Below are 57,671 nucleotides of genomic sequence, written 5' to 3'. Positions count from 1 at the left end.
ATACATGCCAAATATTACGCGTCCAAAGATAGATTAAGTTTAGAAACAAGCCTGCCATCATAAAGCTTATTGTCGCAATCAGATTGCCATCAAAATTATGATAATGAATTAACCCGACCACAATTGAGTTAAACAAGACTAAAACCACACGCCACAGCCACGGCTGTACAAACAGCTTTTGCAGCAAGGTATAGCGGAAAATAATATCTTCCAGCAATGCAGTAAATAACGGCCCAAGGCTGATGATCAGCAAGCTGAAAAAGGCAATCGTATTGGGATCAATGGTCGATTCTTTTTCAATGCTCTCACCGACGGGCAACAGACTGCGTGTAAAAGAAATCACCACTTGTAAAGCGACTGCACCAACAACCACCAACAGGCTTGAACGCCAAAAAGCCTGTTTATACTTTTGCCAGTGCTCGAACAGCATGGTTTTATAGAGCCAACATACGGCAATAAATAAAATGCCTCGAAAGATCGAATCCCCTAAGGCAACTTGAACCGACGCACCAAACAATTGATCCAAGACAAAACTATTCAGCAAAATCAAAGGAATGATGAGTACCGCAAAAGTATCCCGTCATTGCCAAGAAATATGGGTTGGAAAGGATTCAGCACGAACCAATGGGGTAAACGTCATTGTTATAAAGTCTTTCTAAAGCAATAAAATTTCCATAGTATTGTGATTTATTTCACACTTTTATTCTGCATCTGTTTTGTAGAACTTTGCTTAAATAAAACATTCATCCATAAAAAATCGCGCGGAATAGTTTCAGCGCGATTTTGTTATTAAAGTACTCTATTCATAGCAATTCTGTATATGACTGAATTCTATCCACTTCTTGTTAATAAATAGCTGCCCCTTCAACTCCTCTAAATATAGTTGCAGCATTAATTGAATAGGCGAAACAGAAATTTAGAATTTCAGGTGCAACAATCTGAGGTACAGAAATTTTTAGTAAAGCATTAATACCCTTTTCACCTAAAAGTTCATTTAACAATTTTAATTCTCTAATTCTTTTAGGGGTTTCTTCATATGTTAAAGTTGTTCCGCGAACTAAGTTTTGCCGAAGCAATGTAAAGCAACCTTGTTGAGAAGAAATATTTTGATTAAACCCTTTAGGTACTTCAATAATCTCAAAGTTTTTCTGATTAAATTTATTTAATAAATTTTGCTTTTCCGTATCAAATACCCATATCGACATATTTCCATTCAAAAATTTATTAGCAACAACTTGAGATGCTGCAAAGTAGCTCGCGACTAAAGGGTTCCAACTCCAATCCAAAAACTCTGTTGGTAACCCATAATGTTGAGCAAAAGCTATTAATTCATATAACTTAGGATCAGGCCAACATTTTGAGTCAAAAGCGACATCACCTTTAAAGTCTTTCATAAATTCATTTCTAAATTGATAAGAATCAAATGGAATTATTGCAGCATTTAAATCGCAACCCTTTACGAAATCCTTTAACTGTAGCCAATTCTTAAAACAAAGCCCTTCATAAGAGGTTGTTAAAATATTTTTAGATATATTTCTAAATAAACTAGGTATCAATGCCCAGTTGCTTTCAGCCTGCCCTCTGAATATCAATTTGTAATTTGGACAATCTAAATATTGTTTTAAATTTTGTGCTTCAGGTCGAATCAAATCAATAAACTCGATCGCAGTATCTACCAATATTTCCGTAAACCCCAATTCTTCTCTAATTTTCATGTATATTCTCTTTATATTTAATTTTATAAAAATAAAGCCCCTTAAGGGGCTTCATTTAATATTGGATCTAAAATTACATCTCAACCATTTCCACACCATCAATACGGGCAACGGTCATTAAGTCTTTATCGCCACGGCCTGATACAGTCGCAATGATGATTTGGTCTTTATCCATCGTCGGTGCAAGTTTCGTGACATAAGCCATCGCATGTGAACTTTCTAACGCAGGGATAATACCTTCAATATGTGTTAAGTCGCGGAAGCCTTGTAGCGCTTCAGTGTCATTGATTGGCACATAGTTCACACGGTGCATATCTTTCAAGAAACTGTGTTCTGGGCCTACACCTGGGTAGTCCAAACCGGCAGAAATTGAATGTGTTTCAATGATCTGACCTTGATCATCCGACATCAAGTAAGTACGGTTGCCGTGAAGTACACCGACATGACCTGCGTTGAGTGGTGCAGAGTGCTTGCCTGTTTCAATGCCATAGCCTGCAGCTTCGACACCGTACATTTTCACGTCTTCATCATTTAAGAATGGATAGAACAAGCCCATCGCATTTGAGCCGCCGCCCACACATGCAACTAAAGCATCTGGTAAACGGCCTGCTTGTTCCTGAATTTGTTTACGCGCTTCACGACCAATGATTGATTGGAAATCACGAACCAATTGTGGATATGGGTGTGGACCTGCAACTGTACCAATCACGTAATAAGTTGAATCAACATTGGTGACCCAATCACGCATCGCTTCGTTCATGGCATCTTTCAATGTTTTTGAACCGCTTTCCACAGGTACAACCGTTGCGCCAAGTAAACGCATACGGTATACGTTCATGGCTTGACGTTTAACATCTTCTGCGCCCATGAACACCACGCATTCAAGGCCTAAACGCGCTGCAATCGTTGCAGTTGCTACACCGTGCTGACCTGCGCCTGTTTCGGCAATAATACGTTTTTTACCTGAAAGCTTAGCCAGCAAAGCCTGACCAATCGTGTTATTCACTTTATGTGAACCTGTATGGTTCAGGTCTTCACGTTTTAAGTAAATTTGCGCACCACCCAACTCTTTCGACCATCGCTCAGCATAATACAAAGGACTTGGACGACCGACGTAATACGCCAAGTCACGGTCGAATTCTGCCAAAAACTGTGCATCATCTTTCATGCGGAAATAGAGTTTTTCTAAGTCCTCAAGTGCTGCCATAAGAGTTTCTGACACAAAACGCCCGCCATGAATACCGAAATGCCCTAGTGCGTCAGGGAATTGGGTATAGTCAATCTTATTTTGCTGATCCACGATGGACTCCTTGCATAAAGCGTTCTATGAGTTGTTGGTCTTTAATACCTTTTGCCGATTCTACACCACCACTCACATCTACGGCGTAAGCACCAGTGATTTGAATCGCTTCTTCAATATTGTCAGGCTTTAAACCGCCCGCCAAAATTAAAGGAATATCGAGATTTGGGAACTGTGCCCAGTCAAAGCTATGCCCTGTACCGCCTTTCAGCTCAGGATGCCATGCATCTAACAGTACGGCACTTGCCCCTGCTTCTTGAAAGGCTTGAATCTTGCTAATCACATCTAAATCAGGCTTGACCTGAATGGCTTTGTACCAGCGGCGTCCAACGGTCTGCGCAATTATTTGGCACTGTTCAGGGCTTTCATCACCATGAAATTGCAGGATGTCTACAGGTGAAATTTTTAAAATATTCTGTATGTCTGCAGCCGATGCATTCACGAATAAACCCACTGTCTGCACATACGGCGGCACATGCTGAATCAGCTCAGCAGCTTGCGCTGCCGTTACACTGCGCGGGCTTGGCGCAAAGAATACAAATCCGATCGCATCTGCGCCAGCTTGGACGACAGATTGAATATCTTGAATACGTGTAATTCCGCAGATTTTGGCACGGGTTCGCATGTTGTTTTGGCTCTGACTCCGCCCTATTCATAGCCTATCTATGAATATGAAGGCGAATCATTGTAATGCAATTTTCATGCATTGCGTGGATTTTCAGCATGATTCCACTGCAAAAATAAAAAGCCCTGAATGATCAGGGCCTTTTGACATTTTAATGAATTATTTCATTGCATAACGTAATGTTAGCCAAGCAGTACGGCCTTCTTGACGGTAGTAATAATCACTCCAAGAGTCATACACCGTGTAATATTCTTTATCAAACATATTAGCAAGCTTCGCTTGTACAGAAAATTCAGGAGTCGCTTGATAGGTTAAACGTACATCTGCTGTCGCAAAACTGCCAAAGCTTGTTGTATTAGCGGCATCCTTATAACGCTGGTCTTCTGCGTGTACAGAGCCACCTAGCGTCCATTTATCCATCGTATAATCTGCAGATACATTCAATAATTGGCCTGCACGACCCGCGATTTGATTGCCTTTTGTCGCCCCCGAATTATATTCAGGCTCTTGATACGTATAGTTTAAGTTCCACGTGAAGTTATCCAGTGACTGTCCGAACTCAGCCTCCACACCCTTAATTTTTGCTTTTGCAATATTGGTTCCGCCTGAAATCATATTATCAATTTCATTATGGAAGGCAGAAACAGACCAATTGAGCCATTGCGATCCTTTGAGTCCAATTTCAATATTTTCAGACTCTTCAGGGACTAAGTTTGGATTTGACCAACCCGGATAATACAAGTCATTAAATGTCGGTGAGCGGAAAGCAGTGCCGTATGAAACATAAGTGCTGTAGTTGTCATTAAATGAATAACCAACAGCAGCATTGCCTGTAGTGTGATCACCAAACTGTTCATTATCATCTAAACGAATGGCAGCTTGCAGGTTCACTCGACCAAAATCGCCAAGATACTGCGCATAGTAACCGACATTATCACGCTCTTTTTCATCGTAATTGGTGGTGCTGTCGACTTGATCATTTAAGTAATCCACACCCACCAATAGTGTGTTGTTTGCATTGAAAGATAGTGTGTTTAACCAGCTGATGCTGTCTTTTGTAGTATCAAATACACCTGTCGATTTATCTGCACTGAAGGTTTCATATTTATCTTCTGAACGACCAAATTTCAGCTGCGTTTTCCAAAGATCTATAGGCGAATAGCTAAAACCTACGCCATATACATTTTGCTCAATCTTATTATAAGGATTTACATTGGATGCATTATCGTAGTGAGTTTCGCCGTTAACATACAATACGTTCAGGTCTGCTGAAAATTGATCATTAAACTGATGACCCGCTTTAATTGAAGCAGAATAGTTTTCATAACCATCTTTATCTGTTTCAGTCGGCAAAGTTGTTACATCCATGCCTTGTGTTTTTAAGCCAGCCAAACTCAGCGTCGCCCAAGAATTATCTTGACGAATATTCACACCGACATTGGCATCATAGGTTTCATGTGAACCATACTTAAGCGAAGCAAATGGTTTTACGCCATTTTGCGTACCTTTACGGGTAAAGATTTGAATCACACCGCCCACTGCTTCTGAACCATATAAACTTGAACGTGGGCCTTTCACTACTTCGACACGTTCAATTTGGTCAATCGGCAAATGCTCAAATGAAGTTTGACCTGATGTTGCCGAGCCAAGCTTTTGACCATCCACCAACACCAATACCGCCGTAGAGCCAGCACCACGAATGGAAATACTGGTTGGCTGGCCTAGGCCGCCAGAGTTGGTATAGGTCACACCTGGTACGGTACGTAGCAATTCTTGCAAAGACGAAAATTGCTTACGTTCAATTTCTTCACGGTTAATGACGGTGACTGCCGCCAAAGTTTTTTGTGAGTCTTGCTCTACAATATTGGCAACCGTGTTGGTAATGACTGGAAGCTGATGAACTTGGTCTGCTGCCATCGCAGCAGAAAGTGGAGATAAAACAAAAAGCGACCCGATAAGAGTCTTAGAGAAAGAATGCATGCTGTATTCCCCGATCGCACCGCCCGTGCGAAATAAAAGTGGTTAACGCGTGGCGGTTTTTGGGTAAGCGATGGCTTGCCATTTTCAGACAAAAGCATGCAATCCCGCTATAACGCCCGCCGCATTATGAATAGGTCTGCATCAGGCCGGTCTCCGGACTTACGTTATGAATAACGATTCACCGTTGCGGGGGCAGTGTCAGATAACAACAGCTCTATACTGCTGGACTGACTTCCCAGTTTCACTTCTTAATTAAGGAAGCACCTGAAGCATGGGCAGATTAGTTTCTGCCCCACAGCAAGTCAAGCTGAATATGCAGCAACCCTAAAATGCCCGATAGATTTGATTGTTCGATAAATCGGAGTTCTCTATACTTAAGCCATTCACAACAGTTGGCATGGGAAGTTTTGTAACACTGCCCCCGCAACGGTGCGCAAGCCATGCCTTGCCAGTCCGATACCTGCCAACTGTGTTCTATCACTCAATCATTTACGTGGGGTAAATGCATGGAGCTTTGTATGCCTTTTCCTTTTCAGCCGACTGCGCTTGCAGCTGGCATATCTGCCCTTTGTCTTTTTAACTCCCCAATGTCTGTTGCAGCAGATTCCATTGCACAACCTCAATTGGATACCATTGTCGTCACAGCAACACGTTCTGCAGAAAAATTAGAAAATGTGCCTGCGCGTATATCTATTATTGAACCTGCAACCATAGCGCAATCCCCTATTTCCCAAATGAGTGATTTACTGCGTAACGATGCATCTATCAATATGGTGCAAAACGGCGGTTTAGGACAAGTTGCTTCGATTTTTGTGCGTGGCACAGAATCCGACCATACCTTAGTACTGCGCGATGGCGTGCGTTTGAACTCGGCAACATCAGGCATGGCGCCATTACAGTTTTTAGATACTACCGATATTCAGCAAATTGAAGTGTTAAAAGGCCCTGCCTCTGTGTTGTATGGCTCAGATGCGATTGGCGGTGTGGTACAAATTATTTCCAAGACACCAACGGAAAATACAGTCTTTGCCAGTACGGAAGTAGGTGAACACAAAACCTATAAAAGTATTATTGGCGCAGATGCCGCAAAAAATGGCTATTACACACAGATTCGAGGGCAACGCTTAGAATCAGATGCCACCAAAGTTTTTGACCTAGATGAACTGAGCAAAGCAAGCTATGACCAAAAAGGCTGGAGTGCAAAAGTCGGATCAAAACAAGAAAATCATGCATTTTCATTGGACTATAGTCATAACGATGGTCGTAGCTTTTATGTCAGTTGTAGCAATGAAGATAAAGACTATAACTGCTTGAACTACAGCAATGTCGCGCAAGATTTTAACAATGAAATGATCAACCTACGTGGTGAAGTGCGTCTATTACCTGCTTTAGAACTGCACGCCCGCCTTTCTCAATTTAAAGATGAGCTAGATCAGGTCACAACCACCGACTTCACCCACAATAAAACCCAAGAAGCGGAAATCTATTCAAAACTTGAGCTGACGCCAAAGCAAACGCTTTTAAGCGGGATCACACATCGTAAAATCAGCGGTGATATTGTGTCTTATGGCACGGCCTATCAAGATGATAACCGTAGCACTGGTTATTACGTACAACATCAATATCATCAAGGTGGTCTTAATACCCAGCTCGGAATTCGCCTAGAAGATGATGCAAAATATGGCAGCCATACCATTGGTCAAGCTGCGATTCGTCTGCAAGCACTGCCACTCACCAGTGTGTATGCCAATATTGGTACAGCGTTTAAATCACCAACCTTAGACGAACGCTATAACAGTTGGTCAGGTAATCCAAACTTAAAGCCCGAAGAAAGCATTTCTTATGAAGTTGGTGTCGACCAAAAACTGAATCATGGGCTAAGTACCGGTCTGTCCGTGTACCATACCAAAGTGGATCATTTGATTGTGAATGGCCCTAATTACACCTTAGAAAACCTTAATACAGCGGTGTATAAAGGTGTGGAAACCTATCTGCAATGGCAAAATGGCGGGTGGTCAAGCAAACTCAGCTATCATTATGTGAAAGCACAAGATAATGAGAAAAAACAAGATTTACAGCGCCGACCACGTCAGAACTTAAGCTTGACTACAGGTTGGAGCAATGACATGTATGGCATGAATGCAACCTTAAATGCTAAGTCAGATGCCGTGGATTATCAGGCACGCAATCCTGGATATGCCACCATTGATATGAGCGCTTTTGGGAATATCAATCCCAACCTCAAAGTCTTTACCAATTTACAAAATATTGGTGATGTCGAATACAAAACCTCATCGTATGGTTCAGGTTTGTATTATATGAATGGTGGGCGTTTAGCCTCTATCGGTGTCACTGTTAAATATTAATGCACATCACTTTATTCAACTTTTTATCAAAAATGGACAATTAAAATGGGCCACCGTTTAAGTAAAATTTATACCCGCACTGGCGACTCAGGCACGACAGGTTTAGGTGACGGATCACGTGTAGCAAAGGATGATTTACGCATTGAAGCCTTAGGCGATGTCGATGAACTCAATTCAAGTATTGGCTTACTGCGTTCACAGATTGCACTTAGCAGCATTGAAGACAAAGCAGCTTGGGACACATCTCTTAGTCTGATTCAGCATTGGTTATTCGATTTGGGCGGTGAAGTCTGCATTCCAAACTTCAACTTGGTACAGCCTGTTTCGATTGAGTTTTTGGAAAATGATATTGACCGAATGAATGAAGCACTTCCGATGCTGAAAGACTTTATCCTGCCTTCAGGCACTTTAGTATGCAGCTTTGCCCATCAAGCACGTAGCGTTTGCCGACGTGCAGAACGCCGTTTAATGGCTGTACATAACCGTGACCAAAACATTCAAGCGCCGTCATTGCAGCTTTTGAACCGCCTGTCTGACTGGTTATTTGTCGCATCACGTACATTACAACGTGCAGAAGGCGGTTCTGAAGTGCTTTGGCAAAAGAACATTAACGACACGATTTAAATTCAGATCATTCTAAACCGTTTAATCTGCCTTAAAAAATGCGTCTTATACAATGTCTAATTCGCGACAGGCGGCAAGGATGCCGCCGTTGGGTAAAGGTTTCAGGGACGAACCTTTTACCCAACAATAGATTTTTGTTACTTTTGATCTTTCAAAAGTAAAAGATCAGCTTCACAAATCAATTTAACTTTTCACAGGATTCCAATGCTGTAAAGGCAGCATCCAATCCCCCAGCTAATTTTTTTAGCACAAATTATACCCAACACGACCAATAAGGCTTTTGCTCATCCTATATTCATGTAACTGCTTTTAACTCTCATGTCTTTAGCGTTAAAATCAGCTACAAACACATAACAGAAAAATGATCATGCAAATCATCGGACACCGTGGCGCCCGTGGCGAAGCCCCAGAAAATACCCTTGCAGGCTTTCAATACATCCATGACCTTGGCATACGCGCTGTAGAATTTGATGTCCGCCAACTCAAAGACCGAGAGTTAGTCGTCATGCATGATGATAATTTCCTTCGAACTGCTGGCACAGATCAAGCCTTGTACACGCTAGACAGCACCCAACTCACGCCCTACAACCAAGCCCATATTTGGATGGATTGGGAAAAACAAATCACTCCAACTTTAAAGCAAAGCCTGAATATCATGCAGGACTTTGCACACCTAGAAGTCGAAGTCAAAGCCGTCGAAACAGCAGAACAGGCCAACGCCTTAATTACCGAACTGCAAAAACAGCTGCAAGGCTTTGAGCACAATGCGGTGATCACCAGTTTCGACTTAAAAATTCATCAAGCTTTACAGCAGCAGAATTCGACCTTTAAACGCGGTTTGCTCATTGAAGAAGACATCGGCCTTTTAGCCATCGAACAGTCATTGCAATTGGGCTGCCATCAAATTGGCTGGATGAATCAATTAGCAACAGACGAAATCCTGCTGGCTACACAGCAAGCCGGTCTAAAAATCAGTGTTTGGACGGTGAATGATGTCGAACGTGCCAAACATTTACAGAAAATGGGCGTTGATGGGCTGATTACAGATTTTCCAAAACTGATGCTGCAGCATTTAGATGTCGTCTAAATCAACACAAATATACTGTTCTATAATGCAGTTAACGGACTCAAAAACATTGAAAAAGCCGACTAAAACACTGTGGAAATAATGACCGATTGTCCATTTATTTCACTATGCGTTTCACACATTTCAAGGCAATATAAAACCGCATCTAAGCCAACAGTAGCAATGGATTTGAAATAAATTAAATCACAGTTTTATTCTGTTACTGTTTTGCACAATACAGTTGTGCAATAATGCTGTGAGCATGAGAAAGCTCATGCTAATATGCAGTTCTATTAATCCATAATCTATTTATGGTTTTTGTATTCTGATATACCTCCCAAGGTTCTAGGAGTTAAGCTGGCGATGACCGCTCCCCAACCCAAAGCACCAATCAACTGGATTGCCGTTTTCGCACTGTTGTTTTTGCCGCTCGTGGCAATTATTGCAATCCCGTTATATGCATACCACCATGATTTTAGCGCGGCAGCCTGGATCAGCATGTTTGTGCTGCTTGGCTTCAGTAGCTTGGGGATCACGGCGGGTTATCACCGCTTATGGGCGCACCGCGCTTATGAAGCGACTTTGCCAATGCAAATTGTCCTGATGATCATGGGCACCTTCGCTGTACAAAACAGTATTTTGTTTTGGGCGTCAGGCCACCGTACCCATCACCGTCATGTCGATGATGTCGATCACGACCCGTACTCAATTAACCGCGGTTTTTGGTTTGCACACATTGGCTGGATGCTTCGTGACTATAAGTCAGGCGGCGCCAACTATAAAAATGCACCGGATTTATTAAACAATAAATTGGTGATGTTCCAAGACAAATACTACGTGCCTTTAGTCATTGCAGTACATGCCGGCATTTTATTGCCTATCGGCTGGGCTGTAGGCGACATGTGGGGCGTATTGCTGCTTGGCGGCCTAGTACGTTTAATTCTGAGCCATCATGTAACATTCTTTATTAACTCGCTATGCCACATGTGGGGTTCTCGTCCATATACAGACGAAAATACTGCACGTGACAACTTCATCCTTGCGATTGCAACTTGGGGTGAGGGTTACCACAACTACCACCACATTTTCCAATACGACTACCGTAACGGTGTGAAATGGTGGCAGTACGATCCTACAAAATGGTTAATTTGGACCTGTTCTAAATTAGGTCTTGCCAAAAATTTACGTCGTATCCCAAGCTTTAACATTAAAAAAGCTGAACTTGCGATGAAATTTAAATATGCAGAACAAGATCTTGCAGTGTATGGCCTAAATGTAAATGATGACGTAGCTCAAGTAAAAAGCAAAATTGCACTTGAATATGAAGCATTTACCAACACGCTAAACGATTGGGCTAAGCTGAAAGAACAAGAAATTCAAGCGAAAAAGACTGCGGTCGCTGAAAAAATCCACCAAATGGATGACAAGCTAAAACTTGAATTCCAGCAAGTTGAACAGCGCCTTTCACAGCACCGTGAAACAGTTACAACGCTCATGCGCAACATTAAAAAGAAAGCAGTTTCAGAATAAACTGAAGCGCTGCAGATAAAGCCCCGTCATGGGGCTTTATTTTTTGCACTGCTGCATAAATACCGTAACATCTGGCTCTGCCATCACTGCCTTCACTTTGCTATAGTTTCAGCACAGCTACTTTTTCCAAGACGACTATGCAGTTTAACCCGCGCTATAACACGCTCCCTTCCCGCCTATATCACCATCAGCAGCCAAGCCCGCTCAAAGGCGCAAAGGCTGGCCATTTTAATGCCGCTTTGGCAGCACAGCTGCAATGGTCCGAAGATGATATTCAGCACTGGGTTGAAATCTGCAGCGGTCAAAAAACCTTTGCAGAATTTGAACCTTTAGCGATGGTTTATGCAGGCCATCAATTTGGACAATGGGCAGGACAGTTGGGTGATGGACGCGGTCTGCTGATTGCGCAAATTGTAGATCAAACTGGTCAAACCATTGACCTGCATTTAAAAGGTGCTGGCTCTACACCATACTCACGCATGGGTGACGGTCGTGCAGTACTACGCTCTACTATTCGTGAATATTTGGCAGGACATGCGCTTAACAGCTTAGGTATTGCATCCAGTAATGCAGTCGGCTTTACTTCATCAGCGCAAGGCGTGCAGCGTGAAAAATTAGAGTTAGGCGCAATGGTGCTGCGTACTTCAGACTGTCATATTCGTTTGGGGCATTTTGAATGGATCAATCAATATCAGGGGGATTTACTGCCTGAATTCACGCAAAAATGTATTGAATGGCATTACCCGGAATGCTTAGAAGCAGAGCAGCCGATTTTGGCTTTTGCCACCCAAGTCATTCAACGTACCGCCGTAATGATTGCGAAATGGCAGCTGGTCGGCTTTGCACATGGCGTGATGAATACCGACAACCTCAATATCACAGGTTCGACTCTGGACTTTGGCCCTTATGGTTTCTTAGAGCGCTTCCGTCCAAATTGGGTCAACAATCATTCGGACTACCAAGGCCGTTATACCTACCAGCAGCAGCCAAGTATTGGTCATTGGAATTTATGGCAATGGCTGAATAACTTAGTACCGCTCTGCCCTGCAGACTATGACAAAGAACAATGGAAAGAAGATCTAGCCAAATGTTTAGAGCATTTTGAACTGACCTTCTTGGAGCATTATAAATTGGGCTTAGCTCAGAAAATGGGCCTGCCAAGTTTCCACACAGACAGTTTTGACTGCGCAATGGCGTTCTTGCGTATTTTGCAGACCGAACAGCTCGACTACACGCAAAGCTTTATCCGTCTGCAAGAAAAACAATATGAAACCATTAAAGATGACTGCCTTGACCGCCGTGCTTTTGAAGCTTTCCTAACGCAATATGAAAGCATCCGTGAACATCAGGACACCCATGCTTTAGATGCTGAAATGGCACAAGCCAACCCGCAATACATTTTGCGTAACCACATGGCGCAAAAGGCGATTGAGCTTGCTGAGCGTAATGATTTTTCGGAAGTTGAGCGTTTGTTTAACTTGCTCAGCCAACCCTTTAGCAAACAGCCTGAACTTGAACAAGCAGCAGATTTAGGGCCATTGCCAAGTGATGTACCTGAAGTCATGGTCAGCTGTTCTTCTTAAAATTTGTCCACACACTCAAGCTTGAATCAGCTCAAAATTGTGGATAATTTAAACATTATCCACAATTACAATTAGAACCGACTGCTTATGCATTTACATCAAATGGCTGCCCATACCGCCCTAAAACTGCCGGAAGTAACAGTGACTCAACCGTTTGGCGACGGCTGTGATGTATTTAAAGTGATGGATAAAGTTTTTATGCTAAGTTTTCATTTAGAAGGCAAAGCAGCGATCAACTTAAAGGTGCTGCCAGACAATGGAAGCATGCTTAGAGATATTTATCCCTTTATTCGCGCAGGCTGGCACATGAATAAGCAGCATTGGATTTCTGTATTTGCAGATGAAGCGTTGGAAGATGAATTGCTGCAAGATTTGGTGCTGAATTCTTATGAATTGGTGGTCTCAAAGCTAAAAAAAGCTGAGCAACAGCGAATTGAGCTCTTACGTCTGCTATAGCATGATTTTTAATTTTAAAAAAATAGAAATTTCAATCGATCAATCTCTAATTAAAGTTAGAATCACCCCCAAATTAAATGATTAGCTATTTTATTTATGCAATTCAGACACGATATCAATGGATTACGAGCCATAGCTGTATTGGCCGTTGTACTTTTTCACTTTAATCCACAATGGCTAACTGGTGGTTTTGCTGGTGTAGATGTCTTCTTTGTCATTTCTGGCTTTTTGATGACAGCCATTATTTTTAATGGCATTGAAAAAAACACATTTAACCTATTTAAATTTTATACCGCACGTGCAAACCGAATTATTCCTGTTTTAGCCACGATGACTATCTTTTTAGCCATATTTGGCTGGTTCTATTTAGCCCCGGTTGATTATAAAGATTTAGGGCGACAAATCGAAAAAAGCTCTTTCTTTATCTCCAATCTTCTTTTTTCAAAAGGTGGGGGCTATTTTGATACTGCTGAGCATACTAAATGGTTGTTACATACATGGTCTTTGTCTGTTGAGTGGCAATTTTATATATTTTTTCCACTTATCATTTTGATGCTTAAAAAATATTTAAGCCTTCATAATTTAAAACGTGTAGTGCTTGGGCTGTTTTTAGTCAGCTTTATTTATTGTATATATGCAACCTATAAAGACAGCAAAACTGCCTATTTTTTACTGACTAGCCGTGCATGGGAAATGCTCATAGGTGGTTTAGCATTCCTCTATCCTTGGTCATTAAACACCAAAAAGTCACAGCTTATAACCCAATGCTTAGGGCTCGTGCTAATTCTAGCATCGTATATCTTTATCTCTAAAGATACGCTTTGGCCGGGTTATATGGCGTTTATTCCCGTCCTTGGTGCGTATTTAATTATTGTGAGTCAATACCAACAGAATGTTTTCATTAACAATCCTATTTTTAGTCATATTGGTAAATGGTCTTACTCAATTTATGTTTGGCACTGGCCCTTGGTTGTATTGGGTTTCTACCTTGGTCTCGAAAATTGGTGGATATACGGGATACCGCTGTCAATTTTATGTGGTTTCTTAAGTTATCACGCTATTGAAAAGATTCGTTTCCCACGCTATTCATCTTGGAAAGAAATTTATAAAGTAAAAGCAATTTATCTCGCTTTATTCCTTTTAGGCTTTGGACATTTTCTTAAATCAAATGATGGTGTAGATTCTCGACTTCCAGAAGCAGCTAAAATAGCGAATGAAGAAATCAATAACACCAATCCTTATGATTGCGACCAACAAGAGTTACATGAATGTATCATAGGAAATCCAGCTAAAATTCAAGCTATTGTTATTGGAGATAGCCATGCTGATGCATTGACCACTTCCGTAGCAACAAGTTTTAATTTGAAAGCAGAAGGTATCATTTCATTTGCAACTGCTGCTTGCCCATTTATTCCCAATATGCAATTTTACAAAGATAAAAGTCCTTGCCCAGAAATCAACCAACAACGTTTAAACTTAATTGCATCCAAAAAATATGAAAATATTCCAATGGTGTTCATTGCCAGATATCCAAGCTACTTAATTGGAGAAAATGACCCGGATCACATGGACGCGAGAGGCTCTAAACCTTCTGTTTATTTTGATGATAATCCAAATATCAGTCAAAAGAATCGAATGATTTCATTTCAAAAAAATCTCACTGAAGTTTTATGTCAAACCTCTAAGACTAACCCTGTATATATCGTGCAACCGATTCCAGAAGTGGGTTTCAATTTACCGCAAAGAATCATTAAGAATGTATTCTACAAGCGCAATGAAAAAATATTTATTTCACACGATGCCTACTTAAAAAGATCAGGAGAAATTCGCAAAATTATTCAGGAAAGTGCAGCGCAGTGTCAGGCCAAGGTCTTAGACCCTGCATTACTTTTATGTAAAGGAAATGAATGTATTTCTGAATATAAAGGACGCCCGATTTATCGTGATGGTAATCATTTAAGTGAATATGGGAATAAGCTTTTAGTTCCAATGTTTAAACAAGCCTTCAATCCATAAAATATAAAAGCAGACCTAAATGGCTTTAATTTTTTAAAGTCATTTAGGTCAATTTACAAACTAAAATTTAAAATCTATTTGCTTCTAAAGGCAATTTCTTAAAACGCTTTCAACATCGTTGTTAAACAACTTTACTTTAAAAATTGGATACTTTAAAAGGCTCTTCCCTAAGCCTTTATTGCATTAAACCTTCTTTGTTTGCATCACTTTAAACAGCACAAATAGCAGTAAAATCCATAGTGGCTGCATCAGTACCGACAGCATAAAGCCCTGATTCCACATGATGTATAAAATCATCAGCATGAACGCTAAAACAAAATAGTTGGTGAATGGTGCAAATAAGGCTGGAAATTTAGTCTGTATACCCTGTTGCTGCATTGCTTTTCTAAATTTCAAATGAATCAAGCTGATCAGCATCCAATTCAGCACCGCAGCGCTCACCACTATATAAATCAAATAGCTTAACGCTTTTTCAGGCAAGAAATAATTCAGCAACACACAACCAAAAATCAGCAACGCAGAAAATAAAACTGCAGCCATCGGCGTACCGTGCTTATTCACTTGCTTAAAGACTTTAGGTGCATTGCCCTGTTCTGCCAAGCCTAACAGCATACGACTATTGGCATACATCCCGCTGTTACAGACCGAAACTGATGCCGTCAAAATAATAAAATTCAACAAATGTGCCGCCCAATCAATCCCCATCTGATTAAAGATCATCACAAATGGGCTATGATCCAAACCACCAAGTTTTAACTGATTCCAAGGCACCAGCGACAGCAAGACCGCCAAAGAGCAGATATAAAACAAGAACACGCGGATCACGGTTTGATTTACCGCTTTCGGGATGTTTTGATCGGGGTTTTCAGTTTCAGCGGCCGCCATGCTAATCAGCTCAATGCCACCAAAGGCAAACATAATAAAGGCCAACATATAAAATAAGCCTTCAAAACCATGCGGGAAAAAGCCCCCATGTGCCCACAAATTACTGATTGAAGCCGTAGAATCTGCATGTGCGGTAAGCAGCAAATACACACCAAAAATAATCATGGCAACAATGGCTACAACTTTAATCAATGACAGCCAAAATTCAGATTCTGCATACAATTTGACATTGGCTAAATTGGCAAGGGTAATGACCGCAAAAAATACCAGTACCGAAACCCATGCTGGTACATGTGGCCACCAATAATTCACATATTTACCAATGGCCGTCAGCTCAGTCATCACCACTAAAATATACAAAATCCAGTAGTTCCAGCCTGTTAAAAATCCTGCAAAATTACCCCAATATTTAAAGGCAAAATAACTGAATGAACCTGTTACTGGCTCTTGTACAATCATTTCACCCAGCTGGCGCATAATTAAAAAGGCAATCAAACCGCCAATCAAATAACCTAAAATGATCGATGGCCCAGCCGATTCAATAATATGTGCAGAACCTAAAAATAGGCCTGTACCAATCGCACCGCCCATGGCAATCAGCTGAATATGGCGGTTCTTCAATCGGCGCTGCAGTTGAGGCATTTGGCTGCTCACAACACGTTCTCATCTGATAAAAAAGTAGATTGTAAATCTTTTTAGCCGTGTTAGGCGCTATTGTGGCTAACTCACCCCAATAAAAAAGGCGAACACATTTGCATGGATTCGCCTTTAGATTGTCTAAATATAATTAATCTTCAGGATATTCAAAACGATAACCAACACCGTATACCGCCTGAATCCACTCATGGCGGTTGCCCGTTTCGGCTGCCTCAGAAATTTTACGGCGTAGGTTTTTAATGTGGCTGTCAATGACACGGTCAGCAACATCAAAGCTGTCTGGGTTAATGTGATCTAGCAACTGCGCACGCGAATACACTTGCCCCACATGCTCCAAAAATAGTTCCAGTAATCGAAACTCTGTTGGTGTGAGGTTTAATGACTTTTGCTGATACCAAACACGTTGCTGGCCTTTATCCATACGGAATAAATCGTTGCTTTCTGGCTCAGCTTTACGCTCTAAACGACGTAATACCGCTTGTACACGTGCAACCAATTCTTTCGGGCTAAAAGGCTTACAAACATAATCATCTGCACCCATATTTAAGCCCAACACACGGTCAATTTCTTCAGTACGGGCAGTGACCATAATAATTGGCAGATCTGACTGCTCACGCACTTTACGGCAAATGGTGAGACCATCCATACGTGGCACCATCAAATCTAAAATCATTAGACTAGGCTTACGCTGTGTAAAACTCTCATAGGCCTCTTGGCCATCATGAAACATGCTCACTTCAAAGCCTGCTGCTTCTAAATAATCACGCACCAGTTGTGCAAGTTCTACTTCATCTTCAACCAGCATAATATGTTTCATAAATGCTTATTTTCCTTTTAAGAGTTCACTTGTTTTGGGAAGCTTAACTTGCAACGTAATCCACCCAATGGCGAATGATCAAAACTGAGCTCACCACCCATTGCTTGCGCAATTTTGCCAGATAATGCCAAACCTAAACCTGTTCCACCAGTACTGCGTGTGCGCGAATCGTCTACACGATAGAAGCGTTGCCCTAAATTAGCCAACTGCTCATCGCTGAGCCCTAATGGACTATCGTCAACGTACACCGTCCAATAGGCATCATTTTGTTCAGTATGAATTCGAACCTCACCACCCGCTTCAGTATAACGAATACTGTTACCCAGTAAGTTCACCATAATTTGTTTAAAACGGTCTATATCCAATTGTAAATCAGCACCCTCACCCTGTGCACTCACTGTTAAGCGTGCCTGCTCAAACTTCGGCTTAAAGTTTTCAACTTCTTGCACAATCACCTGCCACGGATTCACATTGGCCATATAGCATTTCAATTGCATCGCTTCAGCTTGTGCTAAATCTGCCAAATCTTGGGTTAGTTTTTTCAAACTGCTCACCTGATTGAGCATTGAGGCAAAATGCTCAGGCGTTGGCTTACGTATGCCATCCTGCATGGCTTCAATTTGCGCTTGGAGTACAGCCAGCGGGGTTTTCAGTTCATGTGAAGTATCGGCCACCCATTGACGACGTGATGTTTCATGTTGATCTAAAATCATGGCCAATTGATTTAACTCATTTGATAAATCGCCTAACTCATCATTACGATTGACAGTAATTTGATGCTGATAATGGCCTTTGGTTAATTCACGTGTTCCATTTAATAAGCGCTGAATCGGCTTTTTAAAATAGGTCGCTAGTAATAATGAAGCAATTAAACTGGCCAATAAGGTTAAACCATACACCAAAATCAAATAACGTTTCTGCTTACTAAAAAAGTTAATACTAATCGCATCATCTTGATCAAGTACGGGTTTTAAACCCAAATAACCAACGACCTGATTTTTCACCATAATCGGACGATAGGAAATATTTGCATCTGTTGGTTCGCCCACAACAAATTGGTGTTTTTCATCATATAAAGATAAACGTGAACTCAAGCCCAAACGATCTGGCATTTGAATAAATTGCTTTTTGCCATCGGGTTGTGATTTTGAAGAGTCTGCCTGTTCCGATGCTTTTGCATCCTTCGGATCTTTGGGTCTAAATACATTTTGATTTGAACTTAAAGGAAATTTTAAGCCATCAAATGGGCGAAATTCCGAAGGTAAATTACGTTCAATAAAATCTAATTCGACAAGATCCGCCTTATGTTTTTCAATATCCGATGGATTTAAAGTCGGGGTGGCTGCGACCAAGGTATGTTCTTTAAAATAGCGTTGTTGTAACGCAATATCATACTGACGACGCAACCACCAATTTGATAATCGATCATAGTCATCAGGTCCAGCATTACCTTCTATTTGTAATATTTGCGCCTGAATAGCATTGCCCCAGTCCTGATACACATCATAGACATCGGACAAATTATGGATCAGTAAATCCAGTTTCTGCATTTCAACATCTGCAACATAATTGGTAAAATTACGTTGCATATTCCAATGAAGCACGCCCAAACTCACCGTTGTGATCACTAAAGTGGTCAACAGCACAGTCAGAAATAAACGTAAAGCAATGGGCACACGACGGATATTCAAAATAGAGTCTCTATTTTTTCTTCTATATTTATTATTGTAACGAACACTGGTCTAAAAAACTCTTCATTGTTTCTTCATCATTATTATTTAATCTTTAAGCATCAAATATTCAATATATGCAGTGGGGCGAAACCAATGAACAACATGACAAAACTCGCGTTAATCGGTGCAAGTGTTATCAGTATGGGTGCATTAACAGCCTGCCAATCAACCACTGCAAATCAAGCCAATGATCATCAACGTATGATGAAAGAACATCATGGTGATTCAGCGCGCAAAATGTCTCCAGAACAACGCGAGCAAATGAAAGAAATGCGTGCTGAACAACGCCAAGTGTTTAAAGAAATTAAGCAGGCCTGCGATAACAAAGCATCGGGGACTGCCGTTCAAGTCAAAGCTGGCGACAAAGTTATTGATGGCACATGTACGATTCAGTTTAAAGCAGATCGTCAAGCGCTTAAGCAAGAATTTAAACAAGCACGTGCAGAACAAAAGCCAATGCGTGGCGAACACCGCCCAATGCGTGGTGATATGAATGGCCCAATGCACATGCGTTCTGCTGAGCCACTCACTGATGCCAAACGCGCTGAATTGGTTAAACAATTTGATCAACGTTTAGCAGAGCGTCAAGCACATCAACAAGCCATTGCTCAAGCTTGCCAAGCTAAAGCTAATGGTACAGCGGTACAAATTAAATCTGGCGAACGTACAATTGCGGGTAAATGTGAAGTCCGCTTTATCCCTAATGCGCCCCTTAAAACCGCTTAAGCTGACACAAAAGATCCGATAGACTAGAAATAGTCACATGAGGCGCTCTATTGAGCGCCTTTTTTATGCACAGTATTTCACTTTTCATGACTCCATTTAGCCTCAGCATGTACTCATTACCTTCAGCCCTTTGATACAAGAACTTAATCATCGTTAAGCAACTGTTTTAAATAGCGCTTTATGAGGCGACATAACTTTTTACGTTTTTGACTATTCTGCTCATCAATATTGAAGCAAAACTGTATACACTCTACACACTTAGGATTTTCAAGATCAGATTCTTTGACTTTACAGTCACTAAGAAATGCCCTGGAAATGCTTGTACCTTACAATAAGATGTTGCACGATTAACCCATTGCAAAAACATGTGTCATTGAAGACACGATTAACCTTTATTTAGGATTATTAACGCTGGTAGAAACCAGTATTGAGGAAAACGATATGCCACAATACAAAGCGCCTTTACGTGATATGCAATTCGTTCTGCATGAATTATTAAATGCTGAAGAACATTATGCGAAACTTCCTGCGTTTTCTGACACCGTAAGCCGTGAATTGGTTGACCAATATTTAGAAGCCGCTGCAGATTTCTGTGAAAACGAACTATCTCCTTTAAACCAAGTCGGCGACCGTGAAGGCTGTACTTGGAATGATGGCGTTGTAACAACTCCAACTGGCTTTAAAGAAGCGTATCAAAAATACATCGAACTAGGCTTCCCTTCTCTTTCTGCAGATGAAGAGTTTGGCGGTCAAGCATTACCAAACTCTTTAGGTATTTCTATCTCTGAAATGGTCGGTACTGCGAACTGGGCTTGGGGTATGTACCCTGGTCTTTCTCATGGTGCTGTACGTACTTTAGAGCACCATGGTTCTGCAGAACAAAAAGCAGCTTACCTTCCAAACCTAGTATCAGGTGTTTGGACGGGCACAATGTGCTTAACAGAATCTCATGCAGGTTCTGACCTTGGTATTATCCGTACTAAAGCTGAACCACAAGCAGATGGTAGCTATGCAATTTCTGGCGAGAAGATCTTTATCTCTGCTGGTGAACACGACATGGCTGAGAACATCGTCCACATCGTTCTTGCACGTCTTCCTGGCGCACCTAAAGGTACAAAAGGTATTTCTTTATTCATCGTACCTAAGTTCAACTTAACTGCAGATGGTTCTGTAGGCGAGCGTAACGGCGTACGTTGTGGTTCAATCGAACACAAAATGGGTATCCATGGTAACTCTACATGCGTGATCAACTTTGACAACGCAAAAGGTTTCCTCATTGGACCAGAAAACCGTGGCCTAAACTGCATGTTCACATTCATGAACACTGCACGTATTGGTACTGCTGTACAAGGTCTATCTGCATCTGAAGGCGCTTTCCAAGGTGCTTTAACTTATGCAAAAGACCGTCTAGCAATGCGTTCTTTAACTGGCCCTAAAGCACCAGAAAAAGAAGCAGATCCAATTATCGTTCACCCTGCTGTACGCAACATGCTATTCACGCAAAAAGCATTTGCAGAAGGCGGTCGTGCACTAGTTTACTTACTTGCTCAACACGCTGACGTGGTAGAAAAAGGCGCGACTGAAGAAGAACGTAAGTTCTCTGACAACATCTTGTCTCTTCTTACACCAATCGCTAAAGCATTCTTAACTGAAACAGGTTCTGAATCTGCGAAACACGGTGTTCAAGTCTTCGGTGGTCACGGTTTCATTTCAGAACACGGTATGGAGCAAATCGTACGTGATACACGTATCTCTTGCTTATACGAAGGTACAACTGAAATCCAAGCGATTGACTTGTTAGGCCGTAAAGTATTGGGTACTCAAGGTGCAATGTTGAAAGACTTCACTAAGATCATCCACAAATTTGCAGAAGCAAACAAAGACAATGCAGCAATGGCTGAGTTTGTTGCACCGCTTGCTACCCTAAACAAAGAATGGGGTGACTTAACAATGCAAATTGGTATGAAAGCAATGCAAAACCCTGACGAAGTGGGTGGCGCAGCAGTTGATTACCTATACTTCTCTGGCTACGTAACACTTGCTTTCCTATGGGCACGTATGGCACTTGTAGCACAAGAAGCACTTGCAGCAGGTACAACTGAAGTTGACTTCTACAACGCGAAAATCACAACAGCACGTTTCTACTTCAAGAAAATCTTGCCACGTGTTCGCGCACACGTAGACGTGATTGCTGGTGGTGTAGATCCACTCATGACTTTAGATGCTGAACACTTTGCATTCTAATTTCAGTGCACACTGAACAATAAAAAGAACAAAGGACGGTCATTGATTTGGCAGTCCTTTTTCTTTATAACTAATTCAAAAATTAAGCCTTTAGTCGTCTAACACTGCAAAAAATTATCGCTTAGACTGATTAAATCGTTACGAATCAAACAATAAACAGGTGACACACGATGCCAATTTATAACGCACCTCTTGCGGACATGAAATTCATCCTAAACGATGTATTTAAAGCAGAACAATTCTGGCAAGACAATGAAAATCTTGCACATGTAGATGCAGCAACGGCTGAAGCAATTTTAGAAGAAATGGCAAAATTTGCTCAAAACGTAACGCATCCTTTAAACCGTACAGGTGATGAAGAAGGGGCAACATATAACAACGGTAGCGTAACAACACCTGCTGGCTTTAAAGAAGCATTTAAACAATATGCTGAAGGTGGCTGGATTGGTCTTGGTGCAGACGAAGAATGGGGCGGTCAAGGCATGCCAAAAATGCTGACTGTTCTTTCTGACGAAATGCTTTTTGCGACGAATCCATCTTTCATGCTCTACCCGCTTCTTTCAGTTGGTGCAGGCATGGCATTAAACAGCTATGCATCACAAGAGCAAAAAGAAACTTACCTACCAAAAATGTATACAGGTGAATGGTCAGGCACAATGTGCTTAACTGAACCACATGCAGGTACAGACTTAGGCATTATTAAAACTAAAGCTGAACGCAATGAAGACGGCACCTACAACATCACAGGTACGAAAATTTTCATTACTGGCGGTGACCACGATCTTTCTGAAAACATCATTCACTTAGTTTTGGCAAAAACACCAGATGCACCTGCAGGTTCACGCGGTATTTCACTGTTTATCGTGCCGAAGTTCATCGTGAATGCTGACGGTTCTTTAGGTGAGCGCAATGCAGCAGGCCCAGGTTCAATCGAACACAAAATGGGGATCAAAGCATCTGCAACGTGTGTAATGAACTTTGACGGCGCGAAAGGTTACCTCGTGGGTAAAGAAAACGAAGGCCTTGCTGCGATGTTCGTGATGATGAACTACGAACGTTTATCTATGGGTATTCAAGGCCTCGGCGCTTCTGAATTTGCATACCAAAATGCTGCGCAATATGCGACAGACCGTCTACAAGGCCGTAGCGCATCTGGCGTGCAATCCCCTGCTAAACCAGCGGACAGCATTTTAGTTCACGGTGATGTACGTCGTATGTTATTAAATGCACGTGCGAACAATGAAGCATCTCGTGCATTTGCAGTCTATGTTGGCCAGCAACTCGACATCACTAAATTCTCTACCGATGCAGAAGCTGTGAAAAAAGCCAATGACCGTGTTGCGCTTTTAACACCAATTGCAAAAGCATACCTAACAGACACAGCATTCAACGCCACTTTAGATGCACAAATGGTGTTTGGTGGACATGGCTTTATCCGTGAATGGGGCATGGAACAATGTATCCGTGACTTACGTATTGCCCAAATTTACGAAGGTACCAACGGCGTTCAGTCTCAAGATTTAATCGGCCGTAAAACCATTAAATGTGGCGGTGCATTCATTGCTGAATACATCCAAGAAATCCGTGATTTTGCCAATGACTTAAGCGCTGACCTTAACTTCATTAAAGATGCAACTTTAGATGCAGCGGCAGAAGTTGAGTCTGTAACACAATATGTACTTGAAGCAGCAAGTGAAAACGTAGAATTCTCGAACTCTGCAGCGGTGGATTATCTACATGCTGTAGGCCTACTCAGCTTCTCTTATATGTTTGCCCGCATTGCCAATGCAGCCAAAGATAAAGACGGCGAGTTCTATCAAAACAAACTGTCTCTTGCACTGTATTTCGTTCAACGCGTTTTACCTGAACTTGCTGTACGCATTCAAAAAGTAAAAGCAGGTTCTGAAGTGATTATGAACTTCTCTGAAGATTACTTTACCAATCAAGCTTAAGCCTCTTTAAGTTTGAAATAAAAAAAGCCCGAATATTCGGGCTTTTTTTATAATGAGTCTTTCATTGTTATAAATGAAACTTTTTACACAACCATCTTTTGCAGTAAATCAAAAAGTTTTTAGAAACATCTTTATCAGTCAACTCTATAAATTCTTGGTCTTTCCAAGTTTGATAACCTTGTATTGTTCGTATAGGTTCTTGACCACCAATTATTGCATAATCAGCATCTGAAGTTTCTACATACCAAGGATCAACAATTGTCTGGTAATCCCCCCTAAAAATAATAGGATCTAAAAGTAGAATTTTCTCTTAAGATACGAGCAGGAGATTCTGCATGAAAACATCTAAATTTACTGATAGTCAGATCATGTCCATCTTGAAACAGGCAGAATCTGGCACACCTGTAGCGACCCTTTGCCGTGAACACGGCATGAGTAATGCTACCTTTTATAAATGGCGTGCCAAATATGGTGGTATGGATACATCATTAATGGCTCGACTGAAAGAGCTAGAAGCCGAAAATACCAGACTTAAAAAGATGTATGCGGAAGAGCGATTAAAGGCCGAAATCATCCAGGAAGCGATGGCAAAAAAGTGGTAAAGCCATCTTGCCGGCGTAAGATGGCACAACAGGCAGTTGCCCAGCATGCCATTAGTATTCGTTTGGCTTGTAAAGCATTTGGCATTAGTGAAACCTGCTACCGCTATCAAGCCAAACTCAGTGATGACAATGCACTCATTGCTGAACAGCTCATTGAACTCACTGAGGAAAATTCCGATTGGGGCTTTGGTTTGTGCTTCTCGTATTTACGGCATGTTGAGAGTTGCTGCTGGAATCACAAGCGGGTTTACCGCATTTACTGTGAGTTGGCACTGAATCTGCGTATTAAACCGAGAAGAAGACTAAAACGGCATGCGCCTGAACCATTGAAAGAACCAATCCGAGAAAATCAGGTTTGGTCATTAGATTTTATGCATGATCAGCTTTCCGATGGTCGCAAGTTTCGATTATTGAATGTGATTGATGATTACCGCCGCGAAGGCCTAGCCATTGAAGCAGGGTTCTCATTGCCCACAATCAGGGTTATTCGTACGTTGAATCAATTGCTGGAGTGGAGAGAAAAACCGTTAGTGATCCGATGCGATAATGGTCCCGAATTTATCAGTCACGAATTTGTGCGCTGGGCTACTGAGCACGGTATTCGTATTGAATATATTCAACCGGGTAAGCCACAGCAGAATGCGTATATTGAACGCTATAATCGGACCATACGTTATAGTTGGCTGAGCAAGCATTTATTTGATACTTTGGATGAAGTACAAGATTATGCAACAAACTGGTTGTGGCATTACAACCATGAAAGACCACATCAAGCTAACAAAGGAAAGCCACCTCTAATGGCTGCTTAACCTCTACTTTTAACTTCGGTTATTTATGGGAGGATTACCGTCTTAGTAACATATTTACCTTCTGAAGTTGATAAAACAATACTTTTAGGAATTTTGGGATCACTCAAAACTTTAGTCAAATCTAACTTATATTCATTCGAACTATGCCAATGAATACGCTCAAACTCTCTCTGATGAACTTCATATGCTTTTAATATAAGTGGTTTCGATCTAAAGTCTTCAAGGAGAACATATGTATCGTAGCCTATTCTCAAATAAACTTTAAATACTACTATTGCTTTATCTTTTTCACTTTCAAGCAGATATTGATGAATGTAAGCTTTACCATAATGAGAGTCTGGGCTTGGAATATATGAAGCTTTTACACTAATTGATGATTTACGCCAATATGTTCTCAAGGCAAAAAAGAAAGCTATACAAGCAAGGACAAATGTTGCTAGCGGCAAATATTTGACAATTTTATCAAGGTCATATGTTATTAAAATTTTATAAATAGCAATAATATACAAGGGTATAACGATTATAGTTACAATATTCAAAAACCACTCTTTCAATTGGATACTAAATTGTTTAGACATATAAATTTATTTACCCTTATTTCAAATTATTATCGATACTGTCGAACTGACTCCGCCATTTCAGCATTCGAAATCTCTAGGGCCTTTGCGACATTTTCAGCATCTACAGCACTACGGTTTTGACTCACTTTAAGCTTACCCACAATTGAGTCTATTTCGATTTCAATCGCCACAATTTTCTCTAACTGTTCAGCAATAAAATCATTCGGTGCATCACCCATTTTCCATGGAACAGGTTGCTTCGCTTCATGAGTACGAGTTAAACGAGCCAAAATTCCACGCAAATATTTTTCATCTGCAATTTTACGTATCTTGCCTTTAACATGGACTACACGATAATTCCATGTCGGCACGACACGGTGATGTTCTTGTTTTCCTTCGTACCAATTTGGCGAAATATATGCCTGATCTGCATGAAAAATAACATAAGCTGATCGCTCATGTTCCAGTAAGTTAAACAGCGGATTTGCTTTGGCAATATGTCCACGAAGCATGCCCTTTTTGCCAGCTGAACGATCCAGTTCCAGCGGAATATGATTGGCCTCAATTTCCCCTTCATGAACCACCATCACACTGGCTAATGGATGCGCTTCAATACAGTCAAATAGCTCCGTTAAATCTTCCTGCTGAAAATGAGTCGGTAAATACATTCTATTTTTCTCAGACGAAATATTACCCGAACAACATAACATTAAAATTCAGCCGATTTATTTAAAAAAAAAATCTAATTTCGCTGTTTCATGTGCATGAAACTTGCTTGTTATTTAATGAAATTTAACACTTTATATAGGAGGATAAGCCATGAGCCACCGCGACCCACGAATTATAAAACTTGAATCCCTCCTCGATCGTTTAGGCAATCTTGCCGTAGAAAGCTTTCACTACATTGCTTTATTTATTATTGGCTGTATGGTGATTTGGTCTGCTGGACATACGGTTTTTGAAATACTCACCGTAAAAAAATTCGCGACTATTGACGATATTCTCTTGCTGTTTATTTACTTAGAACTGGGTGCAATGGTGGGGATATACTTTAAAACCAATCACATGCCCGTACGTTTTCTAATTTATATTGCCATTACAGCACTGACACGATTATTAATTGCTGACATCCAACACACGCACAAAGCCAGTATGGATTTGGTGATTATTACGGGGTCTATTTTAATTTTAGCCTTTGCCATTTTGGTCGTGCGCTATGCATCTTGGACATATCCATCGGTTATTCGTGATAAACACACCGAAAAACCACTACCTGAAGGCAAAACCCCACGCCCAGAAGATGATGAACTCGCATAGACTCTGATAGTGCCCGTCCTCACCTGAGCAAGCTTTAAAGCACTGCTTTAAAAGTGACGTGAAGTGAGGGTTCGGGATATCTGATAAAACCTGATCAATTCGATGCTAAGACATAACGACCATTTTCAAAGATCCAAAACATACCTGTTGGTGGTGCAGGCAAACCTAGTCGGTGCCAATCTGAAATCACACGATAAGTGGAACTCGAAATACTGGCCGTAGCAGGATCACCATTGACCCAACTATAACTTTGCGAATTTTGAATAATTGTTGTGGGTGCTTGGTACTGGATACTAATACCATTTTGAATTGGTGGACGGTGCTGTGGCGGACGCGGTTGATTTGGGTAAATGGGCGGACGATGCTGTGAATTGTTTGGATACTGCGGATAATGCTGAACATTAGGCTGTTGTGGATAGTTAGGACGGTGCCCCTGTTGCTGATAACCATTATGCGGTGGCATAGGTCTGTTTTGCTGCGCACTCGGAACACCCTGATAGTTTGCCCATTGATTTTCAGCAAAGGTCAACGGACTCGCACTGAGTAATCCAGCTGTTAGACTTAATGCAAATAATGCTGTTCTCACAAGATGCTCCTCCTCTATATGTGCATTCATTATAAAAGCATTTTTAGGAGAAAAAATGAACACTGCAGGGATTTTTTGCAATGCCGTAGATAAGCATGAATAAGATTGAATGAGCATTCATTACAGTGGAATATGCTAATATTCTTTTTATTTCGTTGTGGATCCAAAGCTGTGTCTGAATTAAGTTTTGACCGACTTTATCAATTCTTCTGTAAAGTTCCGAGTGTGCAACAAAACCATATTGACTCTTATGGTACAGATGGTAAAAGTGCATGGTGGTTTAAATTTCAAATTAATGTCGATCATCCCTTGGCATGGCAAACCGTACAAGAGCTTGGCCATGTGTTGAACTATATTTCTAAAAATGAACGCTTACCGACTCAGTTTTTACCGGTATCACCACCACCCTATATGAATGGTGAAGCTAAACAATTTTTAGCATGGGTCATTCAATGTAATCATGACGACTTTCCACCCGATGTGGTCTGTGACTGGCTTGAGGCACGCTTGCCACAACCTGTAGAAGATGAAAGCAAGTGGAAAATCAAAACTGATTTGCATGAATTGGATAATATGACGGATAAGGATTTAGATACCTTAGTACCACCAAATCCAGAACCGAAGAATTAAAACTTATTAAATCCCTCCTAACCTCCCTTTAAAAAGGGAGGAAAGTCCCTCTTTTGAAAAGAGGGATTGAAGGAGATTAATACAATTCTAAAAAGTAGATAACCCGCTCCATTCCATAAAACGGTATAAGGCATATTTCAGTTTAGATTCATCAGCATATTGACGATATGGCACACTCATTTGACGGCCATCTAAATTTGACCATGCACGATTAAAATACTGATTGGCTTGTGTAAATACCTGAGCATCACGCCCACCAATAACATTTAAATCTGTTTCCAAATTATAGTTTTTTAAATTGCGTGCAGTGAAATTTGCCGAACCTAAAATCAATTGAGTCGTATACATATCACGTTTTAACAGCATTTTACTGTGGCACTGCTCGCCTTGGGTATTGCACCAACGCACATCAATACCCGCATTGTTCAGCTCAGCCGCCACTGGCCGGTTAGGAATACCATTTTTAGTACGGCCAAACGCATCTTTATTTGGATCTAAGAGTACTCGGATTTTTACACCGCGTTGATGTGCTGCAATTAACTGTTGAATAATCTGACGCTCAGATAAATAAAACATTGCGATGTCGATTTCTACGCCAGCCTTTTGACTACTTTTAATCGAGTCCAATACAGCCTGATAAATCGCACCTTCAGTCAGCACTTGAACTTGCGGTAATGTTTTCGCCTCTTCAAATTCGCCCGTAATCACTGCCGGCAAATTGGCTTTCGACATTGCACCAACAGCTTGTTCTGTCTGCAGCACATCCAGTGCGGTTTTGCCTTGAACTAACAAGGCCACATTTGAATGGCGTGAGCTTCCATCATGTGGATTCATGGAACTAACTAAGGCTTTCCAACCATCAACCGTGTCCACCACCATAGTTTTACGATGATTGGCTTTAAAATTTAGAAGCTCAAAGTAGCTACGCAAAGTGATTTTTTCATTGCCAAATGGATTCGGCAACCAGCCTGATTCCGTGTTATTTCCCATTCCCTGACAACATAAATACCAAATGCCAGACCACGTTGGATTAGATGCACGCAATGGACTTAAATCGGTTTCAATCACATCAATCCCAACTTGGCGCAAGTCATGGTATTGCTCAGAATACACACCACCGTAAACGGTATTGATTGGATCAGTGATGAACTTAATTTCGAGATTAGGATTGTATTTACGCTTCTGAATAAGCGCATTCGTCAATTGTTGCATAAGCGCTTGATGCTGTACTTTAGAATCGCCTACTTGCTGATTAAACAAGAACATATCGATCACAATCGTGCTTTGCGCCTGCTCAATCAATTGAAGCATTTGCTTGAAAATTTGCTGATCTACATGTTGCTGACCTGTCGCATCAAGATAAGTTTGATCAACCAAAAATTCCACATTTGCATGACGTAATTTACCCGTGTAATCCAGCCCTTCTGGTAAAGGCTTATACATGTGATATACCGCGGAAGATAAATAGCCTAGCGCCAATAACCCTACAACCAGCCCCACATATCGACGTGTAGACCAATTGAGTTTACGGTGGATTCGCTCAAAAATACGCATAATAAAAAACCTAGTCCAATATGCTCAGACTAGGTATTATCCATTGATTTTTCAAGCGGATTTCTGTGATTGTATGCAATCAAAGGGCTATTGCGCACTCATGATTGCAACTCATTTAAAAGCCAAACTCTACGCCTACGCTAAAGTTACGGCCAACTTGTGGAATGGTCGATAAATACGATGCATGTGAATAAACTTGATCATCTAACAGGTTATTGGCTTTAAAATACACACGATAATCGTTGTCTTTGGCATATTGTCCTGCATACGATACGCCTAGGTTCACCATATTATAGCCTTGCGTCTCTTGCTCAAAGTCTGCAAATTTATCTTGCTTAAACACATGATAATACTCTGCTAAACCTGACCACTGATCCGTGAATTTTGCATCCACTTTAGTCCCTAAACGGCCTGAAGGTACGCGCGGTGCATTGGCGCCATCAATTTTACCTCGTACATAATCACCAAATAAGCTGACTTTATACAGATCACTCAGTTGATAACCTGTTTCCGCCTCTACACCATAAAATTTCGCTTTGTCTTGGGTATAGTCCACTAAGCGGAAGTTGTCGTGTGTCGCCGTTGTTGCTGCATAAATATAGCTGTCATACCAGTTGTGATATACATGTACATGGTAGTCCAACTTATCAGCTTCGTAATGTAAGCCCAATTCAACATTATTCGACTTTTCTACACCCAGATTTTCATTGCCACGTTCATAGGTATTAGTTGCAAAGTGTTTGCCATTGGCATACAGCTCTTGCGCCAAAGGCAAACGTTCTTGATGTGATGCCACAAAGGATAGTTTATAGTCTGGTGCAAATTCCCAGTTGACTGCACCTGAGTACGAAATTGCATAATCGCTAAAGTCTTTTTGTGTCGAATCAATATCAATTTTTTGCTGATCGGCACGTAAACCCAGTTCCACGTGGAAATCACCAAACTGCTTATGCTCTAAACCAAATAAGCTCCACTTTTCTGTGGTACTCGGATTCATCAAGGATTCTTCGCCTGAAATATTCAGCTTTTGGCGGTTATATTGCGTGCCTATCACACCTTCCCAATCGGCAATTGGGTTATGTACCAACTCTAAGCGTGCATCATAGCCTTTACTTTTAAAGGTGGTTAATACTTCACTTTCTTCTAACTCATCATGCTTATAGTCGGTATAACTCGCATGTGCACGAAGCTTTTGAAATCCTGCAAATGGTTCAGACAATTCCGTACGTAAATCATAACGCTCAGATTTTAAGTCAACCCAAGGCCCACCGTGCTCTTCTTCATCGTGGTCATGCGTATGACCACCTGCACCATGTGCGTCACAGTCCAACGCATCACCATGCGGATGACAGTTTTCATATTCATGACTATGCCCAGGCAAACCATACTGATCTTCACGATTACTATAAGACAGCCCGACAAAACCGCGATCATGAATCCATGATCCGCCAATATTTACGGTTTGGCCTTCGGCAAAAGTATTATCAACACGGCGTTCTTTTACAAACTCAGTGTGGGTTTCATGCTGGCCATTGCCCAAATCATGTTCATGGCTGTGCTCATGTACATAATCTGGCGCGATATAATTATTGGCTTTACGTTTTGAGCCTTCTACACGAATCGCAAATTGATCACCCAATGCAGCAGTGACCCCAGCACTCGCCAGCTTTTCATCACTACCTGAGTTATAGCGGAGACCAACTTGACCTTCGTAGCCTTTATCAGGCATTTGCGTTGGGATTTTTTGATCAGTGACATTCACTAAACCACCCACCGTGCCTGCGCTATACAGTAAAGTTGATGGGCCTCGAATGATTTCTACTTGTTTTGCCAAAATTGGATCAACCGTGACTGCATGATCTGGTGAAAGTGCAGAAACATCTGCGGTTTCAGAAGCATGCTGTAATACTTTTACACGTGGGCCATCTTGCCCGCGAATCACTGGACGGCTAGAGCCTGAACCGTATTGGTTTGAATACACACCAAGTTCATCAGCCAAAGCATCACCAATGGTTGTACCACGTTCAGCTAATTTTTTCTGACTGACAATATGATCAGCAACTGCAAAATCGGCAGCTGATTGTTCTAGGGGATGGGCTTGTACATGAATGGTATCGAGTTGTTGTACGGCCCCCTGCTTAGATTGGGTTAAAACTTCATCTGCAAATGCAAACGGTGCCATAGAGGCAAAAATAGATACGCTGATTAATTTCTTCTTGAATAGCATGCTGGCAGCTCAGGTAGATGGCTTTGTTTTGTTATATTATAACATTTCAATATTTTTTCAATAAAAAACATTTCTAAGCTGAGCTCTCAGCTATACTTTGACGCATTAGTCTTTTGATTTATTTTAAATAATTATATTTTAAATTATGCCCTTTACCATTTCGCATGCTGTCTTAGCACCGCCCCTCTCTAAATTAAGCGGTGGTCGTTTGCCCATTGCCGCCTTAGCCATTGGCTGTATGGTGCCGGATTTATTTCGCTTATTTACCAATGCCAATTATGATGGATCACATCAATGGTCGGGGCTCATTGTGCCTAATCTTCTCTTGGGCTTAATGTTTTGCTTGCTGTGGTATGCATTTTACCGACCGATGCTGTTTGCTTTTTTTGGTCTACATAAATCTCTCAATCTACACGGCCTCAATCAATGCTGTGGTTTTATTCTAAGCCTCATCATTGCCATTATTATCGGCACATCCACACACATCCTTTGGGATGGCCTAACCCATGTCGACTTTCGCACCTTTGCCTTTAAAAATATTTTACTGCAGCCTATTCAGCTCTTTGGTCACAGCTATCCGCTACACCGTGTTTTACAAATTGGCTTGTCTATATTAGCGCTACCTGTTTTAGCATGGATGATTTACCGCCATCACCTAAACCACCGTAGTAGCGTAATCGTCAATCGATGGACTAAAGTTTATGTCTACGCTCTAGGGCTACTGTCCTTGCTTGCAGGCTTTCTCAGCTATCTATATTTTGCAGAAAGCGTCTATTCTGATGCTTTTGTTCATGATCTCTATACTTATATTGGTAAATCGATTAATTATTTTTTTCGCGCATTTTTAGCTGTGTTTACCATCGGTAGCCTTATTTTTGTCATCCTTAAATCGACAACAAATATTTTTAAGCCCTCAGTTGAATAAGCACGATTTAAAATGATCAATGCAGGGAAATTTTACGGTTTTAAAGCTAAGCCCTTGTGACAAAATGGTCAAAAAGAGGCATAATCGCTGTTTCGAATAAAAGCGGTACGCTGTTTACGTATTCGCTGACCTTAACCCATATAGTTGGATTTCTAACGCTATGATGCGAACTCATTACTGCGGTTCTTTAACCGAAGCTCAAATTGACCAAACCGTAACATTATGCGGTTGGGTTCACCGTCGCCGTGACCACGGTGGTGTAATCTTCCTTGACATGCGTGACCGTGATGGTCTTGTTCAAGTGGTTATTGACCCAGATACTCCTGAAGCATTCGCAACTGCGGACAAATCACGTTCAGAATTTGTTTTAAAAATTACAGGTCGCGTACGTCGTCGTTACGAAGGCACTGAAAACGCAAATATTACCAGCGGTCAAATCGAAGTTCTTGGTAAAGAAATCGAAGTGCTTGCTGCTTCTGAAACACCGCCATTCCCATTGAATGACGAAAATACCAATATTTCTGAAGAAGTACGTTTGAAATACCGTTTCTTGGACATCCGTCGTCCAGAAATGTTAGATCGCTTACGTTTCCGTTCTAAATTAACCAACCTCATTCGTAACTACTTCGAAGACAATGGTTTCTTAGACGTTGAAACGCCTATTTTGACTCGTGCTACTCCTGAAGGTGCACGTGACTATTTAGTACCAAGTCGTGTTTCTAACGGTAGCTTCTACGCGCTTCCACAATCTCCACAATTGTTCAAACAGTTGTTGATGGTTGGCGGTATCGATCGTTACTACCAAATTGCGAAATGTTTCCGTGATGAAGACTTACGTGCTGACCGTCAGCCTGAATTCACACAAATCGACGTTGAAACATCGTTCATGAGTGACGATGACATCATGGATTTAATGGAACGTTTAACAGTTAAGATGTTCAAAGAACTTCTAAACGTTGAATTCGACAAATTCCCTCGCATGACTTATGCAGACGCAATGCGCGACTATGCATCTGACAAACCAGATATGCGTATTCCTTTGAAATTGGTTGACGTTGCAGACATGATGCAAGACGTTGAATTCAAAGTATTCGCAGGTCCTGCTAAAGATCCTAAAGGCCGTATTGTTGCGCTTCGCGTACCAGGTGCTGGCGCGCTTCCACGTAGCCAAATCGACGAATACACTAAATTCGTGGGTATCTACGGTGCGAAAGGTTTGGCTTACATCAAAGTCAACGATCTTGAAAAAGGTATCGAAGGTCTTCAATCTCCAATCGTTAAATTTATCGAGCCAATCGTACTTGATCTATTAAAACGCGTTGGTGCTGAAAATGGCGATATCGTATTCTTTGGTGCGGACAAAGCAAAAGTTGTAAATGATGCAATGGGCGCTTTACGTATTAAAGTCGGCCACGACATGAAGATGGCAACTTGCGAGTGGGCTCCACTTTGGGTTGTTGACTTCCCTATGTTCGAAGAAACTGATGACGGCAAATGGACGTCTGTTCACCACCCATTCACGCTTCCAAAATCAAGCGTTGAAGAAGTGAAGAACAACCCAGGTGCTGCATTGTCTGTTGCTTACGATATGGTATTGAACGGTACTGAAATTGGCGGCGGTTCACTTCGTATCTTCAACCTAGAAATGCAAAAAGCGATCTTTGAAGCGCTTGGCATTGGTGAAGAAGAAGCAGAAGAGAAATTCAGCTTCTTGCTTAACGCGTTGAAATTCGGTGCGCCTCCTCACGGCGGTTTAGCATTCGGTCTTGACCGTTTAGTGATGTTGATGACTGGTGCATCTTCAATCCGTGACGTGATTGCATTCCCGAAAACTAAAACTGCGGAATGTCCTCTAACTCAAGCACCTGCGCCAGTTGAAACAAATCAACTACGCGATCTTGGTATTCGTTTACGCGAAAAACCAAAAGCAGAAGAAGCTAAATAATTTTTTAAATCCTTCTTTTTCTCCCTTTTGAAGAAATATTAAGAAGGAATGAAAAAACCCTGCCAAGTGCAGGGTTTTTTTATTCCTTCTAATAAATTTAAGATCGAATCACACATCATAAAACCGAAAATTTGGTTTACTTTGCTAATTCTAAATGTAAATCCCTACGTTATGATGCCAAGCCTAATCATGCAAAATTGAAACCCTCAATTGTTCATGAATCATTTTATTTTGTTTTAAAGCTTCTGATCATTTTCATTCTTGAATACAACCAGTCCTCTCTTAGCAAAATTATTTTCATCCGCTTGCTCTACTTTTTGAGATCGACAACCTGATGTATTTCATTTTTAAAATCATCTCTGCCCTGCCTTTAGGACTGCTACAAACTCTCGCCACTGTCATTGCATTATTTCTTTATTATTCCAATTCATCCATCAAACGCATTACTGCAATTAATATTCAACTGGCCTATCCCGAATTATCTCCGACATTACAACAGCAGTTGACGAAAGAAAGTGTGCAAAGCCAATGTCTGACTTATATTGAATTTATTAAGTGCTGGGGCATGCCACCAAGCTTTAGTCTAGGCTTAATCCAACACATCCATGGAGAGAGCGTTTTAACCGAAGCACTGGCGACTAAAAAAGGTGTCATTGTCGTCGTTCCGCACTTTGGCTGCTGGGAATTGCTCAACGCATGGTTAAATGTACATACCAAACCGATGATTATGTATAAACCCAATAAAAATAAAGGTATAAATCGCTATCTATTAGAGGCAAGAGAAAAATTTAACGCAACTTTAGTGCCTACAAATGAAACTGGTATACGTGCTATTTTTAAACATTTAAAGCAAGGTGGCTTAACTGTTATTTTACCCGATCATTTACCCAAGCCTTCTGGTGGCATTTACGCTGATTTTTTTGGACAAAAGACCTTATCCATCACGCTCGTTTCTAAGCTAGCTGCAAAAACACAATGTAAGGTTATCGGCTTAAGCTGTATTCGCAATCCCGACTTGAAAAGTTTTGATATTCACTGTCAGTACCTACCTGAAGACATCAACGCTCATGATTTACAGCACTCTGTAACGAGCCTAAATCTTGCAATGCAGGAGATGATCAATCAAGCACCAGCACAGTATATTTGGTCCTATAAACGCTTTAGAAACTGTTTGGGTGATATCAATATGTACAATAAGAAAACCATGTAAATTCGATGCAAGTTTGTCGCTATTGTTTTGGCATAGTGTGGATTAGTTTTATTCAATTGAGATCAATTTTCAACAGTGGCATAATAGCAATCTCTTAGATTGTTGCTGTGTATCTCCCTATGGCTATGCGTCCTGAAGTTCGCCGTCGTGCAATTGTGTTAATTGTATTTTCAATCGTGCAATGGATTTTCATGCGCTACATCGTGGATAACCAATTATTTAATTTAACAACCTATAACCGTATTGTGATTTTTTGTGTCAGTAGTTTGGCTGGCGCTTTTGCTATTTTTGTCGCGCTGATCTATATGGTATTAAAGGGTAATGCAGATAAAGAATAATTATTGTTTTGGCTTATGTATTTTCTAAGCCTAGATCATTCACATAAGCTTTTTTAAGCATTTCTTATTGAATAAGCCTTGAACACACATTCTGTACATTAGCCCCTTCTGCAATGAGCCAAAGGGGCTATTTAGCGAAAATAATAAACTGTTAAGCGGCCTGTACTTTTTGATCCGATAAACTTTTATATGCATCAATATATTTTTGCGCAACGTTATTAATATCAAAACGGGCTGATTCAGCTTTCACTTTTGAAAACTTTTCATTGAATTCATCATAGTTTAAATAAACTTGATTCAATGTTTGAGTCAGCTTTTCTGCATCATCTTCAATAATAAAATCATCACCTAATACTTCACGATGATTCGCTGTATCTAATGCAAAGACCATTTTACCATAATAAATGCCTTCAATGAGTGCTAATGAAAAGCCCTCTAATCTTGAAGGTAAAATTTGCAAATCTGAGCTACAAATATAATCCCAAGGATTATTCACAAAGCCAACTAATTTAACTTTATCTGCTACATTTAATTTCTCAATTAAGTCTTTAAGTTCTTGCTCATAAATACCTTGTCCCAAAATATATAAGCGATAATCAAAATTGACCTGACTTAAAGCTGTAATGGCCAACTGCCAATTTTTATGTTCTTCTAGTCTTCCCACGCCAACAATATTAAAAACATCATTGTTTAGAATTTTTGTAGGATTTTGAAACTTAATACCATTTTCTATCAGAATATTTTTTTTCGCATTACAAAGTTTCAGTGTTTCTGGTGAAATACCCACGCAGATATCCGCATATTTCATACGCTTCTTAACAAACCAATTATGCTTCGTAAATACCAAAGGAATTTTTTTGGAGAGAAATATCTGACAATATTTCATAATTTCGAGCATCTTTGTATTATGACAATGAATCACATCAGGATTGATATTTTTTAAAATTTTGGCAATTTTATATAAATAGAAAATATTATGACGATTTCGGTCCGTTTCAATATCAACAAAATTCACAGTATCTTCAATATAATCTGTAATTTTATTCCCTTGAAAGTCGAGAGTATTGGCCAGTAAAAAAACCTCATTACTTTGACTCATCGCATTACACAAATCTACGCAGACTTTTTCTGTACCGGCAAACTCAGTAAAATATAAAATATGGACGATTTTCAACTTTTCATTCTCATAATAAGTTTTGCTTAATTCAGCTACCAAAGCTGTGTGAAGCTATTTTATACAAAAATAATACAATAAGCTTAATTTAATCTTATTAATTTATAAATATTTATTTAGCAAGAAATACATTACAATACAAATAGATACATCACACGACTGACTTAAAAATTTTCAAACCAGCCATATGTAGATAATATAAAAATGAATAAGAATTAAATAAGGGTTTGATATGCCTCTAAGTAGCTCTCTGCCATTTTTTGAATGCTAAATCTGTCTTTAGTAGACTTAACATTTGCAAACTCAACTACAAACTCATCATAGTTCTTATAAACTTCAGTAATTTTAGAGCGCAAAGCTTCTGCAGTACTGTCAAATTTCAAAGATTCTGGCAAAATTTGTTCACAAATCCCTGTATGAGATGAAATCATCAATGGCGCATAATAAATTGCATCAATTGCGACAAGACCATACGGCTCAAAACGTGATGGAATAATATGCAAATCACAACTGTACAAAACATTATTAATTTGGTTGCTAAAACCTTTTAAAAATACTTTTTCTCCCAAATTTCGTTCTTGAATCAACTGTTGTAAATTATTCTTTTCTTCGCCCTCGCCAAAGATATGACATTCAAAATCAAAATCCACAGAAGAAAGTGCTTCAATTGCAATATCAAAGCCTTTCATCTTATCTAAGCGACCTGTAAGCGCAATATAAAATTTCTCAGGACGCTCAATTTTACTTGGCGCTTTATAAGCCATACCATTTTTAATAATAATTGATTCTTGTTTTAAAAGTTGTTGCGTATCTTCTAAAATCGCTACACACAGATCAGCAAGATTATATTTTTTCTTATATTGCAAGGTGTGCTTTGTCGCAATAATCGGTATCTTTTTTTTCAAAAAAAATTGAGCATATTTCATGATCTCAATTTCCTTTGTATTGTGACAATGAATTATATCTGGAGATATTTTTTCTAATAACTTAGCTGTTTGATATAAAAATAAAGGATTATGACGATTCTTTTGAAAATCAAATTCTATGAGCTCTATCTCGTCATCAATATAAGGCTTAATCTTTTCATGGCTCAAAAGACAGACCTGATGTTCTTTCACCATCTCATTACATAAATCCACACAGACTTTTTCCGTGCCCGCAAACTGAATCCAATGTAACGTATGAAGAATCTTCATCTATCTTCCCAAAATTGTATTACAGCTCAATTATTTTCCATACAGACTTAGGCTATCCGCCCATAGTCAGATCAAAATAAAGCTATAAGCACTCATAAAATTTAAAACAACACGATACTACTGATGTAAAAGCCGAGCTCAACACCAATATTTTACTGAATGAATATCATACCTAATGTAGAATTAGATAAATAGTATTATGTCTTTACACAGCTTTATGATGCGCACAATTTTAAAGAAATGGTATAAATTTCAACAAAAGCAACATGCTAGAAAATTTGATTCTCATTGGTACATGCGTTTTGGCTGGTTGCAACAACCATTAAAACATCAAGAACAGCTTAAAACACTTTTTGAAATTCACTCACCGCGCAAATTTACATTTGCTGATTGTTTTTATGCGCAAGATAATGATCGACATTTCATTTTCTTTGAAGAAGTCGACGATATCCATCCTGTCGGTTTTTTATCAGTTCTGGAAATATTTAAAGACGGCACTTATACCGAGCCACAAACCATTCTAAAACTGGACTACCACCTGTCTTATCCATGTGTTTTTCAGATTGAAAATGAATGGTTTATGATTCCAGAAACCAGTGCCAATAAAACTGTTGAACTTTGGAAATGCACTGACTTCCCTTTAAAATGGGAAAAACATAGCAATTTATTAGAAGGTATAGAGGCTGTAGATACGACGCCATTTTTACATAATGGCATGTGGTATTTATTTACCTCAACCCGTCGAAATTGCAAAAAATTTGGTGATCGTTTAGATCTTTTTATGACTGAAGATCTTTTAAATCCAAACTGGCAAGAGCATCCACAAAACCCTGTCTGTAAAGGCCATCAACAATTCCGCATGGCTGGAAAACCATTTAGCTATGATGGCAAACTGGTGCGCCCAAGCCAAGATTCACTAAAACGTTACGGCGGCAATATTGAGCTTAAACATATTGTAGAACTCAGCCCAACCACTTACAAAGAAGAACTCTTAGAAGTGGTTCTACCAGATTGGAATCCACAAGATGATGGCTGTCATACCATCAATGCTGAAGGCGACTTTGTGGTACTCGATGCGATTCGCTTAACAGCTAAAAAGTAAATACTTATGCTGAGTGCAGCAAATCCTTGTAAATTTTCAGGGTTTGCTGTGTCATGGCTTCAACTGTGAGTTCTGCTTTTGCCTTTGCAAATAAAGGCGAAAATTCTTGATCGGCGACATTTGACAGCGCCTGCTGAATTGAGACATTTAACTGCTCAGCATTGCCAATCTCCGCCAAATATGGCGCAGGCAACCACTCAATCACACCATTCACTTTGGTCGATGCCATCGTTTTATCCGCTTGTAGCGCTTCCACCATGACCAATGGAAAACCTTCTCGGTCTGAGGACAACACCACAGTATCCGCTAGCTGGATTAAGTCACGTGCATCTGTACGAAAGCCAAGAAAGGCAACTTGAGACTGCATATTTTGCTGCTGAACTTGCGCCTCTAAAGACGTCCGTAAAGAACCATCCCCCACAATCCATAAGTTAGCATCAATCCCCTGCATTGCCTCAATCAACAAACTGATATTTTTAACTGGCTCCAAACGTCCAATGCACATCACCAGCTTTTTGGATCTATCCATGACCGGATACGCTGCATAAATATCGGCTTTTAGCTGGTCTTTCTGTTGTTCTGATAGCGCAGGCTGTGGATATACACCGTTATACACAATATGCGCTTTATGCGCGGGGATACCTTGTGTAAGCGCTTGGCTGACTGCAATGACCGCATCACCAGCAGCATAAATGGCTTTATTTTTTTTGGTGCCATGAACTGTCGTAACAAACTTGACTAGCTTAAGCCAGCCACGAATTTTAGTCATCAGCTCAGCAGCTTTACCCGCCTGCGCATGCACAATATCCGGCTGAATTTGATTAATCAGGCTTTTGAGTTGCCACAGCAAAAATATATTCCAGCGACTGCGAGCAAAATTCACCGGATGAAAATGAACCTTTTCATTGAATTTATCGGCATAACACGGATGCGCCAAAATATGCACTTCATGCTGTAGCGACATTTCATTGACTAAGTTGAAGCTATGCTGCTCCAAACCGCCTATACCGCCACTGGTTGCTAGAACTTGTACAATTTTCACGGTTGATCCTGTTTTTTCTTGGCTGCATTTTGATGCTGCTCAAAAAGCTTTGCCTCTTTTAAAAAGGCATAAAAAGCATTAATCATGCTGTTTACGAAACCGCGCCAGCCATTCAAGCAACTACGACGGATAAAGTAGGACTTTAAGAAAGTTACCGGCATGACCAAACTTAATTTTAACAAACTCGGCTTTTTGCCCTTTTGGAATTTTTCCGCTGCTTTTAAGTTTGAGTACTGATTATTTTTTTCTACTTTGACAAAAATACTCGATTCTCCGTAGTGATAAATATCGCCTTCCGCTTTGACACTTTGACCATCCACAATTACATTTTCGTGGACTTTATTTTCCAGGTCATATTGGCCTTTGCTTTTACGGAAAAAACGTACTTTGGCATGTTTTTTCGTATGCTTGCTGTTCGGCACCCCTAAGAACACATCATTAATCGGGGTAATCAGCGCATCAATTTGATTGGCTTGAATGGTCTGTTCAATTTCGGCTTTTAATTCTTTCGATAGAACTTCATCACCATCTAAATTCAGCACCCAGTCATTTTTGCATTGCGCCAAAGCCAAGCTTTTTTGCGCAGCATAACCCTGCCAGTCTTGATGTGAAATACGCGTATTGGCAAAAGACTGCGCAATTGCATAGGTATCATCGGTACTGCCAGAGTCTAAAATAATCACTTCTGAAAAATCTTGCACGCTCTGCAAGGTGTCCTGCAGCCAAGGACCGCAGTTTAAAGTTACGATATAAACACTGCATGGAATCATAATTTATAACGTCCTTTCGCTAAGGCAATACGCATTTGTAAGGCATTCATTGCGCCATGTGTACTTACGCGCGGAATATTAAATTGGTTCGCCGTGCTGATGTGTTCCACTTTTTTACGTGTAGACACCGCATTTTTAAAGCCGATTTCTTTGGCCATTTGCTGATGCTTTTCATTAAAACGGCCAAATGGATACGCAAAGCTTGGACATTTACCAACAATTGCTTCCACATCTTTTTTAGATGCGTGCATTTCTGCAAATGCCTGTTCATCTGACAGTTTCAGCAAATTTACATGGTGCTGGGTATGTGCGCCAAATTCAATCACGCCTGAATCTGACATTTCTCGGATCTGCTCAGGGCTTAACTTTTCAATACCTTCAATTTGTGTAGCCAAATAAATTGTCGCTTTGGCCTTATATTTTTTTAGTAACGGATAGGCATATTCGTAGTTATCTAAAAAGCCATCATCAAAGGACAGTGCAAACACATCTTTTTGTCCTTCATACTGATCAATTTCAGAGACAAAGCAGAATTTGGCATTCTTACTGACTAAATACTGTAGCAACTGCTCGAACTTAGCAGGAGGCATATTCATACCCGAAGCCTCTGCATTTGGCGTGACTTGATGTAGCATCACCACACGCGGAATATGTGCAGTACGTAATGGTGGCAACCAAAAAGTGTAGTTACCCAATACATAGAGTACGGTGGCCAGTAGCACTAAGCCCGCCAACACATAAAGAATCCACATTAAGCATATACCTCGTGTGACCATTCATAAGCTTCAGACAACGGCTGATCAAAAGTAACTTCAATCATAAACTGGGTAATACGTTTTGCATTAAAACTACTGCGGGTTTTATTCCAGCCTGCTTCTGCAATTTTCTTCGCTTCATCAGGATGTCCGGCATAGTGCTTAATTTTTGCCGCCAAATCATGTTGGTCATCAAAATAAACCACTTCTTGCTCTGTATAGAGCTGATCGAAGCCTGGAATACGCGGGCTAAATGTTAATAAGCCATTGCCTGTGAGCTGCACAATTCGGTCTGAACTGTATAAGGTCACGTCGTTTTTACGTGAATAATTGAGACCCATACGCGATTCTGACAGCACTTTATAATAGCCTTTGCCATATACGCCCGGTTGCTCAAAACAGCCATAATACTGATATTGAATACTGTTTTGAGTTAAGGTATCTGCCAAATCTTTTAAGAATTTCTCACGGACTGGTTCTTTATACACCACGCCACAGAAGATAAATTCTTTATCAATGCGCGTAGATTCAAATTGTTTTAATACTTCAACATTGCGATGACCGACGTTCGGCATATAAGCAGTTTTTAAATGTGGTTGCTTTAATTTTTTCAGGTATTCGCCACCTGTAGTACAGAAAATGGCATCTAAATATGGCGAAAACTCACGAACAAAACCTAACTTCTGCTCTAAGTACAGTGGATCGACATACCAAAAAGCAATTTTAGTTTGAGGAAATTGCTGTTTGATATCGCGTAGCACAGTCGGACTCATCAAGTCACTGTGACCCACCAATACGAGATCGGGTTCAATATTATTCACAATCTTTAAAATTTCTTTATTGGCCCAATTCGCACCGAGTTTTTTCGTTTTAAAAATCGTGCCCATACGCGCCATATCGCGGAAACTGAAATCATAAACAAAGTGTCCGTTTTCAATTAAACCAGCGGAAATTTTACGGTCAGTGCAATAAAAATGTGCACCCTGTTTATTAAATCCAAAATTCGCGATATGTAAGATTTTCATAAATCACTCAAAAACAATCTGCTATCTGCCTATTCGGCATATTCTAATATTCAGTTTAAAAGCATAGCATAAAGCAGTTTTGACAACAGTAGCTTAGTGATTGCTTTTCTACGCTAAGCCATTGAAATTCTGTATATGAACTATTTCTCGTTATTGTCCTGTGCTAAAAGCTTCTGCGCGACGATCGAAGCTTCTTCAAAAGCAACAGCCTCAGTGAGCTCTTTAAGATTAAACCGTGCAGAAACAATTTTTTTATCTAACAAGGTATCTACAGATTTCACAATTCGATCCGCTTTTAATCGATCCATCGAAATCACACCAACTTTACACCCAGCAGTTAGCGCCTCATAAATCATGGAAACGCTATCTTCTGTAACCCAAACAGCCTCAGCTTTTTGCATTTCTTCAAAAATCCAGCCTTGCGGTGTCTGCTCTACAGGAAAAATGTGCAATTTAGACGCATAATCCTGCCGTTCCAATTCAGCCAAAAACTCGGCTGGTGTACGGCGTGAAGTCGTTAAAATAATCTCGGCTTGTGCATTATCAGTTACGATATTTTGAATTGCATTTAATACTTTTTCAGCATTCCACTGATGACGTTTCGATGAACCGCCCAAAGCAATCAGAATACGGTTTTGCACATGACGCTGTTCATTCACTATCGGGTTTAATGCACCTTGACTAAGTATCACGTTGCCAGTTTCTGCAACGCCATCATGTGCAGGAATAATCACATGATTAAACCAGCTGAATGGGAAATTCGGCTTCATTAAAATCACAGTTTTCGCCTTTGGAAAAACTTTGCCTAACAGTAAAACACGAAGCTGGGTATGACTGCCCACCCCAATAATATAATCAGGCGCTTGACTGAATCCTACAAACTGCTGCTTTCCCCATACCGCCAGCAGACTAAAAACGGGCAACTGATCGATTGCAACCTCTTCAAAACTGACGTCTTCTGTGACTTGTCTTTGCAGTGCTTTGAATAAGCCTACAGCTTGCGAACGGTGCCCTGCTTTTCCATCACTCACATAGACAATATGCATTGAAAATCCTGTAAATCAGCCAATAAAAAAGGCGAAACACCTGTTTCGCCTTTTCATCTTAACCGATCAGCTTATTTTACGTAAGTTAACCAGTGTGCATATTTAGGGTCTTTACCCTGGACTGCATCGAAGTATGCTTTTTGGATTTGAGTCGTGATTGGACCACGTACACCTTCACCAATTTGACGATCATCGTATTCACGGATTGGCGTTACTTCAGCAGCAGTACCAGTGAAGAATGCTTCATCAGCAATGTAGAATTCGTCACGTGTAATACGGCGTTCTACAACATCATAACCCAAGTCTTTCGCAATGGTGATAATTGTTTGACGCGTAATACCGTCTAATGCACCACCAGCGATATCAGGAGTATGAATCACACCATCACGTACCAAGAATACGTTTTCGCCAGAACCTTGGCAAACGTAGCCTTGCGGGTCAAGCAACATTGCTTCGTCATAACCAGAGTGCGCTACTTCTTGGTGTGCAAGAATAGACAATGTGTAGTTACCAGATGCTTTTGCTTTACACATGGTCACGTTAGGATGGTGGTGGGTAAATGATGAAGTTTTAACGCGGATGCCTTTCGCCATCGCTTCTTCACCAAGGTAAGCACCCCAGCTCCATGCAGCGACTACAGCATGAATGGTGTTGTCAGTTGCCGCAATACCTAGTTTTTCCGAACCAATAAAGATAATTGGACGCAAGTAGCAAGATGCCAGTTTATTTTCACGAACCACATCAATTTGCGCTTGTTCTAGTGTTGCCTGATCAAACGGAACTTTAAGTTGATAAATTTTCGCAGAATTTAGTAGACGCTTAGTGTGTTCTTTTAAACGAAAAATCGCCGTTCCATTCGGAGTTTCGTAAGCACGGACACCCTCAAACACACCCATACTGTAATGTAATGTATGTGTTAATACGTGAGTTTTCGCCTCACGCCAATCAACTAATTGTCCATCTTGCCAAATAAAACCATCACGATCAGCCAAATTCATGACCTAAACTCCAAATTTTTATACACAGTCATTTTTATCCAAGGCAAACATTGCACTCGGATCGATTAATCTTTGCCATAACTTGCAAACGACCTCTCGGGTATCGTGCCAGTCCGTCGCATTCACTTGCATTGATTGATTTGCAAGGGCTAAACGGTGGCTCTCGGCGCGTTCGCGAAGATAAGCTTGAATCAATGCTGTCGCATCGTCGCTGGATAAGCGACTTGCTTTTGCGGCGTCTTCAAGGATTCTTACATTGTCGGAGTAGTGAGCGAGATCAGAATTCGTTCCACTCCATGCTAATACCACATACTGTGCCATAAATTCGATATCAACGATACCTCCTGCGTCTTGTTTTAAATGAAAAATTCCATCTTTTTGTTGTTCTTTAGAAGAACCTAAATGGTCTTTCATTTTTTGACGCATTTTTAAAACTTCAGCACGTACGTTTTGCTCATCACGTGGTAGGGTCAAAATCTGACAACGTAGTTGCTCAAATTTTTGACGCAATGAAGGCTCACCCGCAATCGAACGCGCACGTACCAATGCTTGATGCTCCCACACCCATGCGCTCTTAAACTGATATTGTTCAAATGCCTTTAAGCTGGTCACCAGCAAACCTGCCTCACCTGAAGGTCTTAAACGGGTATCAATTTCATAGACCCGACCATCTAAGGTTTGCGTGGTCATCAAAGACATAAACTTCTGTGCAACACGCATTGCAAACTCAAAGCCACTAATCGGTTTCAAGCCATCGGTATCAGCTTGCTCATCCATATAATGAATAAACACTAAGTCTAGGTCTGAGCCATAACCCAGCTCAATGCCACCAAGTTTGCCATAACCAGCAACAGCAAATGCAATATGGTCTAGAGCACAGCGCTGACCCTCTGCATCCACTGGATATCCATGTTTTTTAGCCACAATTTGATAAGCCAAATTCAAGGTCGCTTCGACTGAAACTTCCGCAATATCGGTTAAGGCATCAGACACTTTCATCAATGGGCTTTCCGCCAACACATCGCTGGCAGCAACTGTTAATACATTGGATTTTTTAAATAAACGCAGTACACGCATTAAATCTTCAACATCATCCAGTTCAATACGTAATAACTGCTGACGAAGAGAGTCTTCTAAATCTTTGCGCTTTGGAAGTTCAAAGTCCATAGATAAGAACTCATCTAACAGTACTGGATAATGCGTCAATTCTTCACATATCCATGGGCTCACCGTAGCCATCTTCACTAAGCGTTGTAATGCACCCTTACTCTCAATCAACATCACCAAATACACCGTACGGCGCATAACTGATTCAACCAATGGCATCAGTCGCTGTAAAGCAACCTGCGGATTATCTGACTGAATCACCGCCTCGACCAAATGAGGCCAGAATGTTTTTAATCGTTGTACCGCTTTAGCAGGCAGTTTTTTTAAAGCATGTCCATGCCAAAACTCATGAACCAAATTTTTAGCATTATCATCCAGTACATCATTCAACTGCTTTTCCAGCTGCGCAAAACTTTCAACCAATGGATCGGGTTCTTTTTCTTTAATCAAATGCTCAAATTGATAAATCACCCGCGCACGTTTGCTGTTGAGTACGCGTAAGAAGCCCTCCCAAGTTGCATAACCCAAGGTATCCAAAATACGCTGACGAGGCTCATCTTCATGTGGCAAAGACTGCGTTTGCTGATCATTTAAGGCCTGAATTGCATGTTCAATTCGGCGTAAAAAAAGATATGCATCTTCTAATTCTTGCACTGCGGTTATATCGAGTAATCCGACCTCACCTAAATGATGCAAACTCACCAAACACTGACGGTCTTGTAATTCTAATTTTGAACCACCGTAAATCAGCTGAAAAACTTGTACGATAAACTCAACTTCACGGATACCACCAGCACCCAGCTTGATATCATCTTCAATATTACGGCGTAGCACCTCGCGCTCAATCATGCCTTTCATTTCACGCATGGCTTCAAAAGCGGTGTAATCCACATATTTACGGAATACAAAAGGTCGAGTCATCTCCAGTAATTCGTCACCTTCTTGCCCCCCAGTCACAATACGCGCTTTGATCCACGCATAACGCTCCCACTCGCGCCCATGCTGGCTTAAATACTTTTCTAAGGCCACATGACTAATGGCCAAGGCAGAGCCATCCCCCCAAGGACGTAAACGCATATCTACGCGAAAAACAAAACCATCTGCAGTAATTTGATCCAGCAAATAAATCAGTTTTTGTCCCCACAAAATACAAAATTGCTGTACATCAATACACTTACGACCGTTGGTTTCGCCTTGCTCATCAAAAGCAAAAATGAGGTCGATATCACTGGATAAATTTAGTTCTTGAGCACCCAGCTTGCCCATAGCAATCACAATCAAATCTTGAAGCTTGCCGTTATAGCCAATTGGCTCACCATGCTTTGCCACTAACGGCGCATAAGCAAATTTTTTCGCCATACAAATGGCAATATCAGCAAAGTCTGAAAGCTCTCTGGTCAGGGTAATGACATCAGTAAGTTTGTTGGCATCTTGCCAAATCCAGCGAAACATTAAACGCGCACGCAAAATACGCATTTCCCGCATCCATACTTGTTCATCTTGAATTTCGCACAGTGCAACTTCAACAAATTCTTGTATTTTTTCGGTGCTTAAAGGCAATAAAAATTGGTCAATTGCATAATCTTGTTCTATTAAATTGCGATGGATTCCCAACACTTGCTCTGCATATTGGCTAGCACGTAAGGTCTTCTGCAATTGTTCCACATTCATTTGTTAACCCATAAGCCTATTTTTTTCTAGTTATATCAGCTGCACATGGCAAATGGGGAAAAATTTAGCGTTAATTTAGCCTCAATTATAATTTTACTTCAGCAATCACTTTAGACGTATGCTCTACATTTAAAACTTGATGTGCACTGGTGGCCTTTGGCAAATTAACCACAAAAAGGGTGCCTTCTCCTTCTTTAGAATGTGCGCTGATTGAACCATGGTTTAAGTCGACAAAGCGCTTACACAAAACCAAGCCCAAACCTGTGCCTTGTTCTCCCGCTGTACCTTTAATACTCACTTTGATCTGTTGTTCAAATATATTGGCAATTTGGTTTTGAGTCATCCCTAAACCCGTGTCTTGAACGGTGAAACGAATAAATTCATCTCGCTCTTCTGCACGTAAAATCACTTTTCCAAAGCCATCAGTATTGGTGAACTTCAATGCATTCGAAACCAAGTTTTGCACAACCGAGGTAATCATATTAATGTCGGCATTCACCTTCAGCCCTGTAGGGATTTCATTTAAAAGCTGAATATTTTTTTCACAGCCAAACTATTTAAAACACTGCAGACAATTTTGGCAGACTGATTTAAATCAAAATTAATTGGGTGGTATTCAAAACGCCCGCCTTCTGCCATGGCCCAATTGAGCAAACTTTCCAGCAAGTTATAGGTCGATTGGGCTGTATCACATAAATAATCAGCAATATTTTGAATACTGGATTCATCTAAGCTATCACGCTCTTGCGCCAGCACTTCAGAAAAACCTAACAAGCCATGAAAGGGTGCTCGTAAATCATGCGCAATAATTTGAAAAAACTTGGTTTTACTAAAATTCAATGCTGATTGTTGCTCATACATTTCTTTTAATTCAGCGTTTTCAATTCTTAGTTTTAATACGCTCAGTAGGCTTTGCACAAATTCAGCCACGATTTCCAATTGCTTGCGGGTATATTCTATTGTGTGGTCATCAAATAATAAAACTGTACCAATGCTTTGTTGTTCATCTCTTAAATGAAATGCAACCAGTCGCTGATGTGCAACCCCTAAGCTATGCACATATTGAGAAAACGCAGGATAGCATGCATGTTGCTGATCAATGAGACAATTTTCTTCTTCAAAAAACCGTTCTAATTGCTCATTTGAGTCCGCTAAAAAAGCTTTTACACCATCATCAGAACCATACCAAATATAGGGTTCATTTTTAAATGCCAAAATGCCACTTTCCATGCCTAAAATACTGCGGGCAAACTTCAAAAAATCGGCAATTTTATTATCATCCGTATAAACCCCCATCAACAAAGAGAGCCTACACGCGCCCAGCTGTTCCGTCTGTGCACCTATTTCTAATAAGTTTATTGCCATAGACTTCCCTCTCTTGAATTGACTAAATCCGCAAAACCGAGCTTTATACTCTACGTAATTAGCAAGATTACACATACATAGCAATAACAAAAAACAACATTACGACCAAAGGAATGTATTTAGGCCTTAATTTAATGTTTTTAACTTTTATGATTTAAAATACATATTTGAATTTTCTAAAAATAGTTTTGAACATTTTTCAAATAATTCATCACAAGCAAAAGCCTACTGAACGCCTCCAAGGGGCTATTTAAAGTATATTCACCCCTATATTTTACAGATTGATTACATTTAGTTTTTGTATTTTGTTATTTAAATCACAATTTTTTACCTATAGTGGGTACTTTACATTTCATCTAATCTATTCATTTCACAAGCAGATAAAAAGTAAAACTCTCATCAAAATATCGATCAATCTGTATCACTTAAAATCACACTTTTTTTGCAATTGTTTACAATTTTAGCTCTTCAAAACAGCGCTAACCACTATTGACTAACAACCTTCCCCAACTTCACTCTAAATCTAAGACCTAAAACAATACATTCCTTTTGTGAATAGAAGGAAAGAACAAGTTCCCATCAATAGAATGAAATCGAACAATTGTATGCCCGCAGTTTTTTTTATTTGCAACTCAGCGCGAAGGCCTATTTCTGTTTGAGGTTTTAAATCCATTTCAGTGAGCATGATTTAACATGATAGCCAAACTGGCTGAAGTTTTTTTTAATTTGGCGCTAGGGTCAATAGCCATTCTATGTAAATAGTGGTATATCTAAATTTAGGCGTTCTTGTCCCAAACGCTTTTCAAATCTTGCCTTTTATTGGATTGTTTAATTCAATTTCAATTTCTCACAAAATATTTGTGCGAAAAATAGTCATTTTTCTGTATTATTTTTCAGCGAAATGACGTCATCACTGTATCTATCGTTGACTGAAATGCGATGAGCACCGATACTTTCATAGTTTTATTTAAGCAAATCGGTTCGAAGGGGCTAAGTCATAAGCTCGGCCCTCAAAAACACAATCTCAAGCAAGGGGCTATATATGGCTGGTGGAAAGTCAACTATCATTTACACACTGACCGACGAGGCGCCATTATTGGCGACATACTCACTGCTACCGATCATTGAGACCTTTACTAAGCCTGCCGGCGTTGAAATCGTTAAACGCGATATCTCTGTAGCATCACGTGTGCTTGCAGAATTTTCTGACTTCTTAAGCGAAGAGCAAAAGGTTCCAAATAACCTAGCAGAGCTTGGCCGTCTTACTCAAGATCCAGACACAAACATTATCAAGCTACCAAACATCAGTGCGTCTGTAGGCCAATTGACAGCTTGTATTAAAGAGCTTCAATCTAAAGGCTACGCTATTCCGAACTACCCGGAAAACCCAGCGACTGAAGAAGAGAAAGAAATTAAAGCACGTTACAGCAAATGTTTAGGTTCTGCTGTAAACCCAGTGCTACGTGAAGGTAACTCTGACCGTCGTGCACCTGCTGCTGTTAAAAACTATGCGAAAAAACACCCGCACTCTATGAGCGAGTGGAAGCAATGGTCACAAACTCACGTGTCTCACATGGATGAAGGCGACTTCTACCACGGTGAAAAATCTATGACACTTGACCGTGCGCGCAATGTGAAAATGGAGCTCATCACTAAGACTGGTGAAACGATTGTTCTTAAGCAAAAAGTTGCGCTTCAAGACGGCGAAATCATCGACTCTATGTTCATGAGCAAGAAAGCGCTTTGCGATTTCTACGAAAAAGAACTTGAAGACTGTCGCGAAGCTGGCATCTTATTCTCATTGCACGTGAAAGCGACAATGATGAAAGTGTCACACCCAATCGTATTTGGTCACTGTGTTAAGATTTACTACAAAGAAGCTTTCGAAAAACACGGCAAATTGTTTGATGAACTAGGTATTAACATCAACAATGGTATGGCTGGTCTTTACGAAAAAATCGAAACTCTTCCGACTTCTGTACGTGAAGAAATCATTGCTGACCTTCATGCTTGCCAAGAGCACCGCCCTGCGCTTGCAATGGTTGACTCTGCTAAAGGCATCACAAACTTCCATTCACCTAACGACGTAATTGTAGATGCTTCTATGCCTGCAATGATCCGTGGTGGCGGTAAAATGTGGGGTGCTGACGGCAAACCTTACGACTGTAAAGCAGTAATGCCTGAATCTACATTCGCACGTATCTACCAAGAAATGATCAATTTCTGTAAGTGGAACGGTAACTTTGACCCACGTACTATGGGTACAGTGCCTAACGTAGGTTTAATGGCTCAAAAAGCTGAAGAATACGGTTCACATGACAAAACTTTTGAAGTTTCTGCTGCTGGTGTTGCAAACATCACGGATATCGAAACTGGCGAAGTGTTGATGTCTCAAAACGTGGAAGAAGGTGATATCTGGCGTATGTGTCAGGTAAAAGACGCTCCAATCCGTGACTGGGTAAAACTTGCTGTAACACGTGCACGTAACTCAGGCATGCCTGCGATCTTCTGGCTTGACCCGTACCGTCCACACGAAAACGAATTGATCAAGAAAGTTCAAACTTACTTACTTGACCATGACACTGATGGCCTAGACATCCAAATCATGTCTCAAGTACGTGCAATGCGCTACACACTTGAACGTGTTGCTCGTGGTCTAGATACAATTTCTGTAACTGGTAACATCCTACGTGACTACCTCACTGACTTGTTCCCTATTATGGAATTAGGTACATCTGCGAAGATGTTGTCTATCGTGCCATTAATGGCAGGCGGTGGTATGTACGAAACTGGTGCGGGTGGTTCTGCGCCTAAACACGTACAACAGCTTGTTGAAGAAAACCACTTACGTTGGGATTCTTTAGGTGAATTCTTAGCATTGGCTGTTTCTTTAGAAGAAATGGGCATTAAAGAAGACAACGCTCAAGCGAAACTTCTTGCGAAGACTTTAGACCAAGCAACTGGCAAACTTCTAGACAACGACAAGTCTCCATCACGTCGTACTGGTGAGCTTGATAACCGTGGTAGCCATTTCTACCTTGCAAAATTCTGGGCTGAAGCACTTGCTGCTCAAGACGAAGATGCTGCACTTAAAGCGAAATTTGCTCCACTTGCACAAGCACTTGCTGAAAATGAAGACAAGATTGTTGCTGAGCTTGCAGAAGTTCAAGGCAAATCTGTTGATATCGGCGGTTACTACGCAATTGATACAACAAAAGTAAATGACGTAATGCGTCCAAGCTCAACTTTAAATGCTGCACTTGCTGCTGCTCAATAAGTTGATGCTGAACTAACCTACGTTAGTGATGTAAAAAACCAGCGCTTCGGCGCTGGTTTTTTATTGGCCTACTCATTTTTATCACATTAAATGTATGCCAAAGCGTTGCAATACCAGTGACCACAAGAAAAATAATACTATCGTCACCAGACAACAAATTCCCAAAGTCAGCCAAAAACCACAGCGAACATATAGCATCGGAAAGAGTAAAAACATTGGCAAGGTCGGCACCACATACCAAAAGGTATACCATGCATGATTTGAAATTTTCTGTGGATCTTGATGTTCCAATTGCATCCAAATGAGCACAAGAATGGTGATCATCGGAAGTGCTGCTATCAACCCTCCCATACGATCGCTACGCTTTGCCACCTCTGAAATCAACACGATGACTGCTGCTGTCATGGCATATTTTGCAACCAACCAAAGCATTTTAGGATCCTTTTTCAACAATGAATGACAGGCCTTTGTCATTATTTTAAACCCGATACATTCAATATGATTTCTTTTTTCATTTAAATGCACAACAGCATCTTTTTTAATTTTCATACAGCCAATAAAAAACCCCAAGACTTTAAGTCTTGGGGTTTTTTGAATCTTGGTCCCGGGGGTCGGACTCGAACCGACACATCATCTCTGATAGTGGATTTTGAATCCACCGCGTCTACCAATTTCACCACCTCGGGAATGAAGGCTATAATACGCTGTTTTCAAACACTGTCAACACCACAAAGACACAATTGATTATTTTTAACCCAATGATGATTTTTTCGTCTTAAAATTAAGCAAAATCAGCGCTAAAATCCAAAAAAGCATATAATAGCTCTTATTCAATCCCCTATTGTTTTAAGCACAAACCATGCAACTTTCAGATTTCAGTTTTGATCTCCCAGATGAGCTTATCGCTCGCTATCCATTAGAAAATCGTACCGCTTCACGCCTTTTACACCTCGACACCACGGGGCAATATCATGACCATTGCTTTACCGACATTCTCGACCTACTCAATGAAGGCGACTTATTGGTTTTAAATGACACCAAAGTGATGAAAGCACGCTTAAAAGGTAAACGTGCAACAGGTGGCGCAATTGAAGTATTGGTTGAACGTATTTTAGATCCACAAACTGCTCACTGTCATATTAAAGCCAGCAACACCCCAAAAGAAGGTGCTGAACTTTTTATTGGCCCAGATGAAGTAAAAGTGACTGTTAAAGGTCGCCATGAGAATCTATTTGTAGTTGAGTTTTCACAACCTATTTTACAAGTATTAGATTTATACGGCGCATTGCCAATTCCGCCTTACTTTAACCGTGAAGCAGAAGCCATTGATACCGAACGCTACCAAACTGTATTTAACGACCCAACTAAACTTGCGTCTGTTGCCGCTCCAACGGCGAGCTTACACTTTGATGAAGCACTGTTAGCCAAACTCAAAGCCAAAGGCGTACAAACAACATTTGTGACTTTGCACGTGGGCGCAGGTACATTCTTACCAGTACGTACAACAGATATTGAAAATCATATTATGCATAGCGAATGGTGTGACGTATCTGATGAATCAATGGCTTTAATACGCGAAACCAAAGCCCGTGGTAATAAAGTGATTGCTGTAGGTACAACTGCAACTCGCGCAACAGAAAGTGCAGCTCAAGCCAATGGTGGCGAGCTCAAAGGCTGGACAGGTGATACACAAATCTTTATCTATCCAGGCTACGAGTTCAAAGTAGTTGACCGACTTATCACCAACTTCCATTTACCTGAATCTACCCTACTCATGTTGGTATCAGCATTGTCTAACCGCGACAATATTCTTAATGCCTATAACCACGCTGTAGCAAGCAAGTATCGTTTCTTTAGCTATGGCGATGCCATGCTGATTGACAACATCAACCTAAAATAAAAAGAGCAGCTATGCCGATCGATTCTGTTAAACACTCCTTTCATATTCGTCGTAAAAAAAACGACGTCGTTTTTCGGAATATCGCTCGGCTTTGGGAGTTGGGGCGTAGTGCCCATGATCATCAAGCCCTCCTCGATGGCTTGCATCCATGGAATGCCCCAATTAACCTAAAATTTGAAAATGTCTTAGCCTGGTTTCAAGGCTGTATCGGGCTCATTTTTTTACTGCCAGTATGGATTACACCTGCCAATATCTGGGCACAACTGAGCTTCATTCTCGGCTTAGTGATTATGGCATGGGCCTATTTTAGCTATGAACAAGATGATCCGATTGAGGAAGTCATCGATTTTTTAGAACAACAAAGTATTGCTAAAAAATATCAATTGGCTTTCGATCGCCAACCTCACCATATTAGTGTTCCATTTAATTCCATACATTTTATTGCGCATTTAAAACAGCTTTTCCCTGTATTTGAACAAGGCAGTGTTTCCAATAAAATCACTCGTTATGCCAGCACAGTTTGGCAAGACGAAAATGATCAAGCACATCAAGTCATGCTATTTCAGTACCATTATGTTAATGAAATTAGGGTACGCGATAAAAATGGCGATGAGCATCAAGTTAAAGAAATTCATAAAGATCTATGGGGCGTATTTGTTTTTGACATCAACACCCAAGGACTTGCTGTCAGCACCTCAAATAAAAAATTTTATTATCCTTATAGCTACCCTTGGCACAGTAGTGATATCCAAATCAATCAACGCCTTAAATTCTATGGCAGTGATGAAATGGAAACTGCTAAATTAATGACCCCCGCATTTGTACTTCGCTTAGCTGATTTTTTTAAAAACCGAGAAGGTGATTTGCTTTTTCATCCAGAAAGTAAAATGCTGTGCTATATTGGTCCACATGATTTATTTAAAATTAGTAGTAAAACAAATGTGATTCAGGACATTTCAGCATTGCGTGGACACCTAAGAACATTTAAATTAATAGAATTAGAAAACTTACAACGTGATTTATTACTTTTTTTAAAGTAAAGGACTTATGGGGGCTTAAGTCGATGGGTTTACTGATTTTTCTGCTTTTAATCGTCGCTGTGGTGATTGCCTGTATTGCGATTCGCAATAACATTGTGCGTCATCACAATGCAACGGTGCGTGCTTGGGCAGATGTAGCAACCTATGAACGCCAAAAAATTAAAATCTTAGATGGCTTACAAACGTTGGTTGAGCAATACTCAAGTTTTGAAAAAGGAACTTTAGAAAAAGTCACCGAGCTAAGACAAAACATTCTAAATCTTAATTTAAAAAATACCGATGTTTCGCAATTGCAACGCATTGAGTCTTTAAATAAAGAATTAATGCACAGCTTAAATGTTGTGGTAGAAAATTACCCAGAATTAAAAGCAAATGAAATTTATCTTAAAATGATGAATGAAATTGAAGAGCAAAATGAAAATGTGGGGGCAGCCATTAGTATTTTTAACCGTAATGTCGAGCTGTTTAATAATCACATTCAAATTTTCCCAAACAACATTGTTAACACAATGACATTGAGCAAAAAAGCGATTCGTCCTTTTCGCGATGCTCAAGCAACACAAAGCTTCGACTACAAACCTAATTTCTAAAATAAAACGGTATTCCTTGGAATACCCTCTAAAAAAAGAATATAAACCTCATGATAGAACATATTGATATTTTAAAAACGGCACTCATTCAAGAGTTTTATCAACTCTATGATTATTATTATGAAGACGAAATTTACGCCTGCACCTTGGTATTCAACAAATATTTATCAATCGACTATTTAGCTGTATCCACCAAGCGCAGTATGTTTTCAGAAGACGAAGACAGTAAGCAATATTTATCACCAAGTGATCAATGGAATGTCCCAAAATGGCGTTATCGCTCTAGCCCTGCTGTAGACTCAGGACTGACCAAATTTAAATTTATTTTGGCGGACTACTTCAACTCACAGCATAGTTTTGGTAACCCCCTATTGGACAACCCACAACCCGATGCAAGCAACAATCTCGATATCCTACTCAATGCCTTTAAACAGGCCAAAGAAGCGTTAGTTGACTCTTACGGCTTAGACATCGATCAAATTTTATTTTTTATCAGCATTCCAACGCAGCCCGAAATTGAATTGCAATCCGCGCGCTATCTCAACCCAGAAAATCGCTTATTGCTTAATTTTCTCAAAATTAAAGAACCTAAAAAACAAACTGAGCACCCAACAAGCAAGCGTTTTAAGCTCACT

General features: G+C 40.4%; 45 protein-coding genes, 1 tRNA gene, 2 pseudogenes and 1 riboswitch (2 of these 49 running past the window's edge). Of the genes and pseudogenes, 23 read left to right on the top strand and 25 right to left on the bottom strand.

The annotated features are described in order from the left end of the window. The 5 genes and pseudogenes from C9E88_RS03260 to C9E88_RS03240 form a co-directional block, all read right to left on the bottom strand. Positions 1–640 (bottom strand): annotated as a pseudogene (locus C9E88_RS03260) (CPBP family intramembrane glutamic endopeptidase); it reaches 86 nt to the left of the window's first position. Between the two features lie 205 nt (positions 641–845). After that, positions 846–1,715: an FRG domain-containing protein gene (locus tag C9E88_RS03255; protein WP_106986257.1), complete on the bottom strand. Its 870-nt coding sequence runs from the start codon at positions 1,713–1,715 to the stop codon at positions 846–848. Between the two features lie 73 nt (positions 1,716–1,788). Continuing rightward, positions 1,789–3,015, bottom strand: a complete 1,227-nt coding sequence (trpB, locus tag C9E88_RS03250) for a tryptophan synthase subunit beta (protein WP_106986258.1) — start codon at positions 3,013–3,015, stop codon at positions 1,789–1,791. Continuing rightward, complete coding sequence (locus C9E88_RS03245) at positions 2,999–3,640, bottom strand: phosphoribosylanthranilate isomerase (RefSeq protein WP_106986259.1); 642 nt, start codon at positions 3,638–3,640, stop codon at positions 2,999–3,001. The genes trpB and C9E88_RS03245 overlap by 17 nt, the downstream gene beginning before the upstream one ends. A gap of 159 nt (positions 3,641–3,799) precedes the next feature. After that, complete coding sequence (locus tag C9E88_RS03240) at positions 3,800–5,620, bottom strand: TonB-dependent receptor domain-containing protein (protein WP_106986260.1); 1,821 nt, start codon at positions 5,618–5,620, stop codon at positions 3,800–3,802. 127 nt (positions 5,621–5,747) lie between these two features. Continuing rightward, positions 5,748–5,903, bottom strand: a riboswitch (cobalamin riboswitch). A gap of 235 nt (positions 5,904–6,138) precedes the next feature. Between C9E88_RS03240 and C9E88_RS03235 the strand changes: the two genes are divergently transcribed. The 7 genes from C9E88_RS03235 to C9E88_RS03205 all read left to right on the top strand — a co-directional run bounded on the left by C9E88_RS03235 (position 6,139) and on the right by C9E88_RS03205 (position 15,261). Further along, positions 6,139–7,986, top strand: a complete 1,848-nt coding sequence (locus C9E88_RS03235) for a TonB-dependent receptor plug domain-containing protein (protein WP_106986261.1) — start codon at positions 6,139–6,141, stop codon at positions 7,984–7,986. A 45-nt stretch (positions 7,987–8,031) separates the two neighbouring features. Next, a complete protein-coding gene (locus C9E88_RS03230) occupies positions 8,032–8,610 on the top strand; it encodes a cob(I)yrinic acid a,c-diamide adenosyltransferase (protein WP_106986262.1) in 579 nt (192 codons plus the stop codon). Positions 8,611–8,977: 367 nt separating this feature from the next. Then, positions 8,978–9,697 carry a glycerophosphodiester phosphodiesterase gene (locus tag C9E88_RS03225; protein ID WP_106986276.1) on the top strand — a complete coding sequence of 240 codons (720 nt, stop codon included), beginning with the start codon at positions 8,978–8,980 and terminating at the stop codon, positions 9,695–9,697. A gap of 342 nt (positions 9,698–10,039) precedes the next feature. Continuing rightward, on the top strand, positions 10,040–11,206 hold the full coding sequence (locus C9E88_RS03220) for an acyl-CoA desaturase (protein WP_106986263.1): 1,167 nt from the start codon (positions 10,040–10,042) through the stop codon (positions 11,204–11,206). 137 nt (positions 11,207–11,343) lie between these two features. Then, positions 11,344–12,789, top strand: a complete 1,446-nt coding sequence (locus C9E88_RS03215) for a protein adenylyltransferase SelO (RefSeq protein WP_106986264.1) — start codon at positions 11,344–11,346, stop codon at positions 12,787–12,789. 87 nt (positions 12,790–12,876) lie between these two features. Next, a complete protein-coding gene (locus C9E88_RS03210; protein WP_106986265.1) occupies positions 12,877–13,245 on the top strand; it encodes an MmcQ/YjbR family DNA-binding protein in 369 nt (122 codons plus the stop codon). Between the two features lie 96 nt (positions 13,246–13,341). Further along, a complete protein-coding gene (locus C9E88_RS03205; RefSeq protein ID WP_106986266.1) occupies positions 13,342–15,261 on the top strand; it encodes an acyltransferase family protein in 1,920 nt (639 codons plus the stop codon). Between the two features lie 183 nt (positions 15,262–15,444). Here the strand turns inward: C9E88_RS03205 and C9E88_RS03200 are convergent, their stop codons facing one another. The 3 genes from C9E88_RS03200 to baeS all read right to left on the bottom strand — a co-directional run bounded on the left by C9E88_RS03200 (position 15,445) and on the right by baeS (position 19,311). After that, entirely contained in the window at positions 15,445–16,800 is a 1,356-nt protein-coding gene (locus tag C9E88_RS03200) for an amino acid permease (protein ID WP_106986267.1), read from the bottom strand. A 133-nt stretch (positions 16,801–16,933) separates the two neighbouring features. Further along, the gene (locus C9E88_RS03195; protein ID WP_106986268.1) at positions 16,934–17,620 is read right to left on the bottom strand and encodes a response regulator; all 687 of its coding nucleotides are present in this window, start codon (positions 17,618–17,620) and stop codon (positions 16,934–16,936) included. A 17-nt stretch (positions 17,621–17,637) separates the two neighbouring features. Beyond that, on the bottom strand, positions 17,638–19,311 hold the full coding sequence (baeS, locus tag C9E88_RS03190; protein ID WP_106986269.1) for a sensor histidine kinase efflux regulator BaeS: 1,674 nt from the start codon (positions 19,309–19,311) through the stop codon (positions 17,638–17,640). Positions 19,312–19,446: 135 nt separating this feature from the next. On the opposite strand from baeS, the gene C9E88_RS03185 reads away from it, so the two are divergent. From C9E88_RS03185 to C9E88_RS03170, 4 genes are all read left to right on the top strand, one after another. Continuing rightward, positions 19,447–20,079, top strand: coding sequence for a hypothetical protein (locus C9E88_RS03185; protein WP_106986270.1), 633 nt, complete (start codon positions 19,447–19,449; stop codon positions 20,077–20,079). Positions 20,080–20,520: 441 nt separating this feature from the next. Beyond that, positions 20,521–22,323, top strand: a complete 1,803-nt coding sequence (locus C9E88_RS03180) for an acyl-CoA dehydrogenase C-terminal domain-containing protein (protein ID WP_106986271.1) — start codon at positions 20,521–20,523, stop codon at positions 22,321–22,323. Between the two features lie 170 nt (positions 22,324–22,493). Beyond that, entirely contained in the window at positions 22,494–24,275 is a 1,782-nt protein-coding gene (locus C9E88_RS03175; RefSeq protein WP_106986272.1) for an acyl-CoA dehydrogenase C-terminal domain-containing protein, read from the top strand. 335 nt (positions 24,276–24,610) lie between these two features. Continuing rightward, a protein-coding gene (locus C9E88_RS03170; protein WP_101494812.1) for an IS3 family transposase occupies positions 24,611–25,686 on the top strand; the annotation gives its coding sequence in 2 pieces (ribosomal slippage) (positions 24,611–24,863 and positions 24,863–25,686; 1,077 coding nt in all). A 23-nt stretch (positions 25,687–25,709) separates the two neighbouring features. Here C9E88_RS03170 and C9E88_RS03165 read toward each other — a convergent pair. Continuing rightward, positions 25,710–26,264, bottom strand: a complete 555-nt coding sequence (locus C9E88_RS03165; RefSeq protein WP_137287894.1) for a hypothetical protein — start codon at positions 26,262–26,264, stop codon at positions 25,710–25,712. A gap of 29 nt (positions 26,265–26,293) precedes the next feature. After that, on the bottom strand, positions 26,294–26,914 hold the full coding sequence (locus tag C9E88_RS03160) for an FMN-binding negative transcriptional regulator (RefSeq protein WP_106984645.1): 621 nt from the start codon (positions 26,912–26,914) through the stop codon (positions 26,294–26,296). Positions 26,915–27,065: 151 nt separating this feature from the next. On the opposite strand from C9E88_RS03160, the gene C9E88_RS03155 reads away from it, so the two are divergent. Further along, the gene (locus tag C9E88_RS03155) at positions 27,066–27,563 is read left to right on the top strand and encodes a phosphate-starvation-inducible protein PsiE (RefSeq protein ID WP_106984644.1); all 498 of its coding nucleotides are present in this window, start codon (positions 27,066–27,068) and stop codon (positions 27,561–27,563) included. Positions 27,564–27,657: 94 nt separating this feature from the next. On the opposite strand, the gene C9E88_RS03150 is transcribed toward C9E88_RS03155, so the two are convergent. Continuing rightward, entirely contained in the window at positions 27,658–28,149 is a 492-nt protein-coding gene (locus C9E88_RS03150; RefSeq protein WP_227865854.1) for an RcnB family protein, read from the bottom strand. Between the two features lie 171 nt (positions 28,150–28,320). On the opposite strand from C9E88_RS03150, the gene C9E88_RS03145 reads away from it, so the two are divergent. Next, on the top strand, positions 28,321–28,779 hold the full coding sequence (locus C9E88_RS03145; protein WP_106984643.1) for a hypothetical protein: 459 nt from the start codon (positions 28,321–28,323) through the stop codon (positions 28,777–28,779). A gap of 87 nt (positions 28,780–28,866) precedes the next feature. On the opposite strand, the gene C9E88_RS03140 is transcribed toward C9E88_RS03145, so the two are convergent. Beyond that, positions 28,867–30,333, bottom strand: coding sequence for a phospholipase D family protein (locus C9E88_RS03140; RefSeq protein ID WP_106984642.1), 1,467 nt, complete (start codon positions 30,331–30,333; stop codon positions 28,867–28,869). 115 nt (positions 30,334–30,448) lie between these two features. After that, positions 30,449–32,560, bottom strand: a complete 2,112-nt coding sequence (gene znuD / locus C9E88_RS03135) for a zinc piracy TonB-dependent receptor ZnuD (RefSeq protein ID WP_106984641.1) — start codon at positions 32,558–32,560, stop codon at positions 30,449–30,451. Between the two features lie 145 nt (positions 32,561–32,705). Between znuD and C9E88_RS03130 the strand changes: the two genes are divergently transcribed. The 4 genes from C9E88_RS03130 to C9E88_RS03115 all read left to right on the top strand — a co-directional run bounded on the left by C9E88_RS03130 (position 32,706) and on the right by C9E88_RS03115 (position 36,978). Next, positions 32,706–33,485, top strand: coding sequence for a DUF4184 family protein (locus C9E88_RS03130; RefSeq protein ID WP_106984640.1), 780 nt, complete (start codon positions 32,706–32,708; stop codon positions 33,483–33,485). Between the two features lie 160 nt (positions 33,486–33,645). Continuing rightward, positions 33,646–35,430: an aspartate--tRNA ligase gene (aspS, locus tag C9E88_RS03125; RefSeq protein WP_106984639.1), complete on the top strand. Its 1,785-nt coding sequence runs from the start codon at positions 33,646–33,648 to the stop codon at positions 35,428–35,430. A gap of 334 nt (positions 35,431–35,764) precedes the next feature. Beyond that, a complete protein-coding gene (locus C9E88_RS03120) occupies positions 35,765–36,640 on the top strand; it encodes a lysophospholipid acyltransferase family protein (protein ID WP_106984638.1) in 876 nt (291 codons plus the stop codon). A 119-nt stretch (positions 36,641–36,759) separates the two neighbouring features. Beyond that, a complete protein-coding gene (locus C9E88_RS03115) occupies positions 36,760–36,978 on the top strand; it encodes a hypothetical protein (protein ID WP_106984637.1) in 219 nt (72 codons plus the stop codon). A 151-nt stretch (positions 36,979–37,129) separates the two neighbouring features. On the opposite strand, the gene C9E88_RS03110 is transcribed toward C9E88_RS03115, so the two are convergent. Together C9E88_RS03110 and C9E88_RS03105 are read right to left on the bottom strand one after the other, a co-directional pair. Then, a complete protein-coding gene (locus tag C9E88_RS03110) occupies positions 37,130–38,152 on the bottom strand; it encodes a glycosyltransferase (protein ID WP_155687854.1) in 1,023 nt (340 codons plus the stop codon). 215 nt (positions 38,153–38,367) lie between these two features. Then, the gene (locus tag C9E88_RS03105) at positions 38,368–39,348 is read right to left on the bottom strand and encodes a glycosyltransferase (protein WP_106984635.1); all 981 of its coding nucleotides are present in this window, start codon (positions 39,346–39,348) and stop codon (positions 38,368–38,370) included. Positions 39,349–39,565: 217 nt separating this feature from the next. Between C9E88_RS03105 and C9E88_RS03100 the strand changes: the two genes are divergently transcribed. After that, complete coding sequence (locus C9E88_RS03100) at positions 39,566–40,450, top strand: glucosamine inositolphosphorylceramide transferase family protein (RefSeq protein ID WP_106984649.1); 885 nt, start codon at positions 39,566–39,568, stop codon at positions 40,448–40,450. A 4-nt stretch (positions 40,451–40,454) separates the two neighbouring features. Here the strand turns inward: C9E88_RS03100 and C9E88_RS03095 are convergent, their stop codons facing one another. From C9E88_RS03095 to C9E88_RS03060, 8 genes and pseudogenes are all read right to left on the bottom strand, one after another. Continuing rightward, a complete protein-coding gene (locus C9E88_RS03095; RefSeq protein ID WP_106984634.1) occupies positions 40,455–41,492 on the bottom strand; it encodes a glycosyltransferase in 1,038 nt (345 codons plus the stop codon). Then, complete coding sequence (locus C9E88_RS03090; RefSeq protein ID WP_106984633.1) at positions 41,489–42,262, bottom strand: glycosyltransferase family 2 protein; 774 nt, start codon at positions 42,260–42,262, stop codon at positions 41,489–41,491. Before C9E88_RS03090 ends, C9E88_RS03095 begins: the two co-directional genes overlap by 4 nt. Continuing rightward, entirely contained in the window at positions 42,259–43,014 is a 756-nt protein-coding gene (locus tag C9E88_RS03085) for a polysaccharide deacetylase family protein (protein ID WP_106984632.1), read from the bottom strand. Before C9E88_RS03085 ends, C9E88_RS03090 begins: the two co-directional genes overlap by 4 nt. Continuing rightward, positions 43,014–44,042, bottom strand: a complete 1,029-nt coding sequence (locus C9E88_RS03080; RefSeq protein WP_106984631.1) for a glycosyltransferase family protein — start codon at positions 44,040–44,042, stop codon at positions 43,014–43,016. Before C9E88_RS03080 ends, C9E88_RS03085 begins: the two co-directional genes overlap by 1 nt. A 140-nt stretch (positions 44,043–44,182) precedes the next feature. Continuing rightward, positions 44,183–45,088, bottom strand: a complete 906-nt coding sequence (locus tag C9E88_RS03075; protein ID WP_106984630.1) for a mitochondrial fission ELM1 family protein — start codon at positions 45,086–45,088, stop codon at positions 44,183–44,185. Positions 45,089–45,159: 71 nt separating this feature from the next. Then, positions 45,160–46,086: a branched-chain amino acid transaminase gene (locus tag C9E88_RS03070; RefSeq protein ID WP_106984629.1), complete on the bottom strand. Its 927-nt coding sequence runs from the start codon at positions 46,084–46,086 to the stop codon at positions 45,160–45,162. An 18-nt stretch (positions 46,087–46,104) separates the two neighbouring features. Then, positions 46,105–48,864, bottom strand: a complete 2,760-nt coding sequence (glnE, locus tag C9E88_RS03065) for a bifunctional [glutamate--ammonia ligase]-adenylyl-L-tyrosine phosphorylase/[glutamate--ammonia-ligase] adenylyltransferase (RefSeq protein ID WP_106984628.1) — start codon at positions 48,862–48,864, stop codon at positions 46,105–46,107. A gap of 85 nt (positions 48,865–48,949) precedes the next feature. Then, positions 48,950–50,229 (bottom strand): annotated as a pseudogene (locus tag C9E88_RS03060) (sensor histidine kinase). A 1,042-nt stretch (positions 50,230–51,271) separates the two neighbouring features. On the opposite strand from C9E88_RS03060, the gene C9E88_RS03055 reads away from it, so the two are divergent. Then, positions 51,272–53,506 carry an NADP-dependent isocitrate dehydrogenase gene (locus tag C9E88_RS03055; RefSeq protein ID WP_106984627.1) on the top strand — a complete coding sequence of 745 codons (2,235 nt, stop codon included), beginning with the start codon at positions 51,272–51,274 and terminating at the stop codon, positions 53,504–53,506. Positions 53,507–53,587: 81 nt separating this feature from the next. Here the strand turns inward: C9E88_RS03055 and C9E88_RS03050 are convergent, their stop codons facing one another. Then, positions 53,588–54,055, bottom strand: coding sequence for a DUF3147 family protein (locus C9E88_RS03050; protein WP_240627373.1), 468 nt, complete (start codon positions 54,053–54,055; stop codon positions 53,588–53,590). 50 nt (positions 54,056–54,105) lie between these two features. Then, positions 54,106–54,192: transfer RNA gene (locus tag C9E88_RS03045), tRNA-Leu, on the bottom strand. A 173-nt stretch (positions 54,193–54,365) separates the two neighbouring features. Between C9E88_RS03045 and queA the strand changes: the two genes are divergently transcribed. The 4 genes in view from queA to C9E88_RS03025 are tightly spaced (at most 50 nt apart) and all read left to right on the top strand, a layout consistent with a single transcriptional unit that may run on beyond the window. Beyond that, the gene (queA, locus tag C9E88_RS03040; protein ID WP_106984626.1) at positions 54,366–55,406 is read left to right on the top strand and encodes a tRNA preQ1(34) S-adenosylmethionine ribosyltransferase-isomerase QueA; all 1,041 of its coding nucleotides are present in this window, start codon (positions 54,366–54,368) and stop codon (positions 55,404–55,406) included. 11 nt (positions 55,407–55,417) lie between these two features. Then, positions 55,418–56,446, top strand: a complete 1,029-nt coding sequence (locus C9E88_RS03035) for a hypothetical protein (RefSeq protein ID WP_106984625.1) — start codon at positions 55,418–55,420, stop codon at positions 56,444–56,446. 23 nt (positions 56,447–56,469) lie between these two features. Further along, positions 56,470–57,036, top strand: coding sequence for a LemA family protein (locus C9E88_RS03030; protein ID WP_106984624.1), 567 nt, complete (start codon positions 56,470–56,472; stop codon positions 57,034–57,036). A 50-nt stretch (positions 57,037–57,086) separates the two neighbouring features. Further along, on the top strand, positions 57,087–57,671 hold the 5' portion of the coding sequence (locus C9E88_RS03025) for a DUF4303 domain-containing protein (RefSeq protein WP_106984623.1). The gene runs 273 nt beyond the window's last position; only the first 585 of its 858 coding nucleotides appear in the window; it begins with the start codon at positions 57,087–57,089; its stop codon lies beyond the right edge, outside the window.

The sequence above is a fragment of the Acinetobacter cumulans genome (genome assembly GCF_003024525.3).
GTDB classification, from domain to species: Bacteria; Pseudomonadota; Gammaproteobacteria; order Pseudomonadales; family Moraxellaceae; genus Acinetobacter; species Acinetobacter cumulans.
Note: the sequence above shows the minus strand (reverse complement) of the source record. Positions and strands in the feature narration are given on the sequence as shown.

Bases quoted from the DNA above. Each gene is read 5' to 3' on its own strand.
- C9E88_RS03255 (WP_106986257.1), bottom strand. From the start codon at position 1,715: ATGAAAATTAGAGAAGAATTGGGGTTTACGGAAATATTGGTAGATACT.
- C9E88_RS03245 (WP_106986259.1), bottom strand. From the start codon at position 3,640: ATGCGAACCCGTGCCAAAATCTGCGGAATTACACGTATTCAAGATATT.
- C9E88_RS03240 (WP_106986260.1), bottom strand. From the start codon at position 5,620: ATGCATTCTTTCTCTAAGACTCTTATCGGGTCGCTTTTTGTTTTATCT.
- C9E88_RS03235 (WP_106986261.1), top strand. From the start codon at position 6,139: ATGCCTTTTCCTTTTCAGCCGACTGCGCTTGCAGCTGGCATATCTGCC.
- C9E88_RS03230 (WP_106986262.1), top strand. From the start codon at position 8,032: ATGGGCCACCGTTTAAGTAAAATTTATACCCGCACTGGCGACTCAGGC.
- C9E88_RS03225 (WP_106986276.1), top strand. From the start codon at position 8,978: ATGCAAATCATCGGACACCGTGGCGCCCGTGGCGAAGCCCCAGAAAAT.
- C9E88_RS03220 (WP_106986263.1), top strand. From the start codon at position 10,040: ATGACCGCTCCCCAACCCAAAGCACCAATCAACTGGATTGCCGTTTTC.
- C9E88_RS03215 (WP_106986264.1), top strand. From the start codon at position 11,344: ATGCAGTTTAACCCGCGCTATAACACGCTCCCTTCCCGCCTATATCAC.
- C9E88_RS03210 (WP_106986265.1), top strand. From the start codon at position 12,877: ATGCATTTACATCAAATGGCTGCCCATACCGCCCTAAAACTGCCGGAA.
- C9E88_RS03205 (WP_106986266.1), top strand. From the start codon at position 13,342: ATGCAATTCAGACACGATATCAATGGATTACGAGCCATAGCTGTATTG.
- C9E88_RS03195 (WP_106986268.1), bottom strand. From the start codon at position 17,620: ATGAAACATATTATGCTGGTTGAAGATGAAGTAGAACTTGCACAACTG.
- C9E88_RS03185 (WP_106986270.1), top strand. From the start codon at position 19,447: ATGAACAACATGACAAAACTCGCGTTAATCGGTGCAAGTGTTATCAGT.
- C9E88_RS03180 (WP_106986271.1), top strand. From the start codon at position 20,521: ATGCCACAATACAAAGCGCCTTTACGTGATATGCAATTCGTTCTGCAT.
- C9E88_RS03175 (WP_106986272.1), top strand. From the start codon at position 22,494: ATGCCAATTTATAACGCACCTCTTGCGGACATGAAATTCATCCTAAAC.
- C9E88_RS03165 (WP_137287894.1), bottom strand. From the start codon at position 26,264: ATGTCTAAACAATTTAGTATCCAATTGAAAGAGTGGTTTTTGAATATT.
- C9E88_RS03160 (WP_106984645.1), bottom strand. From the start codon at position 26,914: ATGTATTTACCGACTCATTTTCAGCAGGAAGATTTAACGGAGCTATTT.
- C9E88_RS03155 (WP_106984644.1), top strand. From the start codon at position 27,066: ATGAGCCACCGCGACCCACGAATTATAAAACTTGAATCCCTCCTCGAT.
- C9E88_RS03140 (WP_106984642.1), bottom strand. From the start codon at position 30,333: ATGCGTATTTTTGAGCGAATCCACCGTAAACTCAATTGGTCTACACGT.
- znuD (WP_106984641.1), bottom strand. From the start codon at position 32,560: ATGCTATTCAAGAAGAAATTAATCAGCGTATCTATTTTTGCCTCTATG.
- C9E88_RS03130 (WP_106984640.1), top strand. From the start codon at position 32,706: ATGCCCTTTACCATTTCGCATGCTGTCTTAGCACCGCCCCTCTCTAAA.
- aspS (WP_106984639.1), top strand. From the start codon at position 33,646: ATGATGCGAACTCATTACTGCGGTTCTTTAACCGAAGCTCAAATTGAC.
- C9E88_RS03120 (WP_106984638.1), top strand. From the start codon at position 35,765: ATGTATTTCATTTTTAAAATCATCTCTGCCCTGCCTTTAGGACTGCTA.
- C9E88_RS03115 (WP_106984637.1), top strand. From the start codon at position 36,760: ATGGCTATGCGTCCTGAAGTTCGCCGTCGTGCAATTGTGTTAATTGTA.
- C9E88_RS03105 (WP_106984635.1), bottom strand. From the start codon at position 39,348: ATGAAGATTCTTCATACGTTACATTGGATTCAGTTTGCGGGCACGGAA.
- C9E88_RS03100 (WP_106984649.1), top strand. From the start codon at position 39,566: ATGATGCGCACAATTTTAAAGAAATGGTATAAATTTCAACAAAAGCAA.
- C9E88_RS03090 (WP_106984633.1), bottom strand. From the start codon at position 42,262: ATGATTCCATGCAGTGTTTATATCGTAACTTTAAACTGCGGTCCTTGG.
- C9E88_RS03085 (WP_106984632.1), bottom strand. From the start codon at position 43,014: ATGTGGATTCTTTATGTGTTGGCGGGCTTAGTGCTACTGGCCACCGTA.
- C9E88_RS03080 (WP_106984631.1), bottom strand. From the start codon at position 44,042: ATGAAAATCTTACATATCGCGAATTTTGGATTTAATAAACAGGGTGCA.
- C9E88_RS03075 (WP_106984630.1), bottom strand. From the start codon at position 45,088: ATGCATATTGTCTATGTGAGTGATGGAAAAGCAGGGCACCGTTCGCAA.
- C9E88_RS03070 (WP_106984629.1), bottom strand. From the start codon at position 46,086: ATGAATTTGGCTGATCGTGATGGTTTTATTTGGCAAGATGGACAATTA.
- glnE (WP_106984628.1), bottom strand. From the start codon at position 48,864: ATGAATGTGGAACAATTGCAGAAGACCTTACGTGCTAGCCAATATGCA.
- C9E88_RS03055 (WP_106984627.1), top strand. From the start codon at position 51,272: ATGGCTGGTGGAAAGTCAACTATCATTTACACACTGACCGACGAGGCG.
- C9E88_RS03050 (WP_240627373.1), bottom strand. From the start codon at position 54,055: ATGAAAATTAAAAAAGATGCTGTTGTGCATTTAAATGAAAAAAGAAAT.
- queA (WP_106984626.1), top strand. From the start codon at position 54,366: ATGCAACTTTCAGATTTCAGTTTTGATCTCCCAGATGAGCTTATCGCT.
- C9E88_RS03035 (WP_106984625.1), top strand. From the start codon at position 55,418: ATGCCGATCGATTCTGTTAAACACTCCTTTCATATTCGTCGTAAAAAA.
- C9E88_RS03030 (WP_106984624.1), top strand. From the start codon at position 56,470: ATGGGTTTACTGATTTTTCTGCTTTTAATCGTCGCTGTGGTGATTGCC.